A 43,131-nucleotide genomic window follows, 5' to 3' on the forward strand; every position below is an offset into this window, starting at 1 on the left:
AAAGTGAAAGCGTTTTTTAAGCTTCCTTTTCTAATGCGTTCAGCGTAAGTGAATATTCTAATCCTTTTCCTTTTTGCACAACGTGCTGCACTTTGCCCATGTTGCACGCTTCTTGCGCACTAACGGTCATGCCATTTGTTAACTTGAGCTGCACAGGTTCTTCCGCAATTCGTACGTCGCATGCTAAAGCTAACTCATACCCTCCGCCAAACGTAAAGTTTGTAAGAAGCGCAATTGTTTGTTTGGAGCTGCATGAAATACGCTGAAAAATCGCTCGAGCTGCTACAGCATGAATAGGCTGATAAAGCCTTCCTGTTTCTTCACGCAGGAAAGAGGTTGTTCTATGATCTCCGTTCATTTTGTAGTACTCTCCCATAAATACAATAGATCCAACCGACGAATCGTGCTGCAGCTCATTCATCGTTTCCTGAAGCTCATACATAACTTCACTGTTCAAACGATTGAGCATCGACTGATTCATTCGTACAACCGCCACATGATTTCTTTTTTCTACTTTGATAAATCTTTTCATCGTTCCTCCGCCCTTTCCCCTGTTGTTCTTTATAAATAAAGCGCTTTCAAAAAAATCGCTTTTTAATAGAAAAGTTATTTTCATAGTTTCATCATACAACAAACTCATAATTATTTCCATTACTTTTTTAATTTTCCGTCAATAATTCCATGAATCATTTCCATGTTTTTATCAAATAAGACGTGCTATAGTATAAACAGCACAAATGCAGCTGAACTCACTGATAAAAGGAGTAATCACTATGAAATACGACTTAACAAAATGGGAGCCTCACGGCTATTCTTGCCCTGTGGAAGCAGCCGTTGATGTAGTCGGAGGCAAATGGAAAAGCGTCATTTTGTATCAATTATCGAAGGAACGCCGGCGCTTTAATGAGCTGCGCAGACTCATTCCCGGCGTGACGCAGCGAATGCTCACGCTGCAGCTTCGCGAACTCGAGCGCGACGGAATCATCCACCGCGAAGTCTATAAACAAGTTCCGCCTAAAGTAGAATATTATTTAACACCTTTTGGAGAAACGCTCATCCCTATTATCGAGCTGATGTTTAAATGGGGATATGATCATACGGATAAAATTGCTGAAGCGAGAATTCAAGCAGAAAAAGAGTAAAAAGCACGCAAAGCGTGCTTTTTTTTATACATGTTTACGAATTAATAATTCTTTTAACCCGTACACAAATGTGCTTTCAATCGGCTTCAACTCAAATGCTGGGCTCCAGTCCATCTGCGGATAGCGGTCAATCAGCTCAGCCAGCATAATTTTTGCTTCTATTCGAGCAAGCGGTGCTCCTAAGCAAAAATGAATGCCTCTTCCAAATGCCATGTGCACATTTGGCTTTCGATCGATTTTAAATACATCCGGGTCTTCAAAGTACTGAGCGTCTCGATGCGCAGAGCCCATCCATGGAACGACGTGTTCGCCTGCTTTTAGTTTCTGACCGGCAAGAGTCACATCTTCTTTTACGATTCGGTGAAGAGCCTGAACGGGTGAACGATAGCGAAGAACTTCTTCAATCGCAGAAGGCAAAAGCTCTTTCTCTCGTTTGAGCCGTTCAAACGAAGCTTTATCTTCCATTAAACAATAAATTGTATTTGAGATTAAATTCGTGGTTGTTTCGTTTCCTGCAATCAGCAGCAAAATGGAAAAACCGACGATTTCTTCATCCGTTAGCTGCTTCCCTTCTTCTTTTGCCTGAAGAAGTACGGAAATAATATCATCTCCTGGCTGCGTGCGTTTTTCTGCAATGATTCGATAAAAGTAAGTTTCTAACTCATCGTTTGCTTTCATTTTCTCTTGCTGCAGTTTTTCGAGCGTTTCACGTTCATTATTCGATGGACCCGCTACGATAATATCCGACCAATCTTTAAACTGGCGCTGATCTTCGATCGGCACACCTAAAATATCGGCAATTACCATAACCGGAAGCGGATAGGACAGATGCTCGACTATATCAATATCTTCAAGATGCTCCACTTCTTGTAATAATTCAGCGGTAATACGCGCAATTTTAGGCTCCCATGCTTTCATTGCTTTAGGCGTAAAAGCTTTATTAACAAGCGCTCTCATTTCAGCATGCTTAGGCGGATCAATATTAATTAGGCTCGTTCCTAGAGCAGTTTGCCTTTGGTTTTGTGGAGGTCTTCGATCAGAAGAAAAAATATTCTTTTGTTCCAGCACTTCTTTGACCCCGTCATAGTGAAAAACATCCCATACCTGCCTTTCTTCATCCCATTGCACAGGCGCGCTGTTTCTCATCTCTTCATACCATGAAAAAGGATTAAAGCGCTCTTCTTTTGTTTGAATCGTATTCACTTGACGGACAATTCCGTTTTCTCTTTCGGTTTTCATGTTAAAACCTCCCCGTATCGTTCAAATAGAATGACTGTGTAGTCATCTATGACCAAATAGTACCATATATACGAATTTCCTTAAAAATGATAGCTGTATATTTTAGTAAAAATGAATCGATAGAAGGATATTTTTTACAGAAAAGGGTAGGCGCATAGCGCCTACCTTTTTAAGAATAATGTTCTTCTTGTTTTTGTAATCGGTTGTCTAACGCGTACGCGCCGCTTCCCGCTAGAATCATATGAAGCGAAACGACAAAAAGGGCAACCTCAAGCTCATAGCCGCCTGTAAAACCAGCACCGTTTTTCGCTGTAAAAATAGCGCCAATCATCACAATCGCAAACAGAACACCGATTAAACGCGTTTGAAATCCAAGAATCATAGCGGCTCCCCCTACGAATTCAATAACCGCAACCGCATAAGCGAAAAATGCAGGAATGCCCATGCTGTGGAAAAAACCGACCGTATTATCAATACCGCTTTGGAATTTGCCAAGTCCATGAATAAAAAACGTTAGCCCTAACATAAGACGAAGTAAAAACGTTCCAAGCTGATAGCTTTTCATTTCTTTTCCTCCTTTTTTACTTTTGTCTGCACATGTAACAATTTTAGTTACAACTGTGAACAAATTCAAGGGGTTAGAACAGAAAAACAAGATATCAGCAAATTTCTTTATCTCATTTTAAACGTTTCTTTTGGAAGTAAGACAATACTCCCTGCTCAGTCACGCTGAAGATAAGAGAGAAAAGCAAAAATATGATCGTGAATAATGAGTTCTGCTGTAGGAGAATGGCTCTTCAATGGCAGGTGCTCAGAATATCGAAACCGGTTGAATTTATTTACATCAACATGGTGAACAGCCTGCACATGAAAATCTTCCATTATCGCTTTTACTTGAGCAAAAGGCGGCATCACAAGAGATTCGGTTCCAATTTTTTGCAGGCACTCTCTGCTTATGGCATGAGGAACAGCTGTCATCGAGCTCATTAATAAATCCTTTCTTCCTACCGTCTCATTTAACACGTACTTCCACCCCTGCACAACATGCGTGAGCTTGGCTTCATCTTCACATACGTTTAAAGCTACATCAATACCGCTCGCTACTGCTGAGACAAACGGATACAACTCTTGAGCTGAAAGAACAAAATCCCCGTCTATAAAGAGAAGAATATCTCCCGTTGCTGCAAGGGCTCCTGCAGCTCTTCCGCAATCATGTCCTAACCGCTCATCGTAGACGAGGGTTTTGGCACCCTGTTCTTTGGCATATGCCTCCGACTGATCAGTAGAACCGTTAATGACGACAATGATTTCTAATGGCTCAAGTTTTCTTGCTTCTGCAATCACTTGTTTGATTGTTCGTTCTTCGTTGCAAACCGGAACAATAACAGACAGCTGTTTGCCTCCATAAAAAGAAGATAATTTCCCCCAGCCGTGCTCAACAACTGGAAGGGGCTGTGCGAGCATATCCACTCGCCTTTTATGATTTGACGCAAGTGTATAGTATGTTTGAAGAAGCTGCTGATAGGATTGAATTCGCTCTTTGCTGCGCAGCGGGCGATCAAACGGGCGAAAGCTTCCTTTCCCCTCTGTTTCAATCGACATAGACATACTTACGCGGTACTGTGTTAAAAACGTCACAAATAAAGAAAGAGGAGACAGCTCCCAGTAGTTCTTCAAAACGCTTAACAGCACCCCGTAAGGCGCTTTTAAATAAGCATTGGCATGATGAGACTTCCCAATCGCATGATGTAAAACCGCACTCCACGTCAGCTCGCTGCGGTTGCAAGCATTCATTTTCGTTTTTCCCCACTTGTTTAGCACAACTTCGCTATGTCTAAATAACAGCGGCTGCACAAAACGTTCAAGCTCGGAAGCAGACAGAATAATATCTCCGTCTACAAATAAGACAGCATCTCCTTTAGCAGCTTTTGCCCCTTCCATTCTGGCTTCATGTGGAGAAAGACGTTTTCCCATTACTTTTACCGTACATCCCTCTTCTTTCGCTATTTTCACTGAAGCATCGGTACAACCATTTGCGACCACAATAATCTCAAGCACATTCACTTTTTTAATTTGTTTAAGCACGTTTTTTAGCGTTTCTTCTTCATTGTAAACGGGCAGAACGACAGAAAGAGTTTTCATTGATATCCCCCCTAAAAAAAGAACCACTGAACAATTCAGCGGCTTCATTCATTTAAAATACCTCTTGTATCCACAACTTTTTTTGCGTATTTTACAATCGACCAATCGATTTGACTGTGATCGGTTAACACAAGTACAACATCGTTTTTTTCAACTTCTTCTTTTGTCAGCGGGACAGAGAAATACATTTGCTTATTTAATATAGCGGAGTCAATGTAAGGGTCATGATACGTCAGCTCATATCCTTTTGCTAAAAGACCTTCACATACCGTCAGCGCCGGCGATTCACGCATATCATTTACGTCTTTTTTATACGCCATGCCTACAACAAACACGCGTTTCTCATTTGCTGCGAGCTGCTTTTCAACACGTCTAATTACTTTATTTGGCATTTCTTCATTAATATGATGAGCCGCTTCAATAAGTTCGCTCGTTAATCCATTTTGCTTTAGTTTCCATAAAAAATAAAGCGGATCAACGGGTATGCAGTGTCCTCCAATTCCGGGACCTGGATAATACGGTGTGAACCCAAAAGGCTTAGTAGATGCAGCCTGTAAGACCTCATGAAAATCTATGCCTAATTCCTCGCACAGTTCATTTGTTTCATTCACCAACGAAATATTGACAAGGCGCTGAATGTTTTCAAACAGCTTGCACATTTCCGCTACTTTTGGAGAAGAAACAGGTACGACCTGCTGAAAAATATTTTCATAAAACGTCTGCACGTGATGAAGGCAGTCTTTACTGTAGCCGCTAATCACTTTTGGAATATACTCAATGTCGTACGACTTGTTTGCTGGATCGACTCGCTCTGGAGAATAAGCTAAATAAAAATCAACTCCTGCTTGCAAATCAGACTCCTTTAAAATAGGTAAGACGACTTCTTCAAGCGTGCCTGGATAGGTAGAGCTTTCATAAATAACGGTTTGTCCTTTTACCATATGTTGTTTCAAAAACGTAGATGCGCTAATAACGGGTCCTAAGTCTGGATTATGTTTCTCTGTAATAGGAGTTGGCACGGTCACCACTACATAATCACATGCTTGAAATGCGGAAATACCTTTTTTCAATTCATATGCTTGAAAGTTTTTCTGGCTTTGAATCACATCATTACGTACATCTTGAATATAGCTTTTCCCTTGTTTTAGCGCTTCAATTTTCCGGACGTCAATATCAAGTCCAATCACGGTATAGTTTTTCTTAGCAAACAAAAGAGCAAGCGGCAGTCCCACATACCCTAGACCAATAACGGCAACTTTTTTATTCATTCTTCAACACCTCAAACAAAAGATCATGTCTTCGTATGTCCGGAAGAAATTCGCCTCTTTCGCTAGTTTGGCTAATATAGTACGCCATGGCCTCTACATAATCTCCTAGAATTCGCTGAGTTGATGCTGCTAGACCTTTGACTTTCATATGCTCTTTTCGAATTCGGTTCGTTCGCGCCACATCTACAAAATGAACGGGCTGAACCGTAAAGCCGTACATGATACTTTTCAATTGAAATAAAGGGGGAATAATAAGAGAATCATAGCCCACTTTCTCCATTACATCTCGTTTAATTGCATGCGGAATAGCCGTCGTTGTATTAATCGTTAGATCAGGACGTTTGCAAACAAGATTAAGAAAATATTTCGCCGCACTTACCGAGTGAATAGGATGCACTTCGTCAAGCAGACACTCTAAATTATTAAGCGCTACATCAATCCCTTGGTCAGCAGCTTCTAAATACGGACGTAAATTCCCCGCAGAAATAACAATGTCTCCATCTATGAACAAGCAAACTTCACCGCTGCTGTACATTGCACCAATTGCTCGAGGTACATTGTGTCCGAGCCGCTGCTTGTAATGAAGAACAGTAGCTCCGGCTTCAATCGCTCGCTTAACCGTTACTTCATCGGCTCCGTTGGCAACCACGATGATCTCTTCCACTCCGGCTTTTTTTACTTCTTTAATAACGTTTGCAATCGTTTCTTTTTCTTCACCTACTGGAATAACAGCACTGTACTTAACGCCTGCTTTCCGCTTTACACTTGGTGTATAAGCGGAAACAACTTCTCGATTTCGATCGCCATCTGTTAGTCCGCCTCTTATGCCTTTTTCTTCGATAAGATGAGCTAACGCTTGAATGTGATCTCCAATAATATAATTAGTAGAAATAGGAAAAGGTGAATTGGTAGGAATTGTTTTGTGGGTGGTTCTAATCTTATTTGTATAAATAACGTCTGAAGAACACGGTGCAACGATTGACATTCCTTTTAAAAGAGCAATCGTTTGAGCGAGCGCGGGATGAGCTAAGTTCTCATATCCAATTTCAGCAGCCGATGTTTTTTTAATGGCATGAGGAATAGCTGTTAAGGCTTGAACGGATAAACCTTCACGCTGCAAGCACAAGTTCAACATGTATTTTGCAACAGAAACAGGATGAGGACGCACCTTTCGTTTCATAATCCATGTAAGATTATTTAAAGCGATATCATGACCGGTTTCTATAGCTTGAGTATATTTCATCAGTTCCTCGTGAGGAACCGCAATATCTCCGTCCAAAAAAAGCAAAATATCTCCTTTTGCTTTTTTAGCCCCAATGGCTCTTCCGATATTAATGCCAAGAGCTTCCTCATAATAAACGACGCGGCAGCCTGCATCCTCGGCTATTGCCTTCGTTGCATCACTAGATCCATTTACTACAACAATAATTTCAAACGGCTTTATTTTTTGGGCTTCGTTAAGCACAGGTAATAATGAATCTTCTTCGTTACAGGCTGGAATAATCACTGATACTTTCAATCTACTCAACTCCGCTAAAAATTCGAACATACGTGATGGCTACTAGTGGGATGGTTACGTCCGTGGGCTCACCATATGAGCTTGATGTACGTACAACAGCCGCTGCGTCCGTAACAGCAAGCAGTGTTCCATTAATAACGTCGATAGCTGTGATAATTTGCACAAATGAGCCAACATTTTCTCGTAATGTATCTTGAAACATACTTTTCTCTCCTTTCGTTTAAGCGCTTTGAATAGTAACAATGCTTGTAAATGGAAGTAACACCGTTGATGTTGGAGACTCTACTAATTCTAAATAATCATCCCCTACAAATGTCACAACACCTTCTAGTGGACCAGCCGTTGTTTCAATCACAACTTCTTTCCCAATATACTGCTTGGCAATTTCTTTAAAAGGTGATTCTTGAGATTCTTTAATAATACTTATTACGTATTCTTTAAACGTGTCAGAATAAACGACTTCTTCTACTGCTTTTTTTGTGTTTTCCTGAATAAATTCAGCAAATCGATTTGAAAACAACAGGTGTTTTATCTTTTCTATATAGCGACGGTAACAACAAAAAAACATAAAGTTTGTTCCTCCTTTTTATACTGTTATCCCTTCAAATTACCTACAACAATTGACGCAACCTAAGAGATTACTTTATCAATATATACAAGCTCTGTCGTAAAGGTGACAGAATTTTTGTCTTATCTTCATACAAATATGCACATAACTAGCCCATTTTTCATAGAATTATTCTTTGTTATCTAGTCCTGCTGAAACGAAAACAAAAAAAAGACAAAGCCTTTTAGCTTTGCCTTGTTTATTTATTAAATTATGAGTCAGTTGGCTGCAATACGCTTTGCTCCTATATAGCGCTCTTTCCAATAGCTTGAATTTTTATCGCTGATTGTAACGCCTTTAGAAGACGATGCGTTAATAAACTTTCCGTCTCCAAGATAAATGCCTGCATGAGAAGGACCTTCTTTGTACGTTTCAAAGAAAACAAGATCTCCTACCTGCGGTTCACTTACATTTTCACCTGCTTTATAGATATCTTCAATCGTTCTTGGAATATCAACGCCTACGCTTTCTTTATATACGTACTGAAGATATCCACTGCAGTCAAATCCCGAAGGTGTGGTGCCGCCCCATTTGTACGGCGTACCCATTAAGGATTTTGCTTTGCTGATTACTTTATCCGTATTCACTTCTGATTCGCCTTCTACAACGCCGCCTTTACCTAATGCATTGTATGTATTCTCTCCAACAACTCCATCTGCTTCTAGGTTATGTTTCTCTTGAAAAGCCATAACCGCTTTTTTTGTTTCATAATTAAAATAACGCGATACTTCGCCTTTTAAAAATCCTTTATCTTTTAAAACCGTTTTAACTTGTTCAACATCCTCATTTGTCATCCCTTGTTTTAAAACCGTGTCGCCAAACGCAGCATGTCCCATTGCCGGACTTGCAAATAAAGCTCCTCCTACAAGAAGCGCCGATAGCATTTTTTTCATTTCGTTTCCTCCCCGAATCATGTTTTAAGCACCGTACAACCATACCATCTGCGGATAACAATTCAATTAATAGAAGATAACAATTTGATAACAATCTTCTTAAACAGCCTCAACTCTTGGATGTAAAACGCCGAAATATAAGAAGAAGAGAAACACAACTATTCTAGCAAATAAAGGTGATAAACATGAATTGGTTTAAACGAAACAACGTACCCGCCGAAGCCGCGACTGTCGAATCCATCACTGTAAAGCTTCATGTATCGAACCCGGTGATAAAAAAGCAGATTAACATGATTTCTTTAACAGCAGAGGACCTCGAACGGATTGCCAGATTTCAAGTACACGCGCTGAACGCCATCGAAGAAATCGTGAATGATTTTTACAAAGCTATTGGCGAACAGGCTCATTTGGTTGCGATTATCGAAAAGCACAGCAGTGTCCACGCATTAAAACAAACGTTAAAACAGCACATCTTAGAAATGTTTGATGGACAAATAGACGACGCTTTTGTGGTAAAACGTCAAAAAATCTCCAAGATGCACGTTAAAATTGGACTTGAGCCAAACTGGTATTTGTGCGCATTTCAAAATTTATTTACGTCGCTTCTTTCAGTATGTGAACGTACGATGGAATCGAAAGAAGATTGTCTTGCTTTTATTGCAAGTATGACAAAGCTTATTAGTCTAGAACAGCAAATTGTGTTAAAAGCCTATGAGCTTGAATATGACGAACAGCGCGCTGGACTTCAGACTCAAAAAGAGCAAATTCAGCTAGAAATCTCTCGTACATCATCTATCCTTTCTTCGTTATCTGAAGAAACGAAGAAATTTATGAATCAAATGCACAATCAGTCTTCTGACGTCGTTTCTTATGCAAACAAAAGCTCCCAATTGGCAGAAGTCATTGAAAAAGAATCCGTTACGAGTCAAGCAAAATTAAAAGAGGAACAAAACATGCTTGGAAGCATACAAAAAATACGTCGCTCATTCAAAACAAAATGAAAACGCTCGAACATACATCACAGCAAATTCATCAAATCGTTTCGATTGTTACTTCTATTGCGGAGCAAACGAATTTATTAGCATTAAACGCTTCGATTGAGTCTGCTCGAGCAGGCGAGCATGGAAAAGGATTTGCAGTGGTGGCACAGGAAGTACGAAAACTTGCAGAAGAAACGAAGAAATCTATTTCTAATATTTCTACTTTTATCGGAGACATTCAAAAACAAATCGAAAGCGTCTCGGCGTTAGGCGGAGAAGTCGCTACATTAACAAAAGATACGGCTGACAATATGAACAATATTACTTCTTTTTTCACGAATGTCCTTAGCATAACAACCGAGAACAAACAGCAAACCGTTCTAACAAAAAAAGAGCTTGATAAAATCGCTGACGTAATGAAGCAGCTATCTCTGCGGATTGAGAAGATGGCACATTCCTCAGAAGAACTTGAACGGTTAACTGAAAAAAGTTGATATGCAAAAAAGCCTTCTCAGCTTGCACAAGAAGGCTTTTTTATTTTTTCAAGCTAGCGGGCTCTTGAGAAGAACGTTCGATAAACTGGACAAAATCCTCTCCGTATATGCTTCGAATCAGAGCCGTCAGCTCTACAAAGTCAGGCAGCTCTCCGTAAACATCTCGCAGCGGCATCGCTCCTTGAAACAAAGGATTTTCAAGAGGGTTATAATCCTCGATCGTTTTTAAAAACATCTTTTTTCCTTCTTCTGTGAGCTGTACGTATGTATTCCGCTTATCTTTCTCATTTTTAGAAAGGGTAAGATAGCCCCGCAGGTGCAATTTTTTTGCAAAGTTAAAAGCTGTGGATAAATGCATAACGCCTAGCTTTGAAATGTCGGTCATTGAAGCAATTTCCAGCTGATAAGCAATCCCCAAAATGTGATGCTCATTAATGCTCAGATCGTACGGCTTAACCCACTGTTCCCAATCCTTTTCAGTAGACTTCCAAAGAGCTTTGCTTACTTGCATCACAAGCTGATTAAACAGCATGGCATCTTTAATCGTATCTTGATTTAACGTGCGTTTCACCTCTTCACTTCCTCTCTAGAAATGCAACCGTTCACATCATTTTTCCCTAAGACTTTATAAATAAAAAGAATGAAAATATATACAGAATATTATACATGATTGCTTATATATTTCAACTTATTTTGCATAAAAATAAATTTAAACGTTTCTTTATGTAAAAAAACAGGCGTGAACGCTGAACGTTCACGCCTGTTTTTTAATGAATATACCGTTTACCAACTAGAAGGTTTGAAATAACGCCCGTCGGAATTTCAAACTCAATGTTTCCCATATATCCTGGAGCGACTTTGTATTTATCAAATACAATTCTAAGCTTGTGATCTTTTGTAATGTAGAAGCTTTGATTTTCAGGAATCTCTTTAAAAGGATCCATATCTTCTTCAGTCAGCCAGTAGATTTTGCCTTCTTCATGCTTCATGTGATCTTTCATTTGCTGTTTAATATTTTCACTAATGACCTTTATATAGCGTTTATCTTTGAACAAACTTGGAAGCGTAACGAGCACTTCGTGTTTTTTATCAATCGTGTCGTACTGATTGACGCTCGACGTTGAAGCTCTCGATTCTTCCACATATCGATGAACCACAAGCAAATCATCGGTATCCGTCATAATACTATAGCCGCTGCTGACAGCCACGTTTCCTTTCTCTCCTTTTTCTAATGTTTTCATCTCTTTTTTAAACTGTTCATACAGCTTCTCATTTTCTTTTATATACTTTTCATTCAAGCTTGTTTGAAGACTTTTGTTTTCCAAGCCTGAAATTGATGGTGTTTTCACGTCAATACGAGAATGCTTTTCTTCTTGCTTTAGTTCATCAAATGTGATCACTTCTACTACTTTTCCAAGTACAGGGATTTTCGCCATTGCATTTGCCGCATCTGGACTTGCATTCACCGTTGTGATAAAAATCATCGCTGCTGCCGCAATCGCGCTCGGCCAAATGTAGAATTTCTTTTTACGAGGGTGTGAAGAAAGTGCCTTTGCAACAACATCATCTAATTCGTCTGGAATAGGAATGTCATGATACTGCTTCTTTAACTTTTCTATTTTTTCATTCATTGTTCTAAGTCCTCCGTCATCGTAATCCGCAACAGGTTCAACGCTCTGTAGAGTCTTGTCTTTACCGTATTTACATTTTCCTCAATAATTTCCGCAATTTCGTCCATTTTTAAATCTTCGAAAAACCGCAGAATAATAATGGTCTTATATTTAACCGGCAGCTGATCCATTGCTTGTTTTAAATCGATATCTTCATACTGATCTTCACGTCCGCTGCTCAGATACTCAAGCGCTTCATCGTTCACAAGCGTTAAACGTTTATGCTTACGCAGGAAATCGATTGCTGTTCGTACAACAATTTTATAAAGCCAGCTTTTAATCGATTGAATATCCTTGATACTGTCCATTGAAATGAGTGCTTTTTTAATCGATTCTTGCACTATATCAAGCGCATCTTCTTGATTTTTCACGTAGCTAAAAGCAAGCCGGTAAAAATCCGCTTTATGCTCGGTTATGCACGCTACGAGCATCTGATGTGCATCATGTTTTTTCATTGTCTTTCATACCCCTTCTATTTTTTCTTGCTGAAGTACATCTATAAGGTAGACGGAATGAGTAGAAAAATAGTTTGGTTTTTTTCAAAAAAGTAAAACTAAATGATGGTCTCATGCGTCTATTAGGTAGATATATACAAAAAGGGGAATATTACTACATGAAAACCATGGGCTACAAACGTATTTTGACAATGCTTGGATGCTGTATTTTGTTTCTTGGTACAGCAGGGTATATCGTCAAAGCAAACAGTACAGAGAAAAAAACGGCAAGTATTCAAACAGATCAAACCTATCCAAACGTTGAAATTCAAACGCTAGTTAAGGACCTTACCGACGGAGGCTATGCCATTAGTTACCCTTCCTTTGGTAAAAAAGAAATCGATCAATCCATTCACGCTTACGTAACAGATCAAGTGGCACACTATGAAAAAAAGCTGAAGAAGCAGTCAAAAAAGAAAAAATCTGAATTAACGATTACATATAAAATCGTCCATTACAGCAAGCAAACGCTAAGCGTTGTCTTTGATGAATATGAATCTGTAAATGGAGAGAAAGGAACGTCTTCTCTCAAAACTTTTACATTTGACCTGCCTGCTCAAAAACAAATAACGTTAAAGAATTTATTTAACGAGGATGCAAACTATTTAGATCGCCTTTCGGCTATTTCATATGCTGAATTAAAAAAACAAATGAAAAAAGCTGATTTTGACCCGGACCTTCAAAAAGGAACTCAGGCAGCTGATCAAAATTTCAGTCAGTTTGCGCTGCTTGAAAACAGTATTGTGATTTATTTCAAGCCTTATCAGCTAGGTGCTGAACAAACGAAAACGAAAACAATCGCGATCCAAAAAGATTTATTTAAAGACATGCTGAGCGATGCTTACAAAGACGAAGCAGCAAATAAAAATAAAGTCAAAGAAACGCCTCCAAAACATATCGTTAACGAACTGCCCCAGCAAGGAGCGCCTATCGATCCAACTAAAAAAGTCGTTGCGATGACCTTTGATGATGGACCTAGCCCTTCATCTACAAATGTGATTTTAGATGGATTAAAAGAAGTGAACGGGCACGCTACCTTTTTTGTGTTAGGAAGCCGCGTTCAATATTACCCTGAAACAATCGAACGTATGGTGAAAGAAGGCAACGAAGTCGGAAATCACTCTTGGGATCACCCTCAGCTCACTCGTTTAAACGAAGTGCAGGTCAAACACCAAATAGGAGATACTCAAGCGCTCATTAAACAAGTCAGCGGATATGAACCACTGCATCTACGCCCTCCCTATGGAGCTGTGAGCGCAAATGTAAGACGTTATATCGGAAATATTGGCGTGACTCTATGGGATATCGATCCTGAAGATTGGAAATATAGAAACGTTCCTCACTCCGTTCAAGCAGTCATGAGTCAAGTCAGAGACGGGAAAGTTATTTTAATGCATGATATTTATCAAACAAGTGCCGAAGCAGCCGTTGAAATTATGAAGAAGCTTCATACACAAGGATATCAGCTTGTTACGATTTCAGAGCTAGAACAAGTAAAAAAAGAGCGGGAACAGCTGCACTTGCATTAGAGAATCGCAGACGAATTCGCTGCAGCCATTATGATGGTTGCAGCGCTTTTGTTTTTTAGCTTTTTCCAAATAAATGCTTTGTATGCAATTTTTAATAGAGCAATCCAAGCGTAAGACCAAAAAAATAACAAAAACTATCGGTAGAATGTTTTTAAGAAAAAAATAAAAACGGAGAGTGAGACATATGAAAATCGTTTGGATATCAGCTTTGCTGTTAGGATGCTTAATGGGATTTTCTATCGGTGTGGATATGATGCAAGGATTTAGTTTTTCCATGGCCTTGCAAAATCCCTACAGTCCGTTTCGTGTTATAGAGTTTGCTGAACTATTTGTCCTTTTTTTCCTTTTGTTCTGTTTTGCAGTTGAAGTATTTTACCGCTCATTTAAAGTAAAAAAAGCAAAACAGCAACAAAAATAAAACTCCGTAAAAAACACATATTTCTCCTTTTTACCACCTATTCTCCTTTCCATTTAAATGTTATAATTTTCATAATTGGAGAAACTTTTACACGCCTTTCTCCATGGAAAGCTGTACGCTTAAACTACAAAATAAATATTAACTTTGAACTAAAAGGTGAAGAAATGATGAAAAAAAAATTAGCCGTTATTAGTACAGCTTGCTTACTTATTCTTGCAAGTGACCCCGTCTCTTCTTATGCTACTCCTGATTCCTCTTCGGACGTTTTGGATCAGCCAACAAGCGTTACAAATGAAGATGTAAAAGCTATTTTTGACTCTCTCTATCAAGAAGGCTATTCGCTCGGAGAAGAAGATGGATACGCAGAGAAAAAATTCGAGCAGTTTGATCAAACAACAGGACTGGACAAATCTTCTGAAGAATTCACATGGTTTATGATGGGGTATACGGTAGGATATAAAAAAGGACAGCAGCAAAAAGAGGAAGAACTCAAGACTGAACAAGAAAATGAAATGGCTGCCGGCGAAGAGGAAGGCTATCAGCAAGGCATCCTTGATTACAAACATGCTACGATTCAATCAGAAATCGACCCTTTCCCTTCTAAGTCATCCGACTGGAATAAAGGGTATGTTCAAGGCTACAAAAAAGCTATTTCTTTAATGGATCTATCTGTTAAAGCAAAAAAAGAAGGCTATGACCAAGGTCTTGAAAATGACTCAATGAGCGTTCCCAGCATGTATGATGATGAGGATGTCACACGTCAGGCTTTTACAGAAGGCTTTGAAACCGCTCAAGCCGAAGTACTGAATCAGCAAAAAAAGCAGTTTGAAAAGCAGGGCTACGTACAAGGCTATCACGACCTTTCATTAGAAGTACCTGCAGAAGCAGAGGGCGAATTGCAAACAGCCTTTGAACAAGGATACGAAAAAGGACAGAAACAAAAACAAAAAGACGTAAAAGCAGACGGATACGACTCAGCTTTCACTTATCAGACCTATAGAGCGCCTAAAAGTCTTCAAGACAAGCCTGAACTAGTAAAATGGTACAAAGCAGGTTTTTATTCGAATAAAGATGTGAAATCTTTACAGCAAAAAGCTTATAAAGACGGCTGGAAACTAGGAAAAGAAATGAGCGTTCCAAAAAAATACAAGCAAAATAAAGCTGCGGTGGCGATGTACAAGAAATATTTTGAACAAGGCCAAAAAAAGCAGGATAAAACAGTGAGTCATATCCTGCTCGGCAGCGGTATTGTTCTTACACTGGTTGCCCTTATCATGCTATGGAGACTTCGCCTCCGTAAAAATGAAGAGACAACACTAGATAGCTAAAGACGAGTACATAAAAAAACCCGGAAAATTACGATTTTCCGGGTTTTTTTGTTAAATAATCATTCGTTTATTTTCCGCAAGCTGAACTTCTTGCTCCTGTTTTGACTGATTTTGTTTTCGAATTTTCAAATAATAATAAACATAGCAGCCTATAAAGAAGATACCTCCGCAGTATAACGCCATTCGCTGCTCGGGATCAAACGCAAGACTGATCATAACGATACAGTTCGTAATAAGCGCTACGATAGGAAGAACCGGATAAAGGGGTGTTCTAAATTTTAGATCTTCTACTTTTCCACCTTTAGCCACGTAAGCACGACGGAACGCAAGCAGTGAAGCTGTAATCGCAATCCAGCCAATTTGAGCGCCAAGTCCAGCGAGTGAAATCAGCCATACGAAAACGGTTTTAGCTGCCACTACGCTTGAAAGCAGCGAAAAACATGAAATCACAAGCGTAATTAATAGTGCATTAAACGGAACCCCTCTTTTGTTGACTTTTCCAAGCGCAGGACTTGCCATTCCTTCTCTTGAAAGAGAATAAAGCATACGTGTAGCCGCGTAAAATCCAGAGTTTGCGACTGAAAGAAGAGCTGTTAAAATGATAAAGTTCATAATATCCGCCGCATAAGGTACACCTACACTGTCTAACACAACAACAAACGGGCTTTCTACGACGCCTGCTTTTTCACGAGGAATCATGCTTGCTAGGACAAACACGGATAAGACGAAAAAGAAAAGCGTACGCCAAACCGTTTGCTTGATCGCTTTTGGAATTGTTTTTTCCGGATTTTCACTTTCTCCTGCCGCAATTCCAATCAATTCTGTTCCTTGAAACGAAAAGTTCACCGTAATCATCGTAATCAGCAAAGCCGTTACGCCATTTGGAAACAGCCCTTCGGCAAAGAAGTTTGATAAAAGCGGTGCTTCCTGTCCGCTTTTCATATCAATGAGTCCAAACATTGCCGCTCCGCCTACAACAATAAACATAATGATGGCGAAAATTTTAACGCTTGAAAACCAAAATTCTGTTTCACCAAATGCTTTAGCTGAAAGTGCATTTAATGAAAAAATTAACGCTCCAAAAATGGCGCACCATAACCAAACGGGCGAGTCTGGGAACCATCTTTGCATTAATTGTCCGGCAGCTAAAAACTCAAGTGCAACCGTTACTGCCCATCCTAGCCAGTACAGCCATCCAATCGCAAAACCAGTTGCAGGGCCTATAAATTTCGTGGAGTACGTTTGAAACGATCCTGCAACTGGCATAGCAACGGATAATTCTCCAAGACACAGCATCGTTAGATACATAATGATCCCTCCTACTAAGTAGGAAATCATTGCTCCCATCGGACCTGCTTCATTGATGGTATAACCTGACCCAAGGAAAAAACCGGTACCAATACATCCCCCTAGTGATATCATAAAAAGATGCCTTGTTTTCATCGTTCTTTTTAATTCTCCTGGCTGCCCCTGTGGAATATTCATCCCATTTCCTCCCTTTGCTGCATAAAAATGAAATCGCTTTCATTTTTTTAGGTTTATTTTGTTTTTATATCCGCTTATTAAGTAGCTCTTCATGACTGAAGTCGATTGATGCCGGATGATTTTCAAATGGCGCCAGCCCCGTAGCGAGGATGGCAGCCGCTTAGTCCTGCATGACCGTTTCTTGGATCATAACAGATTTTCTCCATACAATACCTATAAGTAGCTTTTTCCTATAAAAGCTTATCGCCAAACAATGAACTCATTAACGCAACCGCTACTTCTGCAGTTTTGTTATGCTGATCTAAAATGGGGTTCACTTCTACAAATTCAGCGGATGTGACCATGTCTGCTTCCGCTAACATTTCCATTGCTAAATGACTTTCTCGGTAGCTGATGCCGCCTTTTACAGGTGTACCTACGCCTGGTGCATCATCTGGATCTAAGCCGTCTAAGTCTAGCGACAGGTGCACGCCGTCTGTACCGCTTAAATAATCAATCGTTTCTTTCATCACTTGCGTCATACCTAAACGATCAATTTCATGCATGGTATACACTTTAATTCCTTTTTCTTTAATTAACTCTTTTTCACCATCATCCAACGAGCGAGCACCGATAATAACTAGATTTTCAGGTTTAATTTTTGGCGTATATCCTCCAATATTTAAAAGCACAGGATGTCCAATACCCAGGCTCACCGCTAGCGGCATGCCGTGAATGTTGCCTGATGGAGAGGTTTCAGCGGTGTTTAAATCGCCATGAGCATCATACCAAATAACGCCTAAATTTTCTGAACCTTTCGCGACTCCTGCAAGCGTTCCAATCGCAATGCTGTGGTCTCCGCCTAATATTAATGGAAAGCGGTCTTGCTTCTTCACTTCTTCAACTCTTGCAGCAAGCTGTTCATTGCCACTCGCTACGGCCGCTAAGTTTTTTAGATTCGTATTTTTATCCACGTCTGCCCGTTCTTTAATCTCTACTTTAATATCGCCTTCATCGTGTACGGTATAGCCAAGAGCTTCTAAGCGTGTATTCATGCCCGCATAGCGGATTGCGCTCGGCCCCATATCTACGCCCCTTCTTGTTTGCCCGTAATCCATTGGTACACCGATAATTGAAATTTCTTTTTTCATTTTCTATACCTCCGTTGCATTTTATTCTGTGTGAAGTAAACATAGGCGTTTATTTAACTATGTATTTTTTTCATTGATACAGCCCCTCATCTATTTCTTATGCAAAAATGATGCCAACTTTGTTTGTAGCATTCTATCAGTCTTTTTATCACGGGTTTTCTTATATATGCCAAAAAAACTGTCGATTTCTACAACTTTTTGGCAAACCATGCAAACTTTTTTGTCATTTGGCTTAAAATCGCCAATTTTATTTGCTTTCATAAAAAAAGAGTGAGACATAACAAAATTCATTCAACAGCTAGAAGCCGCTGCATCGACGAAAACTATAGTCACCATAGCAATAAAAAAATCCGAACGAGTAGGATTCCTCGTTCGGATTTTTATTCAACTAAACTACTTTTATCCCAGCGCCTTTTTTAATTTGTAATAATGTCTCCATCTTCATCATCGCCGCTATCATCTTCACCAGGATCTTTTTCTAATGAGACTACTTTCTTTTCTTCATCCCATTTCACTTTGTAGCCAAGTGATTTGGCTACTTTGATAACCGATAAATAGGAGTGGTGATTTGGCTTATACAGCTTTAAATCACTCGAATCAATGACGCCTAAGCCTAACAGCAGGCGATCCGATTGAACGTAAGGCTTTCCATCAATCAGCTTCACTTGCTTATCAGTAAATGGATAAACGGCACGGTTGACTTCAACCGTAAACTCTCCTTTTTTCTCTTCTTTAATTGGTTTTGGCTGTTTGGATACATATTTAATTGCGTCTACTCCTAATACCGTGCCTTGGCGCGTATTATCAGCGCCTCCGTACATTTTCCCCGTTTCATAGTCATAGATAACCGCTTGAACGTTTCCAATATGCTCAGGCTTTTCTTCAAACGCATGTCCTTTAGCCATCATTTCAAGAATTGTATCTTGGCTAAAACCAGGCTCCCATCTTACGGTTGGATAGCCGCCTGAATAAATACGAGGTGTTAAAATCGCTTTTTGAATCGGCATCTTATGGTCAATAACATTCATAATCGTTTCTGCTACAGACGCAATAATGGTTGGGCCTCCCGGTGAGCCAATTGCCATGAACGGCTTTCCGTCTTTTAACAGCATCGTTGGAGACATGCTGCTTCGAGGACGTTTTTTAGGCTCAACCTGGTTCACGCCTCCCGGAGTGGCATCAAAATCCGTCATTTCATTGTTGAGCATAAATCCGTAGTCAGGAACCATAATTCCTGAACCAAAAACTTGTTCAATGGTAGTCGTGTAAGAAACCATATTTCCCCATTTGTCTACAACAGAGAAATGAGTCGTTTGGCCGATTGGATTTTCTTCCTTTACTGTTGCTTTATTTGGATTTTCTTTTCCTTCATATTTCCAAGGGTCTCCTTCTTTGACATTAGGCGTTGCTTTGTTTGGATTAATTAATTTACGACGTTCTTTAATATAATCTTCATCTAACAGTCCTTTTTTCGGCACTTCGTAAAAGTCTTCATCTGCCATATACGCCGCGCGGTCCGCGAAAGCTAAGTGCATCGCTTCCGTTAAATGCTGCAAATACTGAGGCGTATTGGAACCCATTTTTTCTACATCATAACCTTCCATTAGCTTTAAAATCTGCTGCACGGTTAATCCGCCGGAGCTAGGAGGAGCCGCACTAACTACATCGTAGCCTCGGTAAGTTGTTTTGACCGGCTCGCGTTCTTTTACAACATAATTTTTTAAATCATCCATGGTCATGCTTCCATCGCGTTTTTGAACTTCTTTAACAAGCGCTTTTCCAATTTCTCCTTTATAAAGAGCGTCTGATCCTTCTTTTTGAATAAGCTTTAATGTTTTAGCAAGATCCGGCTGAACAAGCTTATCTCCTTCTTTTAACGGCTTGCCATTCGGCACGAATACATTACCGGCCGTTTGGTATCTTTCAAGCTTGTCCGCATTTTCATCAATGTACTGAGCCATCGACCAATTTACTTTGATTCCTTGTTCTGCTTGAGTAATAGCTGGTTTAATAACATCTGATAAGTCCATTGTTCCATAATCTTTAAGGGCTGTTTCTACTCCTTTTAGCGTACCAGGAACTCCAACTGCTTTTCCTGTTATGTGACGCTTACTGAAAGGGATGACTTTTCCTTTTGAATCTAAAAACAGCTTAGGCGTGACATCAGCTGGTGCCATTTCACGGCTGTCTAACATCGTAATTTTATCTTTCTTTTTTTCATAAATCATCATAAAGCCGCCGCCGCCTATACCTGACATCATCGGTTCCACAACGTTTAGAGATAATTGAATGGCAGCTGCCGCATCTACAGCGTTTCCGCCTTCAGCTAAAACTTTCCTCCCCGCTTCAGCAGCCAGCGGGTGAGATGCCGCTACAATTCCTTGTGTAGCACCCCGTTTCATTGAATGGTCGACACCCGGAACTTCAGCAGCAGCTGGTGTGACAACTAAACATAGACTAAATAACGCAATAGCCAACATCTTCATAACCTTCATCTGGGTCTCCTCCTTCAAATACATTATTTCACATCGCCTGAGACGATGGATTCCCCAAAGAATAAATTGGTTTATTATGATATTTTTTACATATGTGTATAAATAAAAAGCAAAGTAAATCATACCTTTGCTTTTTTAGTTAATCGCATGTTTAACTTTTCTCTCTATTCATTTACAATTATCTATATTTTCTAACAATTTATCCATAGGCTGATAGTTTCTTACTATTTTTGGAATTATGTAGACTGAACGCTCTAATAATGTAGAAAATCTAGCAGTTAAGAAGTCGTTGGACTTACATGCACTTCTTAAAATTTCTATAAATATTCTTATTGTTATATAAAAAGCAATTCTTTATGAAAATCAGCATATGTTTTCTGAAAACCAAAAATAAAACAGGACTTTTGATTCACCGTCCTGTTTGCAGCATGTTTTCGACTTTTTTAATATCCGCGTGAGTAGGATTGATTTTCTGGGCATAAGCGATTTGTTCTTTCGCTTTTTCCATTTCTTTTAATTGAATATAGGTTTTGGCGAGTTCGAGCGGCAGCATAACCCCTTCAAAACCAAGATCTTTTGCCCGCTGCAAGTAAAACAGCGATTTTTCGTAATTACCTCCAAACATAAGCGGAGTTTCCCGGTATTTTATTCCTCGAACGAAGTGCGCCAAGCTTGAAGATGGATTTAATGTTAATGCCTGATGAAGAGCTCTGTCCATTTCTAAGTTCAATACCATTTTTTCAAAAATAATGGATTCTTCGATTTGCTTTGCTAAACAAACCGCTAAGTAACAGTACAAATCAGACGCTTGAGGTTTTTTCTTCATTTCTTGTTGAATTTCGCGTTTGATCTCTTTCCACTTTCCCTCTTCTAGCTGATTCATGACGTATTGTGCATGTATTCCCACCTGTTTGTCCTCCTTTTCCTCTTTATCATAAAGGATTTCTGCGCAAATGAAAAAAGTAAGTGTTCTTCATTCTTCACAAAAAACGTTACCCTTAAAAAATAGGCAAATTTCTCAATCACTTAACCCAATTAGTACATAGGATATAGAGACTTTTATTAAAGGAGGTTACACATATGGGCGCAAAAGGCGGTTTTGGTTTTTCATTTATCGTTGTTTTATTTATTCTATTAGTAATCGTAGGGTGTTCTTGCTACTACTAATTTCTAGAGAGGATGAACATCATTCGTCCTCTCCTATTTCAAAAAAAACCATGCTTTCGCATGGCTACATACCGATTAGATGAATGAGTAGAGGAACTCATTGTTCGGCAATATTGAAGAAATTTTTGGTTTTTACTTCCGCCTAGTATGCCCTTTTTGACGGGGGCTATGCGCAAATAAAGTTAACGTTTAAAAGCGAAAGCAAGACGCACCTACAATAACAAGTAAAACAAATAACACAACGATTAACGCAAAATTTTGTTTTCCCACGTACCATCCCTCACTTCCTGTTATCTACTTTTAGTGTATGCAACAGCTTGGCAAAATGTTTAGGACAGGGGTGCGGATTTTTTCAACGTGAAAAATCTTCAAAATTCCCCAAAAAAGTGAATCATATTTTTGATTCTTTCGTTATATATAGTAAGAGATTTTTTTACTATAAAAAAGGGGGACCTTTAATGCGCCGACATTCCAAATTGCCCATTGTTCTTGTCTTTGCCTTCTTTTTATTCATCGCAACTGTTTTGTGCGTAACCTCTTATATGTCTTGAACGTATAAATAATATAAAAAAATCGCCTCATCGAAGGCGATTTTTCTATCCTAGCATTATATCTTCGTTTGGATAACGAACGGCTTCACGCTTTTGCTTAGATAATGAAAACGCAAGCGTTAATGGACCCACTTTTCCTAAAAACATGATAAAGATAATAATCACGCGTCCAAAGTACGAAAGTTCAGGAGTCGCTCCCATCGATAAACCTACTGTTCCAAACGCAGAAACAACTTCAAACATAATTTTTACAAACGGCAGGTTTTCCGAAATATTCAACAGGAAGATGGCTCCAAACACAAATATAATTGAAATCATCGTAATGGCTAGGGCCTTAAACACATGAAGAGGAAGAAGACGTCTCTTTAGCAGCACAATATCTTCCCTGCTTCGTAAAAATGCCCATACAGAAAAGACAATCACCACAAACGTCGTGAGTTTGATACCGCCTCCTGTTGACGCACTTCCTGCACCAATGAACATTAACAAAACCATTAAAAAGACCGTTGCGTCATGCAGGTGAGCTAAATCAATCGTATTAAAGCCAGCGGTTCTTGTTGTTACCGCTTGAAAATAAGAAGCCCATACTTTGTCTCCTAATGATAAATTTCCGAGCGTATGCGAATTGCCGTACTCTAAGAAAAAATAAAAAGCATGGCAATCACGTTAATGGCGAACGTGCTGATAATCATAATTTTTGAATGCAGCGTTAGTTTTTTATACGATTTTTTCACCCACATATCAGCAAGGACGGTAAAGCCTAACCCACCAATAATGAACAAAAAAGAAATCGTTATGTTAATAATAGGATCTCCTACATACTGAACTAAGTTATCAGACAGTAGTCCAAACCCTGCGTTATTAAAAGCCGAAATCGAATGAAACAAGCTAAAGAACAGCCCCTTAGACCATCCGAATTCCGGAACCCAGCGTATCGCTAAAAAAATAAGTGCAGCAAACTCAATTAAAAATGAAAAGATGAATAACCTTTTAACTAGCAGCACAACTCCACCGACGCTCGTCTGATTTAATGCCTGCTGAACGAGCATACGCTCTTTAAATCCAATTTTTTTACCTAGCATCATAAAAATCAGCACGGCAAATGACATAATGCCAAGACCGCCTATTTGAATTAACAGCATAATAATCGTTTGACCGATGACGGTAAAACGCGTGCCTGTATCTACGACGGCTAAACCGGTTACTGTCATAGCGGAAGTAGACGTAAAAAGGGCGTCTACCCACCGAATTGGCTCGGTGGTAGAAAAAGGCATCATCAATAGAAGAGCACCGATAATAATTCCTCCGCCAAAAATGGAGACAAGCAGCTGCGGAGGAGTGAGTTTAATGATTTGTTTTTTCATAAGTTAAACTCCTTCTTCTTCAAAACGGTTCAAATCGCGATTATGTCCGATGACAATAAGCATATCTCCTTGTTCAATTATTTCATGCGCGGTAGGCGAAATCACCATTTCCCCGTCTTTTCGCTGAAAGCCGATAATATTGCAGCCGTACTTGGCACGGATATTTAAATCAAACAGCGTTTTATTATGAAGTTTCTTAGAGGCGACAATTTCGACAATACTATAATCCTTTGACAGTTCAATGTAATCAATGATTTTTTCTGACACCACGTGATGAGCAATCCGCTTAGCAATGTCGCGCTCAGGGTGAATGACTTTGTCCGCTCCTATTTTCTCCAGCACTTTTTGATGATACATATTCACCGCTTTTACCCATACTTGCTTAACGCCCATATCTTTTAAAAGCATTGTTGCCAGCACGCTTGCTTCGATATCATCCCCAAACGAAATAAGAGCATGATCAACATTGCGGATACCTAGCCCTTTTAAGCTAGCTTCATCAATTGCGTTCGCCTGCACAACATATGTAGCTGAGTTGCTATATTTCTTTACTACCTCCTGATTGCGGTCAATAGCGAGCACATCCACATCCAGATTAGCAAACTCTTCAACCAAACTTCCTCCAAAACGACCTAATCCCAATACAGCAAACTGTTTTTTCATAATGTATTTATTCCTTTCTTCAACTGCTGTGTGTTCTCTTAGCTTATACTTTTTCTAAAAAATTACATCTTTTTCTTAAAAAAAGCGCAAAAAAACACAGGAAGGCTCCTGTGTTTTTTTACACTCTTCCCCCTCAAAACGCTTGCGAAGTTAGCTGTCGGGTTCGGGTTTTAAGAGTAACCCTACCTTTTTAAGGATTCACCCCAGAGCACAATATGTGCGTAAATAATGGGTCCTCCGCTCCGTAATGGATTAAGCGATTTTTATTCAAATGTCTATGTTCTATTTTTTAGAATAATCGATTCGATTCATGATACGTTTCACTTCACGAAAGCTATCTTACTCCTGTGGATTTTGTCTGTCAAGATATTTTTAAGGAAGACATTACTTGCGCTGCAAACTGCAAAAATCATATAAATCTAAACTGACAATCAGTTTATGAAATTGATCAAACAAATTAATAACAGCCAAAAGCTCTAACAGCTGCGTATCACTGTAAAATTTCTTTAATTGATTCATATCAGCATCCGTCAAATCCCTTGGACGCACCCGGTATACATCAATAAATCGAAACAGCAGTCGATCTTTTTCTTCAATTTCTTCTTCTCTTAATACTTTTTGATTAAGCGTCTCATCACCTACATATGACATGCTCATACACGTCTCACAGCCATTCACACCTGCTAGATAAAGCCTGATTTTTTCCTTTGTCTCTCTTTTTACTATATCGCTGTTCCAAAGCTTGTCGTATAGCTCATCATACAACCTTTTTACATGCGGAATTAAATTTAGTGCTTTTTCAAAATTTGTTCCCTCTTCGTTTGTTAACAAAACTCTTGCCATTTTTTACTCACTCCTTTTTAATTATTATAGTAAGAAAAATAGAAATTTCAGATAACATATAAAACATATTATCTTCTGTTACTAATCAAATGAAACGTTAATAAGAAAGAAGGTTTCCAATTGAAAATTGATGAAATTGATTTATCGATTTTGCAGGCGCTGCAGCAAAACAGCCGTCTTTCCTTAAGAGAGCTAGGAAAACAAATTAACCTGTCTCCTCCTTCAGTGGCAGAGCGAGTAAGACAGCTAGAGAGCTTTGGTGTTATAAAAGGATATACAATCGATATTGATTATGAAAAGCTGCAGTTGCCCGTGTCTTGTTTTATTGAAGTAACCATGAAAAACGGAGAGCACGAGCGTTTTAAACGATTTATTTCTCAGTATCCGTATGCTTTATTCTGTGAACGCATCGCCGGGCAAGCCTGCTTTATTACAAAGCTTCAGCTTCCTCACCTGCACGTACTCGAACAATTTATTAATGAAATTACACCTTATGCCAAAACGATTTCACACATCGCCCTTTCCCATGTAGAGATGTCTTCTGCATTATTGAGTCATTTAAAAGATGAAAAGTGATTGAAACGTAATGAAAGCAGTCTACTCTAAAAGCAAACAATAGGATAAATATGCTCGTATGAATCACTTTTGACACCGCTGTTGATTTCCGTACCAGGCTTCGCTTTCCGCTTTTCCTGCAGGAGTCTTCGCCTTGCCCTCCAATCAACAGCTAGAAGCAACTAAATAGATGAAACATACGTTCACCATACTAACGAAAAAATCCGAACGATTCATCGTTCGGATTTTCTTTCTACTAAACTACTTTTGTCCCAGCCTCTTTTATTCGTCCAACAGCATAAAAAATAACCCTCCAAAGCTGGAGGGTATAAATTTTCCGAATAATGAAAGTTTTACAACTTCATTTTATCAGGTGCCGACATTTCTGTCTACTTAAAAATGTAAAAGAGCTCTCTATTAATAGAAAGCTCTTTTACCTGCTTGTTTTTTGAAAACAATCAATCTATATAAAAGGGAACTACCTAAGGTTGAAAGTCACGTGAAACCTTGGCAGTTCATCCTGGATATACCGGTTGATATGATTCAAAACAAGTTCTTTCATCATTTCTTCTTTGACTTCTGATTCCGTTTTTTTATCTTTTTGTTTTAAAATAAGAATATAATAGACTTTACCCATTTTAATAGGCTCACTACTCTCTCCGATGTGCTGTTTTTTTAAAACATCTATAAAAGAGGGAGATAGACTTGAAAGCTTTAGATTATCATCATTCTCTATTGTGCTGATTGTCTGAACATCAGCATATTTTTTTTGAACGTCTTGAACCGATGTTACCTTTTTCAGTTCAGCCGCAACGACATCGGCATCATGTAAAGTCGGGAAAGCCAGCCGCGTAAAAGATACGCGTGTTAGATCGTTTTCAATACGTTTATAGTAAGCAGTTAGTTCATCAGACGTAATTTGTTTACGGAAATATTCTTCTAATTTAAATTGATTCGTTAGCTGGCCGGTTACATCACTAGAACGAATATTTAACACTTCATAACCTTGTTTTCTTGTATCCAGGTCATATGAGCGTTTAATTTGCTTCCACATATCCTCGACTTGTTTTTGTACTTTATCACTCGTCTTTGGATGCGAAATTAAGATTTTTTGCATAACAAGCTGCCGCAATAACTCTTTGCGGTAGCTTGTATCATTTAGCGGGGCATCTGGATTTAAGAACCCTTCAACGGCTAAAAAACGGTTGAATTCTGCTCCTGTCACCTTGCCTCCCTCATACGCTGCCACTCCTTTGGCAGAAGATAGCTGACTAATTTCTACAGAAGGAAACATCGTGTTTGAATGCTTCTCTCCGCATCCTGCCAAAAATCCGAACGCTGTTAATACTGCTAGCAGCAGCTTTAACGGTGTTGAACTCATCCATTGTTATCCTGCTGTGCTGAAAGCTTCAGAGAAATGGTTTGTTTTTTTCCATTTCGGTACACGTCTAATTTTACCGTGTCTCCTACTTTGCGTTTTGTATATAGATATTGACGTAAATCACTGGATGTTTTGACTTCATTTCCATCGATGGCAACAATCACGTCTTTTGATTGTAAACCTGCATCAGAAGCAGAAGAGAACGGTTCAACCGTCGTTACGACAACTCCTTCAGACGTATCGCTTGTTAGGCCTAGCTGATCTTGTTTTGTTGCAGCTGAAAGCTGACCTACATCTTGAAGACCTACCCCCATATACGGACGCGTTATTTTTCCGTTTTTCATCAGCTGTTCAATCGTCGGCTGCACTTCATCACTTGGAAGAGCAAAGCCAATGCCTTCTACATTGTCTTCTGAAATTTTCATACTGTTGATACCAACTACTTCACCGGAAGAATTGATCAAGGCACCGCCGCTGTTTCCTGGATTAATCGCCGCATCCGTTTGAATTGCGTCTACGTTCCAATTCTCTGAAATAGGGACAGAGCGTTTTGCTGCGCTCACGATACCTTGTGTGACCGTACGAGAAAATTGTTCACCAAGAGGGTTACCGATTGCAAGAACCGTTTCACCCGCCACTAAATCTGATGATTTTCCGAACTTCGCCACTTGTTCAACATTTTTATCGGACATTTCAAGCACCGCTAAATCCGTTAGCGCATCAGCTCCGACAATTTTAGCTTTTTCTTTTTGCCCATTTGAAAGTGACACTTCTACTTCGCTTGCGCCGTCAATAACGTGGTTATTGGTCACAACGTATGCTTTTCCATTTTCTTTTTTGAAAATAACACCGGAACCCGTTCCTGCTTCTTGCGTTTGAGTATCTCCAGAAAATGGATTTGTTTGCTGCTGGATATTGTTCACGCCTACAACAGCGGCTGATACTTTATTTACAACTGAAACAAGATCTGACTGATTCACGGTTGTGCTTACTGTTCGAGGCGTTGTGCTCGTTGTTGTTGCGGTCTGAGTCTGCGTTGTTTGATTCGTTTGATTCGCTGTTTGCGTATCCGCTGAATCCATTAACCCTAGCTGCGGAGCGCCGTATAGCACAATTCCTCCCCCTAGTACTGCTCCGGCGATGGAAGATGCGATCACTGGAAATAAGCGTCTTTTTGGAGGCTGTGACGACGATGAAGGCTGATACTGATCATAGCGCTGCTGGCGATTTTCATATTCTTCTTTTCGTTCTTCCTCTCTTTCATAATCACGTGGATCCATGAAAAACACTCCTTTTAACGTAGCAAATTTTATGTTATCTATACTATAAAATAAAAGTTTGGGATAAGTATCAAAACAATATGTGAAATTGTGAAAAATTTCTTTATAACAGCAAACACGTAGTATAATAGCGGGTACATAGACCTTTAAAGAAACGCCCATAGATGGCGTAATGTGCTTCATTTACCTTAATTTTCATATATTCAGAGGAAGGTGTCAAATTTGAGCTTTACACTATATTTAGTAGAGGATGAACAAAATTTAAACGAAGTTTTAACCCTTTACCTTCAAAAAGAAGGCTGGGACGTTCGCTCATTTTTTAACGGCACGGACGCAAAAGAAATGATTGCAGCTCCTCCGCATCTGTGGATTTTAGATATTATGCTGCCTGACATTGACGGGTATCAGCTTATTCGCGAAATCAAGCAGCAAACGCCACAGGTGCCTGTTATTTTCATTTCAGCACGCGATGCCGATATTGACCGAGTTCTTGGACTTGAAATGGGCAGCGACGACTATTTATCAAAACCTTTTTTGCCGCGTGAACTAGTTATTCGAGCAAACAAACTGCTAAACCTCGTATATGGTTCCAATCAAAAGAAAACCGATACCATTACGCTGACTCCTTATGAAATCGATTTACATACGCGTACAGTCAGTGAAAATGGAAAACCGATTGATTTGACGTCTAAAGAATTTGATTTTCTTGTCACTATCTCAAAAGACCTTGGACAGGCTTTTTCACGGGAGCAGCTGCTGAATCTCATTTGGGGAGAAGATTATTTCGGCACAGACCGAGTGGTGGATGATTTAGTAAGGCGCGTACGTAAAAAAATGCCGCAAGCACGAATTGAAACAATTTACGGATACGGATACCGGATGATGAAAGCATGAAAAACAAGTCTCTTGCATTTCAAATTTGGCTCGTCATCTCCGGTATTTTACTGCTTATTTCAATTTTGCTCGCTATTTTATTCCCAACGACGCTCAGGCAGTTCTTCACGAATGAAATTTATACCACTATCGAAAATGAACAGCATATTTTAAAAGAATACGGCCTGCCAAGCCGCTCAGGTGAATACTACTTTAGCAATGAAGACAGTGAACCAACACTTGGCAATCGAACCGTGGATCATATTTTATTGCCTGAACACGCGGATATCTCTTATTTTTCATCACGGGTGTTGCCTCAAGACTTTTTGAGAAAAGCACAGGAAGATGCAATCAGTCAGCGAAAAATTGTCGCTCGCTATGAAAAAGATCTCGGCAACCGGACGCTTTTTTACGTGATTCGAAAAGTAAGCGTAAACGGACAGCCTGCTTTTTTGCTTTCATTTTCCTGGGATACGTATCGCAACGCGCTCACTTCTACTCTTTTTAAGCAACTGCTTCTTGTAATTTCAATTGTATTTCTATTCAGCTGGCTTCCATCTATTTGGCTGTCAAGATACTTAAGCAAGCCGCTTGTATCGCTTGAAAAAGATGTAAAAAAAATCGCCGAACAAAATTGGCATGAGCCTGTTACAGTCAACCGTTCCGATGAAATCGGCAAGCTAGGCGCGTCCATCGAGCAAATGCGCAAAAGGCTCGTATCTAAAGATGAAGCACAGCAAACGCTGCTTCAAAATATTTCACACGATTTAAAAACACCGGTAATGGTTATTCAAAGCTACGCTCAGTCGATTCAAGACGGCATTTATCCAAAAGGTGATTTATCTCAAACGTTAAAAGTCATTGAAGATGAATCCAAAAATCTTGAGAAAAAAATCCGCGATTTGCTTTACTTAACCAAGCTTGACTATATGTCCACTCACCAGCTTGCACAAGACGACTTTGATTTTACTGCTCTTCTTCATGAAGTAGTGGATCGCTTGCGGTGGAGGCGCCCTGAAATACAGTGGGAATTTGACGACGCAAACGCAACGATTAAAGGAGACAAAGAGCTGTGGACAAAAGTCCTTGAAAATGTACTCGATAATCAGCTGCGCTATGCCGATACGAAGGTTTCACTTTCGCTTGCTAAACACCAAACGAACGTTCAATGTACAATCAGCAACGATGGTCCGCCAATTGATCAAAGCGTGCTTGAACACTTGTTTGAACCATTTAAAAAAGGAGCAAACGGTGAATTCGGTATTGGTTTAAGTATCGTAAAGCGTATTGTTACGATGCACGATGCAGCAATTACGGCTGAAAACACAGACACCGGAGTGACGTTTTCACTTACTATTCCTATATAAACTAAAAAAGCAAGGGAGTCGAATCCCTTGCTTTTTTATGAAAAAATCGATGTATACGCATAAAGAGCCGGTGAGCCCCCGGAGTGGATGAACACCACATTCTCATCTTTTTTAAAATAACCCTTTCGAATTAAATCAATTAGACCAGCCATCGCTTTTCCCGTATACACAGGATCCAATAAAATCCCTTCCGTACCGGCCACAAGTTTGACTGCTTCTACCATCTCTTCTGTTGGAACAGCATAGCCTGGACCTACATATTCATCCATACAAACAATATCTTCTTTTTTAAAAGTCGTTTTGCTATGTAAATGTTCATAAAGTTCGCTCGTTAGCTTGGCAACTTTCATTTCTTGCTCTTCTTTAGCACGACTCACATTCATTCCAATAACAGACACGTCACTTTGAAGACTTTGAAAGCCTGCCACTAACCCTGCATGCATGCCTCCGCTTCCGCTTGTGCAAACTACGTGGCTAAGCTTTATTTGCTGCTCATAGCTTTGCATAAGCATCTCTTGTGCGCAGGCAGCGTAGCCTGTTGCACCGATAACATTTGAACCTCCTACTGGGATTAGGTACGGCTTATGACCTTTTTCACTTAGCTCGCGCGCTACTTTTTCCATTTCCGCTGTCAAATCCGAACCTTCAGCGACAAACCGCATGTCATGAGCGCCTAATAAATGATAAAGAAAATAGTTCCCCGTCGGCTGATCGCTTGCTTTATTTTCTCCTTCTTCTAATACGAGCACGCATTTCATTTGTTCTTTTACAGCAGCAGCGAGCGTCAAACGACAGTGATTGGATTGTATCGCACCGCACGTTACAAGCACGTCTGCTCCTTGCGCTTTTGCATCAGCTACTAGATATTCAAGCTTACGCGTCTTATTTCCGCCCCCTGTCAGTCCAAGCATATCATCGCGCTTCATATAAATTGAAGGTCCATTTAACTGCTTTGATAAAACTGATAGCTTTTCTAAAGGTGTAGGGGAATCCGTATATTTTCTTCTAGAAAATTGCGTTAAGTTCATACTCTCATCCTCTCTTTCGTATTTGCTCTATTTTACCATATAGAAGCTTTTGAAGAGCTTTTTACGAAATGGCTTTCTATAACTTGTATACATAAGAACAAGTAGTCAACATACATTAAACCATATAAACAGTTTGAAGGAGTGTTTTCAATGAGTGAAAAAGCAGTACTTTGCAGCGTCTCACGAGTAGTCAAATCACAGCACATTTTTCCAAATGACCTGAACAATCACCACACCCTTTTTGGCGGAAAAATTGTCGCTGATATGGACATGACGGCTTCTCTTTCAGCAGCTAAACATTCCAGAAAGTCGTGTGTTACAGCTTCCATTGATCACGTTGACTTTATCGAGCCCGTCACCGAAGAAGATTTTATTTCATATGAAGCATTCGTTGTTGTCACAGGAAAAAGCTCCATGATTATTTTTGTTAAAGTCATTGCCGAAAATTTGTTAACGGGCATTAAACGTATTGCTGCAACTTCTTTTCTCACCTTTGTTGCACTAGAAAATGGAAAGCCCGCCCCCGTTCCTCAAGTTATTGCTCAAACCGAAGAAGAAAAAAGCCTTCAAAAAGTAGCTCTTGAACGAAAAGAGTCCAAAAAAACGCAGGTTGAGCACAGCAAAGCGATTGCGAGCATCTTATCTAAGTCTTTGCGCAGCAGTAATTAAGCTCTTCATCTAAAAAGCAGCTGTCTGCTTTTTAGATGAAGTTTTTTAGATTTCACATTGTTATTTAATATAATATGCGATATATTGGTTTTATGAAAAATAACATTCAACCCCTCAAACGACTTTCCCTACGGGAGGAAGTCTATCAAACACTTAAACAAAATATTGTTATGCTTGAATTTCAGCCGGAACAAAAGCTTCAGGATAAAGAACTGGCTGAGCAATTTGGAGTTAGCCGCACTCCTGTTCGAGAAGCATTAAAAAGGCTCGAAGATGAAGGCCTTGTCCAAACGACACCTGGCTCTTCTACAAAAGTGGCTCCATTAAACCTTGAGGAGGCAAAACAATCTTTTATTGTCGTCGCAGCTCTTCATGCACTTGCTGCTAAGCTGGCCTGTACTTCGCTACAAGAAGAAGATATGGGCGAACTAATCAAATACAACCAATCTCTAGAACATGCAATCAAAACAAGAAATGTACTTGAAGCGATCGAAGCGGATGAAGCATTTCATTCCGTTTTTTTAAACCGAGCGAATAATGTAGAGCTAGAACGTGTTGTAAAACAGACAAGCGCCAAAATTCAACGTCTGGAAATCGCTCGCTTTTCTTCTCTTGGTAGTCTTGCTTCCGTTGATCAGCACAAAGAAATCATAAACGCTTGCCGTCAAAAAGATGCCGCCCTAACATCACAGCTTGTCGAAACAAACTGGCTCACATTAGGTGAAGCGTTGACAAATGAGGAGGAATCAACGTGAAGCCTCTTTTATTAGGCATCGCTGCATCATTCTTTTTTGCTTTTACATTCGTTTTAAATCGAGCGATGGATTTATCTGGAGGCAGCTGGGCGTGGAGCGCATCTCTGCGCTATTTTTTTATGGTACCTCTTTTGCTTGTGCTTGTTTATTTTTGGGGTGGTATCAAACCTGTGGTGGCAGAAATAAAAGCCCAGCCGCAAAAATGGCTGCTGTGGAGCACGGTTGGATTTGGTTTATTCTACGCTCCTCTTTGTTTTGCTTCAGCCTACGGTCCCGGCTGGCTTATTGCAGGAACTTGGCAAATCACAATTTTATCGGGATCTCTCCTAGCTCCTTTGTTTTACAAGGAAGGAAAGAAGCGAGGAGGCATTCCTTTCAAGCAGCTAGGTTTTTCGTTTATTATTTTAATAGGCGTTGTGCTCATGCAGCTTGAGCATGCGACTGAACTGTCGGCCTCTACTGCCTTGCTTTGTACCATTCCCATTTTAATTGCCTCTTTTGCGTACCCGCTTGGCAACCGTAAAATGATGGAGGTATCGTCACTTAATACGTTTCAGCGCGTGCTTGGAATGACGCTTTCAAGCCTGCCGTTTTGGATTATTCTTTCTGTCTATGCCTACGTCACCGATGGGCTGCCAAAAACAACTCAGATATATCAAAGCAGTTTAGTTGCTTTACTTTCAGGAGTATGTGCAACGGTTTTATTTTTTGCAGCAACTGACCTTGTTAAAAAAGATTCTCACAAGTTAGGTGCAGTTGAAGCTACACAATCGATGGAAGTTTTATTTGCCCTGCTAGGAGAGGTCTTCCTTCTATCAAGTCCTTTGCCATCGTTTCTTTCTTGGGTTGGAATGGGAGTTATCGTAGCAGGCATGGTGCTTCACAGCTACCAAACGAGTCATAAAAAAGCTATACCGCAAAAAGAATTGACCTACTAATCAATAACAAAAAAGAGCGTCTCAGTCGGCGCTCTTTTTGTTTATACAACAGATCTTCTTTCTAAATTGAAGACATTCACCTGCTCAGCATCAAAGCGGCTTAGCAATGAATCTACTCCGTACTCAAGTGCAAAAGCACGTTCATTTTCTGAAATCGGAACGGCCTGCAGAAACGTTACTTTTTTATCAGATAGTTCAATCGTTGAAAAATTATCCCATAAAAACGGCGGAATCAGCAAAATGTGCTGCATATGAAAGCTGTCATCAAGGACTGCAATAACGTCTTTATAAATAGCTCCTGGGAAGATGGAGACATGAGATTTCATCATATGGAAAATACAGTTTGCTAAAATAGCAGAATAAATACCGAATTCTTCATGACAAGCCCCAACGATTTCAATTCGAAGCGGGATCCCTCCAACTGTATAGCCTGTCGGACATTGATGTCCACCGAGCGTTGCATATGCGGTTACGTCTTGACGCGGATGATTTTCACACGCCACAACATGAATACCATGCTTTTTTCGTTCATCTGAATAATCTTCAATTCGGTCCTTTTGACCAAATACATCTATTGCTTTATGTATAATTAATTCTTCATCTTTTGTAAAATTACTCATAAAAAACCTCCTTGCTTGCGACCTTAAAAAGTCCCCTACTGTACAGCATATACTACAGCACTCGCTTACGATATAGTTTTTAGAAAATGTGATAGAAATGTTATCGTTTCGTAACATACTATGAAATTGTCTCAAGAAGCAAACAAGAAACCTTAACCAATTTTTTCTTTTCTCATAAAAAATAGAGCCTGCACCATGGCAGCCTCTATTTTTATGACATTATTATGAAATAATTTGTAATTCTTTTGGGTACTTCGTTAACGTTTCGTATCCATCCTTTGTAATGATTACATCATCTTCAATACGCACGCCTCCAAGTCCTTGAATATAGATACCCGGTTCAATCGTATACACCATGCCTTCTTGAAGCACATCATTATTGTTGCGGCTCATTGAAGGAAACTCATGCACGCTGATACCAAGACCATGACCAAGACGATGCAAGAAATATTCTCCATATCCTGCTTCTGTAATAATATCGCGTGCTACCATGTCCAAGTCGCCAATGCGAGTGCCGGGCTTGGAAGCTTCAAGAGCTGCCTGCTCGGCGCGCTGTACCGTTTCATAGATTTCTTTTTGCTTATCATTAATCGACTTGTAAGCGACTGTACGCGTGATATCTGAACAGTATCCGTCTAACACTACGCCTAAATCGAATAGAACCATATCTCCTGGCTTTAACGTGCGAAGACCTGGGTTCCCGTGCGCTTCTCCCGTTTTTTCACCAAATAAAACCATCGTTGAAAACGACATCTCACGAATTCCTTTTCGCTTTAGCTCGTATTCAATTTTAGCCAGAACATCCATTTCCGTAACGCCTTCTTTTAAGGCAGCTACGCCTACTTCCACGCCAAAATCAGCTAATGCAGCTGCCTTTTGCAGAATCTCAACTTCACGCTCATCTTTAATTAAACGCAGCTGATTTAATTTCTCTTCTGCTCCGACTAGCTCAGCATTTGGATATAAATTAAGCAGTTCTTCAGCTCTCGCATACAGCAGCTGTTCTTTCTCTACAGCAACCTTTTTTACATCTATCACGTTTCGTTTATGTAAAGCTTCTTTAATAAGTTCCCAAGGATTTTGATGATCTTCATATCCGATCACATCAAATTTCCAGCCGGCTTCTTTTGCTTGACCCACTTCCATTGATGGACAAACAAGCATCGGCTCCGCTTTATTAAATAAAAACAAACCAAGCAGACGCTCATGCGGATCCGTGTGAAATCCTGTTAAATAAAATACGTTTTCAGTTGACGAAATAAAGGCCGTTTCTACATTCTTTTCCTTCAGCCATGATACGACTTTTTGCAAACGTGCTTCCATTAAAAAAACCCCTTTCATTGTGCAATATTACTATTATAACATAGTTATTTAGCAATATTGTACAATGAATAGAGGTTAAGACAAAGCCGCGTGAAGAGTAGTAAGCTGCTCTTTAATCGCTTTTCGCTGAATACTTACTTTCATCAGCCAGCCATTTTCTCCGTATCTATAAATAAATTCGTACGTACCTTTAGGAAAATATTCTTTTACCAGCATGTCTCGGTTTTCAACAAATCCCGGATCGCCAATAAAATAGTTACCTTCTTCAAGCGGGAGCTCATGAACTTTTTTTTCTAGCTGCTTCTCTTCGTCTTCGTCATCATCTATCACAATGTGCAGACCACTTTCATCACGCACAACGTCAAATTCACCGTTTTGTTCAAGCTCAAGCACCGGCACCACTTGTCCATTTACCGTTAGCAGCTGCTTAGTTCCTTCAAGGACCTGGGACCAATGATCATCGTATAAAGTAGAAGAATAAAAAATATAGCCCTGAGATTTATATAATAAAAGCAACTGTTCAAAATGATTTTTCACTTGTTCTTTATCAAACAGAATAACAAAATGCTTTCGATAGAAAAAACTTGTAAAAGGCAGAATAGACGATTGATTAAGCTCTTTAATTATTTCAGCACTATCCTTACCTGAAATAATAGCTCCGGTCAATTCCCCCGCGCCATAAGGTTTCCAATGACTTAACGCCACTTCTGGAATCAGCACAAGGTTCGAAGATGACACATATATACTCATTCGCTTCACTCCTTTTTCCTACACTTAGACCTATATTTGATTCTCAACAAACAGAGACTTTTCTCATATTCCACTCTTAAAAGACAGAACTTTTTCCCTAACTATGATAGATTATAACAAATATCCTCGAAAAAAATAACCTTTATTTCCTCTTTCTTCTATTTATACCCTTCTCTTATTTTAGCTGTCTTCGCCCATTTACTCGTGAACGTACTTGCTAATCTAATTCCTTAGTGTTAATTTTATTATGTCGTTTTATAATTTTTTGCATAATTGGTTTCAAACAAAAAAGTATTAATATTTTTGAATGCGATGGTGAGACATTTGGAAGAACGTACAGAACGTAAACAACATAAAAGAAAAAAGCAAAGAAAAAAGAAACGCTTTAGAAAGCTACTTCTTTTCTTTCTCATTCTTGTAATCGCCGCTGGTGCATATGTGTATTATCAATACCAACAAGGGTTAGCAGAAGCAGACGGAGCTTTTGGGAAAGATGGACAGTTTGATTTTAATGGTGCAAGTGCCAATTTAGATAGCATGAATGTGCTGCTTCTTGGAATTGACTCTCGAGGTGAAGAACATTCGCGTGCCGATACAATTATGATTGCTCATTATGACAAAGACAGCAATCAGCCTAAAATTGTTTCTTTGATGCGTGATTCATATGTGGATATTCCTGGACATGGCAAAAACAAATTAAATTCAGCCTATGCATTTGGCGGGCCCGAATTAATGCGTAAGACAATTAAAGAAAATTTCGGCGTAGATGTAAACTATTATGCCGTTGTTGATTTTAAAGGTTTTTCCAAAGTTGCCGATACGATTGCCCCTGAGGGGATTACGGTTACCGTGCCACACGAAATGTCATCAGGAATTGGCATGACCCTAAAACCTGGAAAACAAACTCTTCACGGAGATAAATTACTAGGATACGTGCGATTCCGCCATGATAGCCAAAGTGATTTCGGGCGCGTGAAGCGTCAACAAGAAGTGATTGGTAAATTAATGGATGAAGCTCTTCAAGTAAAGACACTGGCGAAAGCTCCTAAGCTATGGGGCGTCATTGATCCATATGTGGATACAAATATTCCTCCAAAAACATTTATTGTGATAGGAAAAGATTTTTTAGTTGGAAATCAGCCAAATTTAAAATCTCTTCGTTTACCGGTTGAAGGTTCCTATTCAAATGAACGAATATCCGGTATTGGTGCTGTTTTAAGCATCGACCTGGAAGAAAACAAACAAGCGTTACAGTCATTTTTAAATTAGGAAAAGGTGTCCATTAGAGGACACCTTTTTTTATACTATTCAAAAAAACTTCTGTTTTTCCTCCCTATCCTTCAAAAAATTTTCAGCTTCGACAAAAAATGGAGATGAAATGGAGCTATTTTCTAGAAAACAGCTGTTTCTTTGAAGTTCTATTTTTTCTTCTGTATGCGTATATGAAAGGAGAAGGACTTCTTTTTTTATATTTTTTAACCAAGGAGATGAAATGATGAAATTATATGGTTTTCAATCTGAAGAAGAGCGTTCCTTTCTTCATTCTACCTATAAAGTAAACCCATTACTTTCTCATACCGGAGATGTCAAAATCAGCTTTTTATCTTTTCAAGAAAATGATTATACACCTCGTCAAGAAGCTACGATTCCACAGCTTCTTTTAGTCGTTCACGGGGAAGGCTGGGTAGCTGGCGATAACGGACTGAAAATTTATATCAAACAAGGTGAATCAGCATTTTGGAGAGCCGGGGAATCTTTTGAAGTCGGGAGTCTAACGGCTATGACAGGATTACTAATTGAAGGATTGGATATTGCTCCTCAAAAGCTGCTTACTTCTTTCTCACGAACAAATGTAAATTAAAAAGCCGCTGTGACGCGGCTTTTTTTATTGTCTTAATAATTGAGCGTAGCTTTCTGCACTATCTTGAATGACTTTTTCGCTCAGTCCACCGCCTGCTCCTTGAAATAAAAACGGAGTTTGGAAATTCATGCCTGTTAAATTTGCCGTAGCTTGAAACGGAAGAAGCAGATTATTCATTGGATAACGGTTGTAGCCGCCTTCTTGATAAGCTTCTGCAGGTCCTCCTGTCGAAGTAGCTACGATAAACTCTTTTCCATGAAGTTTAGTACCTTCGCTGCCATAAGCCCATCCGTATGTTAAGACAACATCTTGCCACTCTTTTAAGAGTGCTGGTGAGCTGTACCAGTAAAACGGAAATTGAAACACAATGCGATCGAATTGAACAACTAACTCCTGCTCTTTTTCTACATCAATTTTGAAATCGGGATAGTTTGCGTATAAATCATGAACGTGTACATTCTCTTCTTTCTTTAACCGCTCTGCCCACGCTTTATTAATGCGAGAAGATGCTAAATTTGGATGCGCTAAAATAACCAGTGTTTTCATTTTGATACTCTCCTTCTGATGTCTGTGCTTGCTTTATTCTTTTCTATTTTTTACGTTTGCCTCTAACAGCTTGTTCAGGCGTTTTTTTCCTTTTCATTCAGGAAATCCTAGCTAGTTTACACTTATAAATTACCAGTATTAGCATTTCTCTTCAACAAAATTGATTTCCCTTTGATTTTCTTATGTACCCAAAACGGCAGATAAAGAACAAGAAAGCTAAGAATTATGATTCCTTCAATCCATACTAAATACCAAGGGTGAGGTCCAAGAACATCCAACAAGGAAGCGTGCTCTGGCTTTCTCATCATGTATAAATAATTCGCACCGAGTAAACGATTCATGGCATAGATAAAACCTCCGTACAGATTAACAAATACTACGCTTACCCATAAAGAACGAAACGTCGGCTCATATCTGCAGGCAGCAATTAGTATACAGCAAGCAAGCACCACACCGCCATGCGATAAATAGAACTGCACATAGCGAAACTGGGCATACGCATAGCCGCCAAGGTCTGGGGTAATCATCGCTTGAACAGAGCTGCTGATTCCTGCGAAGTACACAAAATAAAAAAGAAACCGGCTTTTGGTTATCAGCACAACAGCAGCCAGCAGCACGACTATATCACTGAGCTGAAGAGGCAAGGAAGTTTCAACCGACCACTGATGACATCCGATTTCCCAAGCCTGGTAGGCCGTTTCTGAAGCAATTAGAACAAATGAAAGCAAAACGAACGCAAACCTCTTTTTTCGCAGCTGCTTTCGCCACAAAAAAATAAATGCTCCTATGATCACAATAATGGCTAAAGTTACAAGATGTTCAACTGAAAAAAGCTGAAAAGAATGTTGTACAGGGTGACACGTAAAAAATGAATTCATAACGGCATCTCCTCTCCATCAGAAAACAAATTTGGTACCTTTAGCTTGTTCATAAGACCTCATTTTCATTAACGCTTCTCTCACATTAAAAAGAGATTGAAACATAACGAAATCACGCCCAAAAAAAGATCCGAACGATAAATCGTTCGGATCTTTTTTTTGTTTCATTTTTATTTTTTAATTAATCCTTTTTTCACTAAGAATTGATGAGCGACTTCTTCAGCCGTTTTTCCTTTTGCGTTTACTTGATAGTTCATTTCACGCATTTCGTCGTCACTGATTTTACCGCCCAGTTGATTTAAGATTTTTTTCAGTTCAGGGTGCTCTTTTAGCGTATCTTCACGAAGCACAGGCGCTCCTTGATACGGAGGGAAGAACTGCTGGTCGTCTTTTAAGACTTTTAAACCAAACTGTTTGATTTCAGGATCCGTTGCGTAAGCATCAAGCATGTTAATATCGCCTTTTTCTACAGCGCGATAGCGAAGCTTCGGCTCCATCGTTTTAATATTCGGGAAGGTAAGGCCATATTCTTTTTGAAGGCCTACGTAGCCGTCTTCACGATCTTTAAACTCAAGCGTAAATCCTGCTTTTACTTTATCTGTTGCATTTGCCAAATCTGAAATGGTCGTTAGATTATTTTCTTTGGCAAATTCTTTTGTCACGGTCAATGTGTACGTATTATTAAACTTCATTGGATCTAAATAGACAAGGCCGAATTTCTTTTGAAATCCTTCTTTTGCCTGCTTGTACACCTGTGTTTCATCTTTGCTGTCCGGCTGTTCCTTTAGATGCGTCACAATGGCTGTACCCGTATATTCAGGGTACAAATCAATTTCCTTGTTACGCAGAGCCTCAAATACAAATACCGTTTTCCCAAGCGACGAACGAAGATTTACTTTCATATCGGTTTGATCTTCAATTAATTCTTTGTACATATTAATTAAAATATCTTGTTCTGCGCCAATTTTCCCTCCGATAACAAGGTCTGGTTTTGTTGCGCTCATCGCTGCAAACGGAGAAACAAGAATAAGTATTAACACGATAATCATAATGAACGAGCGTTTTTTGGACCCTTTTTTTGCTGAGTGTTCAATCGTTCGCAGAATTCCATCAAAAATAAGCGCTAATAATGCTGCTGGAATAGCTCCTAATAAAATCAAACTATTATCGCTTCGGTCAATACCAAGCAAAATTAAGCTTCCGAGTCCGCCCGCTCCGATAAGAGCCACGATTGTCGCTGTACCAATAATGAGTACCATCGCTGTGCGAATTCCGGCCATAATGACAGGAAGTGCTAGAGGAAGTTCTACTTTGATTAATCGTCTCCACGAGTTCATCCCCATGGCTTTGGATGCTTCAATTAAAGATGGGTCCACTTCTTTAATTCCGGTATATGTATTTCGTACAATAGGAAGAAGCGAATATAAAAACAGTGCAATAACCGCGGGAAAGGTTCCAATTCCGACAAGAGGAATCAGTAATCCTAATAAAGCGAGTGAAGGAATGGTTTGCAGTACGGCTGTTACGCCAATGATCGGTTCAGCTATGCGGTCATGCCTCGTTAAGTACAGTCCGAGCGGCACTGAAATTAATACGGCAATAACAAGAGCCAGTACTGAAATTTGAATGTGTTCAAGAAGAGCTTGAAACAGTGCATCTCCTCGTTGATCTAATAATGTGCTTAGTGCATTCATTACAGCGTTCCTCCTTCTTTCGTTTTATCAGAAAGAAACGCTAATAGAGTTTTGCGCGTTACAACGCCAATACGTTTGCTCCCTTTTTTCACGGCTATTGCTTCATGGTCGTAAAGGGCGTCCATTGCCTGCTGAACAGTGGCGGTTGAAGCTAGCTCTTCAGTAGGTTCTACGTCTGGCTGTTCACTTTCTTTGACAAACATATCTAATGTCTCAAATAAAGTATTCCCTTGATTTCCAATAAATGTTTTTACAAATTCATTTTTAGGCTTTTGAATGAATTCCTCTGGGGTTCCAACTTGAACAATTTCCCCATCTTTCATCAAGCAGATACGATCTCCAAGCGTCATCGCTTCGCTCATATCATGCGTAACAAACACAAATGTTTTTTTGATTTTTTCTTTTAAGCTAATAACATCTTGCTGAAGCTGTTCGCGGCTTAACGGATCGAGGGCGCTAAAGGGTTCGTCCATTAAAATAACGGGGGGATCAGCTGCGAGGGCACGTGCTACACCTACACGTTGCTGCTGGCCACCTGAGAGCTCAGACGGCTTTCGGTTTCGATACTGCTTTGGGTCTAGTCCTACCAAGGTAAGCAGTTCATCAATGCGCGTTTTGATTTTGTTTTTCTTCCAATGCTTCATCTCCGGTACAATGGCTATATTTTCAGCAATGGTCATATGAGGAAAAAGAGCAATCTGCTGTAGGACATAACCAATGTTCCAGCGTAGCTCATGTATGTTGTGGTCCGATACGAGCTTATCTTTTATGTATAGTTCTCCTTCGGTAATATCATGAAGACGGTTAATCATTTTTAAGGTGGTGGTTTTCCCACATCCACTCGGACCAATTAAAACGAAAAACTCTCCTTCTTTAATTTCTAGATTAATATTTTTCACGGCGGTCGTACCGTCTGGATATTGCTTTGACACATTCTTAAACGTAATCAAATTATCGTTCACACTCCCTGTTGAAATTTAATCCCTAGTTTCGTGTACCCAATACTTAGAGGCAATAAACATTCTTTTAAGAATATTTCTAAATATGATTCATAAGACATAGTCGAAAAGATACACATGTTTTTTCACGGCCTCCTAATAAGGCTATCAAACTGTTAAAGTGTTCACAAGGCGGGGAAGAATAATTCGGAGAATACTTTTAAAGCCAACATAAATAAAAAAACTCTTCTACT

Annotated in this window: 44 protein-coding genes, 1 pseudogene and 1 riboswitch; of the genes and pseudogenes, 15 read left to right on the forward strand and 30 right to left on the reverse strand. The window is 39.5% G+C overall.

Going from position 1 to position 43,131, the window contains the following annotated elements:
• Window positions 1-16: 16 nt before the first annotated feature.
• Window positions 17-532: an enoyl-CoA hydratase/isomerase family protein gene (locus tag N178_RS22285; protein WP_045295023.1), complete on the reverse strand. Its 516-nt coding sequence runs from the start codon at window positions 530-532 to the stop codon at window positions 17-19.
• A 241-nt stretch (window positions 533-773) separates the two neighbouring features.
• Between N178_RS22285 and N178_RS22290 the strand changes: the two genes are divergently transcribed.
• A complete protein-coding gene (locus N178_RS22290; RefSeq protein ID WP_013084552.1) occupies window positions 774-1,142 on the forward strand; it encodes a winged helix-turn-helix transcriptional regulator in 369 nt (122 codons plus the stop codon).
• 24 nt (window positions 1,143-1,166) lie between these two features.
• On the opposite strand, the gene N178_RS22295 is transcribed toward N178_RS22290, so the two are convergent.
• The 8 genes from N178_RS22295 to N178_RS22330 all read right to left on the reverse strand — a co-directional run bounded on the left by N178_RS22295 (window position 1,167) and on the right by N178_RS22330 (window position 8,810).
• A complete protein-coding gene (locus tag N178_RS22295; protein ID WP_045294972.1) occupies window positions 1,167-2,381 on the reverse strand; it encodes a cytochrome P450 in 1,215 nt (404 codons plus the stop codon).
• A gap of 169 nt (window positions 2,382-2,550) precedes the next feature.
• Window positions 2,551-2,946, reverse strand: coding sequence for a DoxX family protein (locus N178_RS22300; protein ID WP_045294974.1), 396 nt, complete (start codon window positions 2,944-2,946; stop codon window positions 2,551-2,553).
• A gap of 155 nt (window positions 2,947-3,101) precedes the next feature.
• Window positions 3,102-4,523, reverse strand: a complete 1,422-nt coding sequence (locus N178_RS22305; protein WP_045294975.1) for a glycosyltransferase family 2 protein — start codon at window positions 4,521-4,523, stop codon at window positions 3,102-3,104.
• Between the two features lie 44 nt (window positions 4,524-4,567).
• Window positions 4,568-5,791, reverse strand: a complete 1,224-nt coding sequence (locus N178_RS22310; protein WP_045294977.1) for a nucleotide sugar dehydrogenase — start codon at window positions 5,789-5,791, stop codon at window positions 4,568-4,570.
• Window positions 5,784-7,310: a glycosyltransferase family 2 protein gene (locus N178_RS22315; RefSeq protein WP_045294979.1), complete on the reverse strand. Its 1,527-nt coding sequence runs from the start codon at window positions 7,308-7,310 to the stop codon at window positions 5,784-5,786. The genes N178_RS22310 and N178_RS22315 overlap by 8 nt, the downstream gene beginning before the upstream one ends.
• A gap of 1 nt (window position 7,311) precedes the next feature.
• Window positions 7,312-7,512, reverse strand: a complete 201-nt coding sequence (locus N178_RS22320; protein ID WP_013084559.1) for a hypothetical protein — start codon at window positions 7,510-7,512, stop codon at window positions 7,312-7,314.
• A gap of 18 nt (window positions 7,513-7,530) precedes the next feature.
• A complete protein-coding gene (locus N178_RS22325; RefSeq protein WP_045294981.1) occupies window positions 7,531-7,878 on the reverse strand; it encodes a DUF2642 domain-containing protein in 348 nt (115 codons plus the stop codon).
• Window positions 7,879-8,135: 257 nt separating this feature from the next.
• A complete protein-coding gene (locus N178_RS22330; RefSeq protein ID WP_045294983.1) occupies window positions 8,136-8,810 on the reverse strand; it encodes a C40 family peptidase in 675 nt (224 codons plus the stop codon).
• Between the two features lie 185 nt (window positions 8,811-8,995).
• Between N178_RS22330 and N178_RS27690 the strand changes: the two genes are divergently transcribed.
• Together N178_RS27690 and N178_RS28070 are read left to right on the forward strand one after the other, a co-directional pair.
• Window positions 8,996-9,811 (forward strand): protoglobin domain-containing protein, encoded by an 816-nt coding sequence (locus tag N178_RS27690; RefSeq protein WP_420329716.1) that lies wholly within the window; start codon window positions 8,996-8,998, stop codon window positions 9,809-9,811.
• Entirely contained in the window at window positions 9,808-10,284 is a 477-nt protein-coding gene (locus N178_RS28070; RefSeq protein ID WP_420329717.1) for a methyl-accepting chemotaxis protein, read from the forward strand. Before N178_RS27690 ends, N178_RS28070 begins: the two co-directional genes overlap by 4 nt.
• A gap of 40 nt (window positions 10,285-10,324) precedes the next feature.
• Here N178_RS28070 and N178_RS22340 read toward each other — a convergent pair whose 3' ends face one another.
• The 3 genes from N178_RS22340 to N178_RS22350 all read right to left on the reverse strand — a co-directional run bounded on the left by N178_RS22340 (window position 10,325) and on the right by N178_RS22350 (window position 12,409).
• Entirely contained in the window at window positions 10,325-10,855 is a 531-nt protein-coding gene (locus N178_RS22340) for an HTH-type transcriptional regulator Hpr (RefSeq protein ID WP_045294984.1), read from the reverse strand.
• Window positions 10,856-11,051: 196 nt separating this feature from the next.
• Window positions 11,052-11,915 (reverse strand): anti-sigma-V factor RsiV, encoded by an 864-nt coding sequence (gene rsiV, locus N178_RS22345; protein ID WP_045294985.1) that lies wholly within the window; start codon window positions 11,913-11,915, stop codon window positions 11,052-11,054.
• Window positions 11,912-12,409 carry an RNA polymerase sigma factor gene (locus N178_RS22350; protein WP_045294986.1) on the reverse strand — a complete coding sequence of 166 codons (498 nt, stop codon included), beginning with the start codon at window positions 12,407-12,409 and terminating at the stop codon, window positions 11,912-11,914. The genes rsiV and N178_RS22350 overlap by 4 nt, the downstream gene beginning before the upstream one ends.
• 158 nt (window positions 12,410-12,567) lie before the next feature.
• Here N178_RS22350 and N178_RS22355 point away from each other — a divergent pair, with 158 nt between their 5' ends.
• From N178_RS22355 to N178_RS22365, 3 genes are all read left to right on the forward strand, one after another.
• A complete protein-coding gene (locus tag N178_RS22355; protein WP_045294987.1) occupies window positions 12,568-13,977 on the forward strand; it encodes a polysaccharide deacetylase family protein in 1,410 nt (469 codons plus the stop codon).
• A 184-nt stretch (window positions 13,978-14,161) separates the two neighbouring features.
• On the forward strand, window positions 14,162-14,395 hold the full coding sequence (locus N178_RS22360) for a YczF family membrane protein (protein WP_045294989.1): 234 nt from the start codon (window positions 14,162-14,164) through the stop codon (window positions 14,393-14,395).
• 164 nt (window positions 14,396-14,559) lie between these two features.
• Window positions 14,560-15,723: a hypothetical protein gene (locus tag N178_RS22365; protein WP_045294990.1), complete on the forward strand. Its 1,164-nt coding sequence runs from the start codon at window positions 14,560-14,562 to the stop codon at window positions 15,721-15,723.
• 51 nt (window positions 15,724-15,774) lie between these two features.
• On the opposite strand, the gene N178_RS22370 is transcribed toward N178_RS22365, so the two are convergent.
• The 4 genes from N178_RS22370 to N178_RS22390 all read right to left on the reverse strand — a co-directional run bounded on the left by N178_RS22370 (window position 15,775) and on the right by N178_RS22390 (window position 21,740).
• Window positions 15,775-17,208 (reverse strand): amino acid permease, encoded by a 1,434-nt coding sequence (locus N178_RS22370; RefSeq protein ID WP_043978423.1) that lies wholly within the window; start codon window positions 17,206-17,208, stop codon window positions 15,775-15,777.
• Between the two features lie 230 nt (window positions 17,209-17,438).
• A complete protein-coding gene (rocF, locus tag N178_RS22375) occupies window positions 17,439-18,338 on the reverse strand; it encodes an arginase (RefSeq protein WP_045294993.1) in 900 nt (299 codons plus the stop codon).
• Between the two features lie 416 nt (window positions 18,339-18,754).
• Window positions 18,755-20,833, reverse strand: a complete 2,079-nt coding sequence (gene ggt, locus N178_RS22385) for a gamma-glutamyltransferase (protein ID WP_045294997.1) — start codon at window positions 20,831-20,833, stop codon at window positions 18,755-18,757.
• Window positions 20,834-21,242: 409 nt separating this feature from the next.
• Window positions 21,243-21,740: a tetratricopeptide repeat protein gene (locus tag N178_RS22390; RefSeq protein WP_045294998.1), complete on the reverse strand. Its 498-nt coding sequence runs from the start codon at window positions 21,738-21,740 to the stop codon at window positions 21,243-21,245.
• 173 nt (window positions 21,741-21,913) lie between these two features.
• Between N178_RS22390 and N178_RS26405 the strand changes: the two genes are divergently transcribed.
• Window positions 21,914-22,000 (forward strand): YjcZ family sporulation protein, encoded by an 87-nt coding sequence (locus N178_RS26405; RefSeq protein ID WP_016765201.1) that lies wholly within the window; start codon window positions 21,914-21,916, stop codon window positions 21,998-22,000.
• A 189-nt stretch (window positions 22,001-22,189) separates the two neighbouring features.
• Here N178_RS26405 and N178_RS26410 read toward each other — a convergent pair whose 3' ends face one another.
• The 4 genes and pseudogenes from N178_RS26410 to N178_RS22405 form a co-directional block, all read right to left on the reverse strand.
• Complete coding sequence (locus tag N178_RS26410) at window positions 22,190-22,270, reverse strand: YjcZ family sporulation protein (RefSeq protein ID WP_272946353.1); 81 nt, start codon at window positions 22,268-22,270, stop codon at window positions 22,190-22,192.
• Between the two features lie 326 nt (window positions 22,271-22,596).
• Window positions 22,597-23,915 (reverse strand): annotated as a pseudogene (locus tag N178_RS22395) (TrkH family potassium uptake protein).
• Window positions 23,916-23,918: 3 nt separating this feature from the next.
• The gene (locus tag N178_RS22400) at window positions 23,919-24,578 is read right to left on the reverse strand and encodes a potassium channel family protein (RefSeq protein WP_028415014.1); all 660 of its coding nucleotides are present in this window, start codon (window positions 24,576-24,578) and stop codon (window positions 23,919-23,921) included.
• A gap of 124 nt (window positions 24,579-24,702) precedes the next feature.
• A riboswitch (cyclic di-AMP (ydaO/yuaA leader) is annotated at window positions 24,703-24,847 on the reverse strand.
• A gap of 115 nt (window positions 24,848-24,962) precedes the next feature.
• Complete coding sequence (locus N178_RS22405) at window positions 24,963-25,421, reverse strand: carboxymuconolactone decarboxylase family protein (RefSeq protein WP_045295000.1); 459 nt, start codon at window positions 25,419-25,421, stop codon at window positions 24,963-24,965.
• Window positions 25,422-25,541: 120 nt separating this feature from the next.
• Here N178_RS22405 and N178_RS22410 point away from each other — a divergent pair, with 120 nt between their 5' ends.
• Window positions 25,542-25,997: an Lrp/AsnC family transcriptional regulator gene (locus N178_RS22410; protein ID WP_045295001.1), complete on the forward strand. Its 456-nt coding sequence runs from the start codon at window positions 25,542-25,544 to the stop codon at window positions 25,995-25,997.
• A 457-nt stretch (window positions 25,998-26,454) separates the two neighbouring features.
• Here N178_RS22410 and N178_RS22415 read toward each other — a convergent pair whose 3' ends face one another.
• Window positions 26,455-27,357, reverse strand: a complete 903-nt coding sequence (locus tag N178_RS22415) for a peptidyl-prolyl cis-trans isomerase (protein ID WP_045295003.1) — start codon at window positions 27,355-27,357, stop codon at window positions 26,455-26,457.
• Entirely contained in the window at window positions 27,354-28,637 is a 1,284-nt protein-coding gene (locus N178_RS22420; RefSeq protein ID WP_045295004.1) for a S1C family serine protease, read from the reverse strand. Before N178_RS22420 ends, N178_RS22415 begins: the two co-directional genes overlap by 4 nt.
• Before the next feature lie 222 nt (window positions 28,638-28,859).
• Between N178_RS22420 and N178_RS22425 the strand changes: the two genes are divergently transcribed.
• The gene (locus N178_RS22425) at window positions 28,860-29,531 is read left to right on the forward strand and encodes a response regulator transcription factor (RefSeq protein WP_045295005.1); all 672 of its coding nucleotides are present in this window, start codon (window positions 28,860-28,862) and stop codon (window positions 29,529-29,531) included.
• The gene (locus N178_RS22430) at window positions 29,528-30,877 is read left to right on the forward strand and encodes a sensor histidine kinase (protein ID WP_045295007.1); all 1,350 of its coding nucleotides are present in this window, start codon (window positions 29,528-29,530) and stop codon (window positions 30,875-30,877) included. Before N178_RS22425 ends, N178_RS22430 begins: the two co-directional genes overlap by 4 nt.
• Window positions 30,878-30,912: 35 nt before the next feature.
• Here N178_RS22430 and cuyA read toward each other — a convergent pair whose 3' ends face one another.
• On the reverse strand, window positions 30,913-31,905 hold the full coding sequence (cuyA, locus tag N178_RS22435; protein WP_045295009.1) for a D-cysteate sulfo-lyase: 993 nt from the start codon (window positions 31,903-31,905) through the stop codon (window positions 30,913-30,915).
• A gap of 150 nt (window positions 31,906-32,055) precedes the next feature.
• Here cuyA and N178_RS22440 point away from each other — a divergent pair, with 150 nt between their 5' ends.
• From N178_RS22440 to N178_RS22450, 3 genes are all read left to right on the forward strand, one after another.
• A complete protein-coding gene (locus N178_RS22440; protein ID WP_013058600.1) occupies window positions 32,056-32,574 on the forward strand; it encodes an acyl-CoA thioesterase in 519 nt (172 codons plus the stop codon).
• Window positions 32,575-32,648: 74 nt separating this feature from the next.
• Complete coding sequence (locus tag N178_RS22445; RefSeq protein WP_045295011.1) at window positions 32,649-33,329, forward strand: GntR family transcriptional regulator; 681 nt, start codon at window positions 32,649-32,651, stop codon at window positions 33,327-33,329.
• Window positions 33,326-34,267, forward strand: a complete 942-nt coding sequence (locus N178_RS22450) for a DMT family transporter (RefSeq protein ID WP_045295013.1) — start codon at window positions 33,326-33,328, stop codon at window positions 34,265-34,267. Before N178_RS22445 ends, N178_RS22450 begins: the two co-directional genes overlap by 4 nt.
• 41 nt (window positions 34,268-34,308) lie before the next feature.
• Here N178_RS22450 and N178_RS22455 read toward each other — a convergent pair whose 3' ends face one another.
• The 3 genes from N178_RS22455 to N178_RS22465 all read right to left on the reverse strand — a co-directional run bounded on the left by N178_RS22455 (window position 34,309) and on the right by N178_RS22465 (window position 36,960).
• A complete protein-coding gene (locus N178_RS22455) occupies window positions 34,309-34,887 on the reverse strand; it encodes a suppressor of fused domain protein (protein WP_013084584.1) in 579 nt (192 codons plus the stop codon).
• A gap of 222 nt (window positions 34,888-35,109) precedes the next feature.
• On the reverse strand, window positions 35,110-36,210 hold the full coding sequence (locus N178_RS22460) for a M24 family metallopeptidase (protein WP_045295015.1): 1,101 nt from the start codon (window positions 36,208-36,210) through the stop codon (window positions 35,110-35,112).
• 75 nt (window positions 36,211-36,285) lie between these two features.
• Window positions 36,286-36,960, reverse strand: a complete 675-nt coding sequence (locus N178_RS22465; protein ID WP_045295017.1) for a hypothetical protein — start codon at window positions 36,958-36,960, stop codon at window positions 36,286-36,288.
• A 537-nt stretch (window positions 36,961-37,497) separates the two neighbouring features.
• Here N178_RS22465 and N178_RS22470 point away from each other — a divergent pair.
• Both N178_RS22470 and N178_RS22475 read left to right on the forward strand, forming a co-directional pair.
• Entirely contained in the window at window positions 37,498-38,229 is a 732-nt protein-coding gene (locus tag N178_RS22470; protein ID WP_411305340.1) for an LCP family protein, read from the forward strand.
• A 223-nt stretch (window positions 38,230-38,452) separates the two neighbouring features.
• Entirely contained in the window at window positions 38,453-38,821 is a 369-nt protein-coding gene (locus N178_RS22475) for a cupin (protein WP_234483765.1), read from the forward strand.
• 24 nt (window positions 38,822-38,845) lie between these two features.
• Here N178_RS22475 and N178_RS22480 read toward each other — a convergent pair whose 3' ends face one another.
• The 4 genes from N178_RS22480 to N178_RS22495 all read right to left on the reverse strand — a co-directional run bounded on the left by N178_RS22480 (window position 38,846) and on the right by N178_RS22495 (window position 42,889).
• Window positions 38,846-39,367: an NAD(P)H-dependent oxidoreductase gene (locus N178_RS22480; protein ID WP_045295020.1), complete on the reverse strand. Its 522-nt coding sequence runs from the start codon at window positions 39,365-39,367 to the stop codon at window positions 38,846-38,848.
• Between the two features lie 122 nt (window positions 39,368-39,489).
• Complete coding sequence (locus N178_RS22485) at window positions 39,490-40,245, reverse strand: YwaF family protein (RefSeq protein WP_045295021.1); 756 nt, start codon at window positions 40,243-40,245, stop codon at window positions 39,490-39,492.
• Between the two features lie 170 nt (window positions 40,246-40,415).
• Entirely contained in the window at window positions 40,416-41,939 is a 1,524-nt protein-coding gene (locus N178_RS22490) for an ABC transporter permease/substrate-binding protein (RefSeq protein WP_045295022.1), read from the reverse strand.
• Window positions 41,939-42,889, reverse strand: coding sequence for an ABC transporter ATP-binding protein (locus tag N178_RS22495; protein WP_028410979.1), 951 nt, complete (start codon window positions 42,887-42,889; stop codon window positions 41,939-41,941). The genes N178_RS22490 and N178_RS22495 overlap by 1 nt, the downstream gene beginning before the upstream one ends.
• Between the last annotated feature and the right edge of the window lie 242 nt (window positions 42,890-43,131).

This window comes from Priestia aryabhattai B8W22 (genome assembly GCF_000956595.1).
GTDB classification, from domain to species: domain Bacteria; phylum Bacillota; class Bacilli; order Bacillales; family Bacillaceae_H; genus Priestia; species Priestia aryabhattai.

Excerpts from the sequence above, each read along its gene's own strand:
- N178_RS22300 (WP_045294974.1), bottom strand. The coding sequence starts at position 2,946 with ATGAAAAGCTATCAGCTTGGAACGTTTTTACTTCGTCTTATGTTAGGG.
- N178_RS22480 (WP_045295020.1), bottom strand. The coding sequence starts at position 39,367 with ATGAAAACACTGGTTATTTTAGCGCATCCAAATTTAGCATCTTCTCGC.
- N178_RS22360 (WP_045294989.1), top strand. The coding sequence starts at position 14,162 with ATGAAAATCGTTTGGATATCAGCTTTGCTGTTAGGATGCTTAATGGGA.
- N178_RS22475 (WP_234483765.1), top strand. The coding sequence starts at position 38,453 with ATGATGAAATTATATGGTTTTCAATCTGAAGAAGAGCGTTCCTTTCTT.
- N178_RS22290 (WP_013084552.1), top strand. The coding sequence starts at position 774 with ATGAAATACGACTTAACAAAATGGGAGCCTCACGGCTATTCTTGCCCT.
- rocF (WP_045294993.1), bottom strand. The coding sequence starts at position 18,338 with ATGAAAAAAGAAATTTCAATTATCGGTGTACCAATGGATTACGGGCAA.
- N178_RS22485 (WP_045295021.1), bottom strand. The coding sequence starts at position 40,245 with ATGAATTCATTTTTTACGTGTCACCCTGTACAACATTCTTTTCAGCTT.
- rsiV (WP_045294985.1), bottom strand. The coding sequence starts at position 11,915 with ATGAATGAAAAAATAGAAAAGTTAAAGAAGCAGTATCATGACATTCCT.
- N178_RS22310 (WP_045294977.1), bottom strand. The coding sequence starts at position 5,791 with ATGAATAAAAAAGTTGCCGTTATTGGTCTAGGGTATGTGGGACTGCCG.
- N178_RS22490 (WP_045295022.1), bottom strand. The coding sequence starts at position 41,939 with ATGAATGCACTAAGCACATTATTAGATCAACGAGGAGATGCACTGTTT.
- N178_RS22365 (WP_045294990.1), top strand. The coding sequence starts at position 14,560 with ATGATGAAAAAAAAATTAGCCGTTATTAGTACAGCTTGCTTACTTATT.
- N178_RS22465 (WP_045295017.1), bottom strand. The coding sequence starts at position 36,960 with ATGAGTATATATGTGTCATCTTCGAACCTTGTGCTGATTCCAGAAGTG.
- N178_RS28070 (WP_420329717.1), top strand. The coding sequence starts at position 9,808 with ATGAAAACGCTCGAACATACATCACAGCAAATTCATCAAATCGTTTCG.
- N178_RS22285 (WP_045295023.1), bottom strand. The coding sequence starts at position 532 with ATGAAAAGATTTATCAAAGTAGAAAAAAGAAATCATGTGGCGGTTGTA.
- N178_RS22400 (WP_028415014.1), bottom strand. The coding sequence starts at position 24,578 with ATGAAAAAACAGTTTGCTGTATTGGGATTAGGTCGTTTTGGAGGAAGT.
- N178_RS22305 (WP_045294975.1), bottom strand. The coding sequence starts at position 4,523 with ATGAAAACTCTTTCTGTCGTTCTGCCCGTTTACAATGAAGAAGAAACG.
- N178_RS22325 (WP_045294981.1), bottom strand. The coding sequence starts at position 7,878 with ATGTTTTTTTGTTGTTACCGTCGCTATATAGAAAAGATAAAACACCTG.
- N178_RS22320 (WP_013084559.1), bottom strand. The coding sequence starts at position 7,512 with ATGTTTCAAGATACATTACGAGAAAATGTTGGCTCATTTGTGCAAATT.
- N178_RS22420 (WP_045295004.1), bottom strand. The coding sequence starts at position 28,637 with ATGGATCCACGTGATTATGAAAGAGAGGAAGAACGAAAAGAAGAATAT.
- N178_RS22330 (WP_045294983.1), bottom strand. The coding sequence starts at position 8,810 with ATGAAAAAAATGCTATCGGCGCTTCTTGTAGGAGGAGCTTTATTTGCA.
- N178_RS22355 (WP_045294987.1), top strand. The coding sequence starts at position 12,568 with ATGAAAACCATGGGCTACAAACGTATTTTGACAATGCTTGGATGCTGT.
- N178_RS22460 (WP_045295015.1), bottom strand. The coding sequence starts at position 36,210 with ATGGAAGCACGTTTGCAAAAAGTCGTATCATGGCTGAAGGAAAAGAAT.
- N178_RS22430 (WP_045295007.1), top strand. The coding sequence starts at position 29,528 with ATGAAAAACAAGTCTCTTGCATTTCAAATTTGGCTCGTCATCTCCGGT.
- N178_RS22445 (WP_045295011.1), top strand. The coding sequence starts at position 32,649 with ATGCGATATATTGGTTTTATGAAAAATAACATTCAACCCCTCAAACGA.
- N178_RS22455 (WP_013084584.1), bottom strand. The coding sequence starts at position 34,887 with ATGAGTAATTTTACAAAAGATGAAGAATTAATTATACATAAAGCAATA.
- ggt (WP_045294997.1), bottom strand. The coding sequence starts at position 20,833 with ATGAAGGTTATGAAGATGTTGGCTATTGCGTTATTTAGTCTATGTTTA.
- N178_RS22370 (WP_043978423.1), bottom strand. The coding sequence starts at position 17,208 with ATGAATATTCCACAGGGGCAGCCAGGAGAATTAAAAAGAACGATGAAA.
- N178_RS26405 (WP_016765201.1), top strand. The coding sequence starts at position 21,914 with ATGGGCGCAAAAGGCGGTTTTGGTTTTTCATTTATCGTTGTTTTATTT.
- cuyA (WP_045295009.1), bottom strand. The coding sequence starts at position 31,905 with ATGAACTTAACGCAATTTTCTAGAAGAAAATATACGGATTCCCCTACA.
- N178_RS22470 (WP_411305340.1), top strand. The coding sequence starts at position 37,498 with ATGAATGTGCTGCTTCTTGGAATTGACTCTCGAGGTGAAGAACATTCG.
- N178_RS22405 (WP_045295000.1), bottom strand. The coding sequence starts at position 25,421 with ATGGCAAGAGTTTTGTTAACAAACGAAGAGGGAACAAATTTTGAAAAA.
- N178_RS27690 (WP_420329716.1), top strand. The coding sequence starts at position 8,996 with ATGAATTGGTTTAAACGAAACAACGTACCCGCCGAAGCCGCGACTGTC.
- N178_RS22440 (WP_013058600.1), top strand. The coding sequence starts at position 32,056 with ATGAGTGAAAAAGCAGTACTTTGCAGCGTCTCACGAGTAGTCAAATCA.
- N178_RS22415 (WP_045295003.1), bottom strand. The coding sequence starts at position 27,357 with ATGAGTTCAACACCGTTAAAGCTGCTGCTAGCAGTATTAACAGCGTTC.
- N178_RS22350 (WP_045294986.1), bottom strand. The coding sequence starts at position 12,409 with ATGAAAAAACATGATGCACATCAGATGCTCGTAGCGTGCATAACCGAG.
- N178_RS22295 (WP_045294972.1), bottom strand. The coding sequence starts at position 2,381 with ATGAAAACCGAAAGAGAAAACGGAATTGTCCGTCAAGTGAATACGATT.